Source organism: Streptomyces cellostaticus (assembly GCF_001513965.1).
In the GTDB taxonomy this organism is placed as follows: domain Bacteria; phylum Actinomycetota; class Actinomycetes; order Streptomycetales; family Streptomycetaceae; genus Streptomyces; species Streptomyces cellostaticus.
In genome coordinates, this window is the sequence record NZ_KQ948023.1 from 111,424 (window position 1) to 168,326 (window position 56,903).

Sequence of the window (56,903 nt, forward strand, 5' to 3'; positions counted from 1 at the left end):
CTGGGCGTCGACCCTTTCCACAGCCTGTGCATCATCGCTGGAGCCGGCTTCCAGGATCAGCACGCCCTGCTCGAAGCTCAGCCGCACCGGGGTGTTGCGCTCGGCGACCAGGGCCACGCGCTTGACGGCCTCCACGAAGGGGGCGGTCTCGATCACGGCGACGGAGTTGAACTCCGTCGGGAACAGCGTGCGGTACTTCGGCAGGTCGCCCTCGAGCAGACGGGTCGTCGTACGACGCCCGGCGCCCTCGAAGCCGATCAGGCCCTCGCCCGCGCCGGAGCCGGAGAGCGCCAGCATGACGCTGTCGCCCGCGCCGAGCGACTTGGCGGTGTCCAGCAGCGTCTTGGCCGGGACCAGGGCGACCGCGGAGGCGTCCGGGTTCTCCGGCTTCCACAGGAACTCGCGGACCGCGAAGCGGTAGCGGTCGGTGGAGGCCAGGGTGACCGTGTCGCCCTCGATCTCGATGCGCACACCCGTGAGGACGGGCAGCGTGTCGTCACGGCCGGCGGCGATGGCCACCTGGGACACGGCGGCGGCGAAGACCTCGCCGGGGACGGTGCCCGTGGCGTTCGGCATCTGGGGCAGCGCCGGGTACTCCTCCACAGGCAGGGTGTGGAGTGTGAATCGCGAGGAGCCGCAGACCACGGTCGCCCGTACACCGTCTGTGGAAATCTCCACCGGGCGGTTGGGGAGAGCGCGGGAGATGTCGGCGAGCAGGCGGCCGGAGACGAGGACCGTGCCCTCCTCCTCGACCTCGGCCTCGACGCTCACCTTCGCGGAAACCTCGTAGTCGAAGCTCGACAGGCTCAGCTGGCCGTCCTCGGCCTTCAGCAGGAGGCCGGCGAGGACAGGCGCCGGCGGACGGGCCGGGAGGCTGCGTGCTGCCCACGCCACTGCCTCCGCGAGTACGTCGCGTTCCACCCGGATCTTCACCGTAAGCCGCCTCCTGCTGTTGCTACTGAGTCCTCCGACTCGGTGTCACCGCCCACTGCGGAGGGAAGGACACCGGGGACCAGTCTGACGCACCGCACTGACAGTAGGTGCCTGTCGGGGTCAAGTCGCTCCGAGGGGCAGCCGGGCTCGAGAGCGCGAGTTGTGCACAGGCCCCGCTTCGAAACGGATTCCCAGCTCTCTCTAGTTGGGAGTAGTAGTAGGGCCTGTGGATACCGTGGATAACTACGTTTTCCCAGCTCAGAGCAGGAATTTTGTCCACTGGCCCTGTGGGTGGAGGCGGTGGACAACCAGGGGTATCTGTGGAGAACAGAAAGTTCTGCACACACCGCCCACAGACCGAGGGCAGTTCTCCCCAGCTGCGTCCCCAGGTTTACCCACGTTTCCCACACCCCAATCCGGCACCTTCGTGTGACGGCTTTCACTCGATGCGGTGAGCGGGTGCGTCGCGTTGCCGAACAGTGGACAGCCATGTGGAGAAGCCGGGAATCATTGGGGACAACCGGCCCCAGCCTGTGGGCTGCCGGTGGACAACTCCGTGCACAGCCTGTGGATCTCCGCTTCGTCCACAGCCTGTGGAGATCGTTCGTCCACGATTCCACAGGCAGCTGAGCTGGGCGGACGGCTCTTACCCAGGCTCCCTGTGGACACGGTTCGGGACAACTCCGCAGTCCCCAGGATGTGGACGGAAGAAAGTCACCGAATCTGTGGAGAGTGGCCGTAACCAGGCACTTAATCGAACAGCGAGTGGCCGGGAGGGGCGGCGCGGACTACGGGGCCGACCCTCCCCAGTGCTTGCGAACCACGCCTCGGGGGCCCGCAGACGTACGCATCCGGGCCCGCTGACGCACGCTGTCGGCTCCGCTGAGCCTCGACCCACAGCGCCCCGGGGACTCACGTCCCGGCTCTCGGCCGGCCGTCCCTGCGCAGAAAAAGGGCGCCCCGGGATACCCCCGAGACGCCCTCAGCGCTGTCGCGCGGCCGGTGTCAGCCGTTCTTGATGCGGTTCGTCAGCTCGGTCACCTGGTTGTAGATCGAGCGCCGCTCGGCCATCAGCGCGCGGATCTTGCGGTCGGCGTGCATGACGGTCGTGTGGTCGCGGCCGCCGAACTGCGCGCCGATCTTCGGCAGCGACAGATCGGTCAGCTCCCGGCACAGGTACATCGCGATCTGCCGGGCGGTGACCAGCGCGCGCCCGCGCGAGGTGCCGCACAGGTCCTCCACCGTCAGCCCGAAGTAGTCGGCGGTGGCGGCCATGATGGCCGGCGCGGTGATCTCCGGGGCGCTGTCCTCGCCGCCCGGGATCAGGTCCTTGAGGACGATCTCGGTCAGGCCGAGGTCCACCGGCTGCCGGTTGAGCGAGGCGAAGGCGGTCACCCGGATCAGCGCACCCTCCAGCTCACGGATGTTCCGCGAGATGCGGGAGGCGATGAACTCCAGTACCTCCGGCGGGGCGTTGAGCTGCTCCTGCACCGCCTTCTTGCGCAGGATCGCGATGCGGGTCTCCAGCTCGGGCGGCTGGACGTCGGTGATCAGACCCCACTCGAAACGGTTCCGCAGCCGGTCCTCCAGCGTGACCAGCTGCTTGGGCGGCCGGTCGCTGGAGAGCACGATCTGCTTGTTGGCGTTGTGGAGCGTGTTGAAGGTGTGGAAGAACTCCTCCTGCGTCGACTCCTTGTCCGCGAGGAACTGGATGTCGTCGACGAGCAGGATGTCCATCTCGCGGTAGCGCTTGCGGAAGCTGTCGCCCTTGCCGTCGCGGATGGAGTTGATGAACTCGTTGGTGAACTCCTCCGAGCTGACGTACCGCACGCGCGTGCCCGGGTAGAGGCTGCGCGCGTAGTGCCCGATCGCGTGCAGCAGATGCGTCTTGCCGAGCCCCGACTCCCCGTAGATGAACAGGGGGTTGTACGCCTTCGCCGGTGCCTCGGCGACGGCCACCGCGGCCGCGTGCGCGAACCGGTTGGAGGCGCCGATGACGAACGTGTCGAAGAGGTACTTCGGGTTCAGCCGTGCGGTCGGCTCACCGGAGCCGCTCGCCGACGCGGGCTGCGCGGCCAGCGGACCGCTCCCTGGGGCCGACGGCAGGTCCGGGCGGCCGGGGCCGCCACGGTGCACCGGGCCGACGCCGGAGGGCGGCTCGGGCAGCTCACGGCGGACGGGGTCGCGCTGGTCGTACTCGGTCCGGGACGGGTCGTACTCGGAGCGGGGGGGGTCGTAGTCCGGGCGCGGTGCGTCGTACTCGGGGCGCTGCTGGTCGTAGGGCGGGCGCTCCCTGCCCTGCGGGCGGTAGTCCTGGGCCGGCGAGCCGTAGGCGTCCTGCCCGGAGGAGCCGTAGGAGTCCTGCGACGGCGAGGCGTACGGGTCGCGCTCGGGGAAGCCGAGGCGCGGCTGCTGCCAGCCGTACTCGTCCTGGGTGGGCCGCGGCCAGGCGCCGGGCTCGGGGCGCTGGTACTCGGACGGATACGCAGGGCGGGCGGTCGGGAGCTGATCTGCGCGGGAGGACGGTTCGCCGCCCGGGTGCTGGTCGCCGGCGCGGCGCCGGCCGTAGCCCTCGTACGGTCCGGAGGGCAGCTCCGGCTCCTCGTAACGCGGCTGCGGCTGCTGCGCGGGCGGCGCCGAGGGAGCCGACGGCTCGCCCGCGGAGTCGTCCACGGTGATCGCGATGCGGATGGGGCGGCCGCACTCGCGGCTCAGGGTCTCGCTGACGATCGGCGCGAGACGGCCCTCCAGTACGCCTTTCGCGAATTCGTTCGGTACGGCGAGCAGAGCGGTGTCCGCGACCAGCGCGAGCGGCTGGCAGCGCCGGATCCAGTGCTCGTCCTTCACCTCGACACCCTGTCCGCGGCCCTCACCGAGGAGCTGCTCCAGTACTCGTGGCCACACTGCGGCAAGATCGGCAGGTACGTCAGCCACAGGGCACGCTCTCTCACAGGTCCCACGAACGTGTGGTTCGCGGACGGGTCGGGATGGAATCCGGGTGGGTGGCGGGGGATCCCGCTCGCTGGGGACAAAGGAACGAATCGGAGTTCAGCCACGGTAGTCAGCGCGGCGGGTGCGGTTCAAGTTGTTGTCCCCAGCCTGTGGATAGTGTCTCTCATCGGCCCTCGGTTTGACCGGATGGCGCAGCCCCGCGTACCGTAACCAGGTCGAGTTGTCGATGGCTGCTGCCGCCTGCCTCCGATGGGCACAGGTCACTTCGGGTGATCGGGAAGCGGTGCACTCGGGCGTGACGCGAGCTACTCGTGGGCGCACGGTGACAGCCAGGACGGCACCCCGCCACTACCGATACCTTTCTGGAGCCCCCGAGTGAGCAAGCGCACCTTCCAGCCGAACAACCGTCGTCGCGCGAAGACCCACGGCTTCCGGCTGCGTATGCGCACCCGTGCCGGCCGCGCGATTCTCGCGTCCCGCCGTGGCAAGGGTCGCGCCCGCCTGTCCGCCTGATCCCGATCAGGTCATGCCATCGTGCTGCCTACCGAGAACCGGCTGAGGCGGCGCGAGGACTTCGCGACCGCGGTACGACGGGGTCGTCGGGCAGGCCGCCCGACCCTCGTCGTCCACCTTCGTAGCGGTGCCACGGACCCGCACGCGCCTGGGGAGAGCGCTCCCCCGACGCGTGCGGGTTTCGTCGTGAGCAAGGCCGTGGGTGGAGCAGTCGTGCGAAACAAAGTGAAGCGCAGACTGCGCCATCTGATGCGTGACCGAGTCGCCCTGTTTCCGCCCGGTAGCCTGGTAGTCGTACGAGCGCTGCCCGGATCGGGCGACGCAGACCACACTCAGCTGGCCCGAGACCTGGATGCCGCTCTTGAACGGCTGCTGGGAGGGGGCGCGCGATGAAGTACCCGCTGCTGGCTCTGATCAAGCTGTACCAGTGGACGATCAGTCCCTTGCTGGGGCCGGTGTGCAAGTACTACCCGTCGTGCTCCCACTACGGCTACACGGCCATCGACCGGCATGGTGCGATCAAGGGCACGGCACTCACCGCCTGGCGCATCCTCCGGTGCAATCCGTGGTCGCTCGGCGATGTGGACCATGTTCCGCCGCGCAAGCGTCCGCGGTGGCACGAAATGCTGCGCAACGCTTGGCGCGCACGCAAGGGCGGGCCCTCCGCCGCTGAGCCGGCCATCGAAGAGAAGCCTCATCCCGAGCTTCCTCCGAGCCCGGCCGCAGAGACCTCGTCCCATGCCCAAGGAGCATGATTAGTGGACACGATTGCCAGCCTCTTCAGCTTCATCACAACACCTGTCTCCTGGGTCATCGTCCAGTTCCACACGGTGTACGGCGCCATCTTCGGCCCTGACACCGGATGGGCCTGGGGCCTGTCCATCGTGTCCTTGGTGATCCTGATCCGTATCTGCCTGATCCCGCTCTTCGTGAAGCAGATCAAGGCGACCCGGGCCATGCAGACGCTCCAGCCCGAGATGAAGAAGATCCAGGAGCGCTACAAGAACGACAAACAGCGTCAGTCCGAAGAGATGATGAAGCTGTACAAGGAGTCGGGTACCAACCCGCTCTCCTCGTGCCTTCCCATCCTGGCGCAGTCCCCGTTCTTCTTCGCCCTGTACCACGTGCTCAACGCCATCGCGTCGGGCAAGACCATCGGCGTCATCAACGAGCAGCTGCTCGCCAGTGCCCGTCAGGCGCACATCTTCGGGGCCCCGCTCGCCGCGAAGTTCAAGGACAGCGCCGACACGATCCACGCGCTGAACGCCTCGGTCACCGACGTGCGCGTCGTGACGGTGGTCATGATCGTCATGATGTCGGCGTCGCAGTTCTACACGCAGCGCCAGCTGATGACGAAGAACGTCGACACCACGGTGAAGACGCCGTTCATGCAGCAGCAGAAGATGCTGATGTACGTCTTCCCGGTCATGTTCGCCGTCTTCGGCATCAACTTCCCGGTCGGTGTCCTCATCTACTGGCTGACCACCAACGTGTGGACCATGGGCCAGCAGATGTACGTCATCCACAACAACCCGACTCCGGGTTCCAAGGCCCAGGCCGCCTACCTGGAGCGCCTGACCAAGCACGTCACTCACCACGGCAAGGTCCGTCGCCGGGGCGAGAAGGCCATCGTCAAGGCGATCGTCTCCAAGGGCCGCGACCGCAACGAGTTCGAGCGCAAGTTCATCAACGCCCTGAACAAGTCGGGTCTCGCCGCTCAGGCCGACGGCACCGTGGCGAAGGGCGAGGCCCAGGCCGTCGTGCAGGCCGAGGACGGTACGACCACTGCCACCGCCGCCGCGCGGCGCCAGCAGCCCAAGCGTCAGAGCAAGGCCCAGCGCCAGTCCGGGCCCAAGCAGGCGGGCGACGACGACACCACCTCACTGGAGAAGTCCGACGAGCCGCAGGACGCCAGGCCCGCCGCTGCCAAGCAGCCCGAGAAGCCCGGCTCCGGCACCCGCAGCAAGGCCCAGTCCGGCCAGCGCAAGAGCGGCCCGCAGCGGCCCAAGTCCCCGTCCAAGAAGTAAGAAGGAGCCCATCCCGTGACGGAAGGCACCACCTCCGCCGCTGCCGAGGGTGCAGACACCCTCACCCGCCTGGAGCAGGAGGGTGAGATCGCGGCGGACTACCTGGAGGGTCTGCTCGACATCGCCGACCTCGACGGCGACATCGACATGGACGTCGAGGCCGACCGCGCCTCCGTGTCGATCATCAGCGACATCGGCGGCCGCGACCTGCAGAAGCTGGTCGGCCGGGACGGCGAGGTGCTGGAGGCACTCCAGGAGCTGACGCGCCTGGCCGTCCACCGGGAGACCGGGGACCGCAGCCGGCTGATGCTGGACATCGCGGGCTACCGGGCCAAGAAGCGTGCCGAGCTGTCCGAGCTGGGCGCCAAGGCCGCCGCCGAGGTCAAGAACACCGGTGAGGCCGTGAAGCTCAATCCGATGACCCCCTTCGAGCGCAAGGTCGTGCACGACGCGGTCAAGGCCGCCGGACTGCGCAGCGAGTCCGAGGGCGAGGAGCCGCAGCGGTTCGTCGTCGTGCTTCCGGCCTGATCGCCCCTACGTTTCACCGGCCCCGTCTGCCTGCAGACGGGGCCGAACTTTGTCAGCCTGGTAGTTCTGGTGGCCGGTGCGCTAAGCACCGGCGCTGTACGGAAGGACGGTCCCCGTGACGGAGGCAGCGGAGCTTCCCCCCGCGCCCGAGCAGGCGCGGGAAGTGTTTGGTGATCGCTTCGACGATGCGGTCCGCTATGCGGAACTGCTCGCCGAGGCGGGCGTGCAGCGTGGCCTGATCGGTCCGCGCGAAGTGCCCCGCCTGTGGGAGCGGCACCTGCTGAACTGCGCGGTGCTCTCGGAGGCGGTCCCCGAGGGAGTGACCGTGTGCGACGTCGGCTCCGGTGCCGGCCTGCCGGGCATTCCGCTGGCCCTGGTCCGGGAGGACCTGACCATCACTCTGCTGGAGCCGCTGCTGCGGCGCACCACTTTCCTGACCGAGGTCGTCGAGCTGCTCGGCCTGGACCACGTCACCGTGGTGCGCGGCCGGGCCGAGGAGGTCATGGGCACGCTGCCGCCCGTCCACGTGGTGACCGCCCGTGCAGTGGCCCCGCTGGACCGCCTGGCCGCCTGGGGCATTCCCCTGCTGCGCCCGTACGGCGAGATGCTCGCGCTCAAGGGAGACACGGCCGAAGAGGAGCTGAAGGCGGCGGCCACCGCGCTCACCAAGCTCGGCGCGGTGTCGACGTCCATCCTGCATGTGGGAGAAGGCGTGGTGGATCCCCTGTCCACGGTTGTACGCGTCGAGGTGGGGGAGAGCCCGGGCGGTGTGCGGTTCGCGGCCAAGCGGGCCAAGGCAGCCCGGACGGGACGGGCTCGCCGTCGCCGCTGATCGAAGAAGAGCATGAAACGCCAGAGGCGCTCTCCCTGTGGGGAGAGCGCCTCTGTGCTGTGACTCCGTGCCTACGCGGTCGTCGCTTACGGGGTCTTCGTGAAGCAGACGTCCGGACGCAGGGAGATGGAGCGGCACACCTTCTTGATCGTCACGGTGCCGCCGTGACCGCTGTACGCGGTGGTGCCGCTTCCCTTCTTGTTCCACAGGGTGAAGATCTCGCTTCCGTGGCCCGCCCGGGTGTACTGCACGTACACCGCGTTGTTGTCGTCAGCGAGGTCCTTGACGGCGGCTACGCCGTGGTCGCTGCTGACACGGTAACCGTGCCCCCAGATCACCTTGATGTCCTGGTCGGCAAAGGCGGGCGTGGCCGTGGCCAGAACGCCGACACCCAGCGCCGCTGCTATGAAACGGCCAATGGTCTTCGAAGTCATGGTGTTGCTTCCTGCGTTGGTCGAATCGGTCGGCCGAGCGGATGCGCTCGGTGCACCGGCGAAGGAAGTGAGATGTGCCGTTAGTCATGCGGCACAAGATCCCCCGCCCCGTATGTTTTTGATCTTAACAAGACGCAATCTTGAACTTTGAGAGGGGTGGTAAAGAGACGCGCGGCGGAGTGTCGCTCACATAAGGGACAAATTGTTGTCATCGTGTTTCACGTGAAACGTCGCTCACTGCTCCACGGCATCATCAGTCGCGGTCGCGCTGCGGCCGAACCGCGCGACCGGAAGCCTCTCGGTTCACTCGGAGAGGTAGCGGAGTTGTCCACAGAGGTGGATTTCTCCACAGAACACCAGGCCTCACTGGTTCACGACCCCGAAGACATGGGAGGCTCTGTTCATTGCGAGCCTGAAGTCGAGGAGAGTGAATCCTTGCGGTCCAACGCCAACATCGCGGGACCGATGACCGATCCGGTCCCCGGTCCCCGTACCGAGTCGACGGGGGCGGATGTTTCACGTGAAACACCGCCTCCGATGGACGACACTCCCATCGGTCGTGCTGCCCAACTGGCGGTGGAGGCTCTGGGTCGCGCAGGCGAGGGGCTGCCGCGACCGGAGCAGACCCGAGTCATCGTGGTCGCCAACCAGAAGGGCGGCGTGGGCAAGACGACCACGACCGTCAACCTTGCCGCTTCGCTGGCTCTGCATGGTGGCCGCGTTCTCGTGATCGACCTGGATCCGCAGGGCAATGCGTCCACGGCGCTGGGGATTGACCATCACGCCGAAGTTCCTTCCATCTACGACGTGTTGGTGGAGAGCAGGCCTCTCGCCGAGGTCGTCCAGCCTGTCCCGGATGTCGAAGGCCTCTTCTGTGCCCCCGCCACCATCGATCTCGCCGGTGCGGAGATCGAGTTGGTGTCTCTCGTGGCCCGGGAGAGCCGGCTCCAGCGGGCCATCCAGGCGTACGAGCAGCCGTTGGACTACATCCTCATCGACTGCCCGCCGTCGCTGGGTCTGTTGACGGTCAACGCGCTCGTCGCGGGCCAGGAGGTGCTCATCCCCATCCAGTGCGAGTACTACGCGCTTGAGGGTCTGGGCCAGCTGCTCCGTAACGTCGACCTGGTGCGGGGACACCTCAACCCCACGCTGCATGTGTCGACCATCCTGCTCACCATGTACGACGGCCGGACGCGTCTCGCTTCCCAGGTCGCGGAAGAGGTGCGCACCCACTTCGGCGACGAGGTGCTGCGGACGAGCATTCCCCGCTCGGTCCGTATCTCCGAGGCGCCGAGCTATGGGCAGACGGTGCTGACTTACGATCCTGGATCGAGCGGTGCCCTCTCCTATCTTGAGGCGGCCCGAGAAATTGCGCTGAAGGGCATCGGCATCAGCTACGACGCGAGTCAGGCCCACATCGGCGCCCAGAACGACCCGAGCATGGTGGAGGGGATCCAGTGAGCGAGCGACGGAGGGGGCTGGGGCGTGGCCTCGGCGCACTGATCCCTGCTGCCCCGACCGAGAAGAACCCGGTCCCGGCCGCGATGGGCAGTGGAGCGTCCACGTCCCCGGCAGCGGTACCCGTGCTGACGACTGACCGCGGGGTGGCCGCGGCGAAGGTGGCCACGCTGCCGCCTGTTTCACATGAAACCGAGGAGCCTGCGACCGCCCCTGTGGCAGAGGTGCCCGCGCCTCCGATGGGCGCCCACTTCGCCGAGCTTCCCCTCGACTCCATCACGCCGAACCCGCGCCAGCCGCGTGAGGTCTTCGACGAGGACGCCCTCCAGGAGCTGATCACCTCCATCAGGGAGGTCGGTCTCCTCCAGCCCGTCGTCGTACGGCAGCTGGGTCCCGCCCGGTACGAGCTGATCATGGGCGAGCGTCGCTGGCGCGCCTGCCGTGAGGCCGGCCTCGAAGCCATCCCGGCGATCGTCCGGGCCACGGACGACGAGAAGCTCCTCCTGGACGCCCTCCTGGAGAACCTGCACCGCGCGCAGCTGAACCCGCTGGAAGAGGCGGCTGCCTACGACCAGCTCCTCAAGGACTTCAACTGCACACACGACCAGCTGGCCGACCGGATCGGGCGCTCTCGTCCCCAGGTCTCCAACACGCTGCGGCTGCTGAGGCTCTCGCCGGCTGTCCAGAAGCGGGTGGCCGCCGGTGTCCTGTCTGCCGGTCACGCCCGGGCGCTGCTGTCCATCGAGGACTCGGAGGAGCAGGACCGGCTGGCCCACCGCATCGTGGCCGAGGGCCTCTCGGTACGGGCTGTCGAAGAGATCGTGACCCTGATGGGGTCGCGGCCCCAGGCGCCCCAGCGCTCCAAGGGCCCGCGGGCCGGTGCCCTGGTCTCTCCGGCACTGACCGATCTGGCGACTCGTCTGTCGGATCGCTTCGAGACCCGGGTGAAAGTCGACCTGGGGCAGAAGAAGGGAAAGATCACCGTCGAGTTCGCCTCCGTGGAGGACCTTGAGCGGATCCTCGGTACTCTCGCTCCGGGCGAGGGGCCGATCCTGCAGAAGGTTCTCCAGGAGGGCGAGTCCGAGCAGGACGACGACTGATCCTCGGGCGATCCCGCCAAGGGGCGTAAGGGAGCGGATCGTGCCCGGTGTGCACCGGATCGCGGTCCGCTCTTTGCTTTGAGGCGGTATCGAGGGAATCGCATCGTGGATACGATGCCAAAGGGTATGGCGCATCCACCTGGCAGATCTCTGAGTGGGGAGACAGGGCCATGCGATCGATGAGCCGCACCGGACTGGTGAGCGCGGGACTGGGCCTCGGAGCGGTCGGCGGATTCGTCGGCAGCCTCCTCAGGGAACGGAGCGCTCTGGCAGCCGCTCGCGTTGCTGCGGGCGAAGGAAGCGAGGAACAGCCTTCATGGGGCGTCGGCTCGTACCGCTCACGCTGGACAACCTTCAGGACCTTCCCAAGCGCTGTCGCTCGTGTGTCTTCTGGGAGCTGGACCCCGTCAGCGGCGAGGCCGCGGTAAGGGCGGGTACCTCCGCGTTGGAGAAGGAGTCGTGGATCTCCGCCGTCCTGCTGGACTGGGGATCATGCGGCCGGGTTGTCTACGTCGATGATGTGCCGGTGGGCTTTGTGGTCTATGCGCCGCCGGCCTATGTCCCCCGCTCGACGGCATTTCCCACAAGTCCGGTCTCACCGGATGCCGTCCAGCTCATGACGTCCTTCATCATGCCCGGCTATCAGGGGCAGGGGCTGGGCCGGGTGATGGTCCAGGCAGTCGCCAAGGATCTGCTGCGCAGGGGCTTCAGGGCGATCGAGGCATTCGGTGACGCCCGGTGGAAGGAGCCCGCCTGTCTGCTGCCTGCCGACCATCTGCTGGCCGTGGGCTTCAAGACGGTCCGGCAGCACCCCACGCATCCCCGCCTGCGGCTGGAACTGCGCTCGACGCTGTCGTGGAAGGAAGACGTGGAGCTGGCCCTCGACCGGCTGCTGGGGGCCGTTCAGAAGGAGCCGGCGCTCAGGCCGCTCTAGAGGTCGGGGTCAGCTGAAAACCTCATGCAAATGGGCCAACCCGGAGAGGGTTGGCCCATTCGTGTTTCACGTGAAACGTCACTCAGCGATGAAGTCGGCAAGGTCGCGCTCGATCGCGGCCTTCGCCTTGGCGCCGACGATGGTCTTGGCCACCTCGCCGTTCTGGTAGACGTTCAGGGTCGGGATGGACATGACGCCGTACTTGGCGGCCGTACCCGGGTTCTCGTCGATGTTGAGCTTGACGATCTCGATCTTGTCACCGTGCTCCTTGGCGATGGCCTCGAGCGACGGAGCGATCTGGCGGCACGGGCCGCACCAGGCAGCCCAGAAGTCCACCAGGACGGGCTTGTCGCTCTTGAGGACGTCTTCCTCGAAGGAGGCATCGGTCACGTTCTTCAGGTCGGCCACGGCGGGGCTCCTAATTGAGTGGGCGGTGGGGCGGTGGGGCGAGGGAAGGGAAGGTCAGACGACGGCGGTCTTCTCGGGCTCGGCCTCGTCCGCGAGGGCGGAGAGGAAGCGCTCGGCGTCGAGGGCGGCGGAGCATCCGGTGCCGGCCGCGGTGATCGCCTGTCGGTAGGTGTGGTCGACCACGTCACCGGCGGCGAAGACACCGGTCAGGTTGGTGCGGGTGGACGGAGCGGCGACCTTCAGGTAGCCCTCCTCGTCCAGGTCCAGCTGGCCCTTGAACAGCTCGGTGCGCGGGTCGTGGCCGATCGCGATGAACAGACCCGTCACGGCGAGGTCCGACAGCTCGCCGGTCTTGACGTTGCGCAGCTTCAGGCCGGAGAGCTTCTGCTCGCCCTGGACCTCGGCGACCTCGCTGTCCCAGACGAACTTGATCTTCGGGTCGCCGAAGGCACGCTCCTGCATCGCCTTGGAGGCGCGCAGGGTGTCACGGCGGTGGACGATCGTCACGGACTTGGCGAACCGGGAGAGGAAGGTGGCCTCCTCCATCGCAGTGTCGCCGCCGCCGATCACGGCGATGTCCTGGTCCTTGAAGAAGAAGCCGTCGCAGGTGGCGCACCAGGAGACACCGCGGCCGGAGAGGGCGTCCTCGTTCGGCAGGCCCAGCTTGCGGTGCTGCGAGCCGGTCGTGACGATGACGGCCTTCGCCCGGTGGACCGTGCCCGCGGTGTCGGTGACGGTCTTGATCTCACCGGCCAGGTCGACGGAGACGATGTCGTCCGGGACCAGCTCGGCGCCGAAGCGCTCGGCCTGAGCCCGCATGTTGTCCATCAGGTCGGGGCCCATGATGCCGTCGCGGAAGCCCGGGAAGTTCTCCACCTCGGTGGTGTTCATCAGGGCACCACCAGCGGTGACAGCACCCTCGAACACCAGGGGCTTCAGGGATGCGCGGGCGGTGTAGAGCGCCGCCGTGTAGCCTGCGGGCCCGGAGCCGATGATGATCACGTTACGGACGTCGCTCACGGCTTGATTCCTCGTCTCTGGTCAGTGTCAGTCGACCGGTGGGAGCCCCTTTCAGGACTCTCACCCCACCCAACGGATCCTACGGGGCGCGCATTCCCGGTGTGTCTGGGCACACGGGGATCGCACACCGTACGGATTGCCGAAGGGATCGAGACGACGCCTCTACCGTCTCAGGGACGAGCGAGGGACTCCTTTATCAGCACCTTGCCCGGGGACGCGGGCTGCCGGCCGACGCAGGCCGCGTCGACGACATAGGCCGTGACCCGCGTGCTGTCGTCGCTGTCGGGAAGCACGACGAGATAGGCACTCTTCCCGGCGTACGTGCCTGTCTTGGCGCCGAGCACATCACCGCTACGGGCGATCGCTTTCCGGACGCAGTCGGGAACGGAGGGCTGGGTTTGGATCAGCGTGTTGGCGCTTGCAGTCGACCCCGGGGTGTTCTGCTCCGAGTCGACACCCGATCGCGGCCGATGAGGCTGCTCCGTGCCCTTCTTGGTGGAGAGCAGATCCTTCACCTGGTTCTGGACGCTGTCCCCGGAGAAGGCGCCGACGGACGGCGTCGGCCTGCCTTGAGCCGTCGTGTCGGGGCCCCCACTGCCGAGCGACTGCAGGACCAGAGACCCGGCTCCCAGTACGGCGGCGGTGAGAACGGCTCCCAGGACGACGGTCCTGCGGCGCCGTCCGCGGTCGCGCCCCTTCCGCCCTGGGCCCGTCGCCCCGTGAGGGCGCCCGACAGGGCGGTCCGCCGAAGGCGATGTTTCACGTGAAACACGACCGCCGGCGACCTGACTGTCTGGCTCTTCGGGCCCGGAAACCAGGACCGACGTGTCCGTGGCCTTGGGTTCGGTGGCGCTCAGCAGCGCCTCGGCGGCGATGGCCGCGTCGATGCGGCCCGCGACGTCCGCCGGCATGCGCGGCGGACCCGGCACGGTGCCCAGCAGCCCCCGGATCTCCTCCAGCGAGGCATGGACGTCCGTGCACAGCTCGCACCCTGCCAGGTGACGCCGTACCTCCGCGGTACGGTCCGGTGGGAGGAGGCCTTCGGTGAGGTCGGAGATCTCCGCGACGTCCGGGTGCCCGGCCGTGTCTGTCGTGGAAGTCACGCTCGCCCACCTCCGCCCTTCACTACGGTTGAATCGCTCGGACCCGTGACTCGGGTATCTCCGTCCCGAGGCCCCGTTGCCGGTGGGACGGGTGGATCGGGCATCCGGTTCCGCTGCGGGCCAGGTTCTTTTTCGTCACTGGTGCTTCCGGGGCGTAGATGGGTGAGCAGCGGCAGGAGCCTGGCTCTGCCTCGGGCGCACCGGCTCTTCACCGTCCCCGTGGGCACGTCGAGGATCCGAGCGGCCTCGGCCACGGGGTACCCCTGCATGTCCACGAGGACCAGCGCCGCGCGCTGCTCATGCGGGAGCGTGCCGAGCGCCTCGAGGAGCTGCCGGTGCAGATCGTTCCGCTCGGCCGGAGCCGAGGCCGACTCGTGTGGCTCCAGCAGTTGCTCCAGTCGCTCGGTGTCGTCGACCGGAGCGGTCTTCCGAGAGGCCGCCTTCCGAGCACGGTCCAGGCACGCATTCACGGTGATCCGGTGCAGCCAGGTCGTGACGGCCGACTGCCCCCGGAAGGTATGCGCAGCCCGATAGGCCGACACCAGCGCATCCTGGACCGCGTCAGCGGCCTCCTCCCGGTCCCCGAGCGTCCGCAGCGCCACCGCCCACAGCCGATCCCGATGCCGGCGCACGATCTCACCGAAGGCATCGGGGTCGCCTTCCACGTGACGGGTGAGCAGGACCTGGTCGCTCACTCCGTCATATCCGGCGCCCTGTGCCATGTGCCCCTCCACGGGGGGAACTTAGCCGGTCACCTTGATGTCTGCCACCCTGCCTCGCCAGTGACCCGGATTGTCATTGTCCGGAGGCAGCTGGGTCAGCCACACCAGCAGGTATCGCGTCTTGAGCGGCTTGCCGGGCTGGAGCGTCACCGTCGTGCCCGAACCCTCAGCGACCTTGCTGAAGGCGTCGAACGACGTCGGCTCCGATCCTGCGTCCGCGCCAGCGGCACGGAGTTCGACCGACGTCTCCCCCAGGAAGCTGATCGTTGCCTTCCCGACCTGCTGGACCTTGCCGAGGTCGAGGATGACACCGACACCTGACTTCAGGTTGCCGAACTTCGGACCGAGGTAGAAGTCCGTCTGCCAGTAGGAGGCGGGGTCGTTGTCGTAGGCCTTCTTTATGTCAGCAGGTTTCTCGGACTTGTCTTCGCTGAACGGGTCGAAGTCACGGGCGCCCTGGATCGCGATGGGCGTGCCCGGCGTCGGCTTCTTCGGGCTCTTGTCCCCGCCGTCCTGCGTCTGCGTGTTGTTGCGGTCGTTCGACTTGTCGCTGTGGTCCATCAGAGCGTCGGCCAGCTGCCAGCTGCCCAGGCCGAGGGCGGCGATGAGGAGGGCTGACACCGTCCACTTCAGTACCTTGCCGGTGCGGCTCTGGAGCGGGGGCGGCGGGGCGGCGATCGGCTGGGTGGCACCGGGACGCGGTGCGGGGCGGCCGTACGTGCCCTGCTGGTACGTCGTGCGCTGGTACTCCGGCGGAGCTGTGAAGGAAGGCTCCGGCGGGCGGATGCGGGGCATCTCGCCGATCGCCTTCACCAGCTCCTCGGGCGTGGTGCACGGAGCCTCATGACGAGACGCCGTGGCCCCGTCGTTGACGAGAGCCCGCATGGTGAGTTCGGACAGGCCACGGTGGACACCGGCCCGGACCTGGTCCGGTGCGATCAGGCCGATGGTCTTGGGCAGGCTGGACAGACCGTAGGCGTCGTTCTCGTACGGCCAGCGCTGGGTCAGCGCCGCGTACAGCAGAGCGCCGATCGACTCGGTGTCGGTGCGCTGCGGGGTGTCGGAGCTGATGCCGCGCAGCGCCGCGTTCACGGCGAGGCCGCGGATGCGCCACTGACCGGTGGAGGCACGCAGCACGGCGTTCGGGTTCAGCCGAAGATGGGCGAGGCCCTCGCGGTGTGCGGCGGCCATGGCGGAGGCGACCTGGCTGACCATCTGGTAGGCGTCGTGCGGCTCCAGCGGGCCGGCCGCGAGGAGCGTGGTCAGCTCGGTGGCATCGGGCAGCCACTCGTGCACGACGTAGACGAGGTCGTTCTCCTCGACGGCGTCGAGGACCTGGACGAAGCGTGGATCGCCGAGCAGCGCGGAGGAACGGGCGGCGGCCAGGACGGCACGGGCCCGCGTATGGTCCGCGGGCAGGATGTGGACGCCGACGGCACGACGGAGTTTCTCGTCGACCGCACGCCAACTGCTGAATCCGTCCAGACGGGTGACGCACTCCTCGAGACGGTAGCGTCTGGCGAGTTTGTGCCCGCTGTGCAGTTCGGGAGGTGAGGCCTTCTTTCCGGGACCCTCCGTCCCGCTGCTCCCCTGGGCCTCGTCGCTGTCCGTGTCCCGCTCCGGGTTCTGGGCCACCCCGTCGGCCGTGGACTGGTCCGCCTTGGCGGTCAGCGGCTGATCGCCGCTGTTGTCTGCCACGTCGACGGCAGCCGTGCTCCGTTCCGCCACCGTCGTCCCTGCCTCCCCATCCGTTGCACGCTGTCCGACGCCGAAACCAATTGTGCCCACAGTCCGCCGCTATGCACGACACGCGGCGGCGGACGATGGTTGTGCGCCTACCCCCGCCTTAGCGACCCAGACGCCCGCGGACCATTCCCACGAGCGAGTTGAGTTCATCGATCCGCATTCGGCGGGCGGCGACGAAGAAGGTGCCGAGCAGCACCGCACTGCCGGCGATCAGCGCGGCGAAGGAGCCGATGACGCCCTGGCCGAGTGTGTGCCCGATGCCGTAGCAGGCCGCGCCGCTGAGCAGGGCCGCCGGTACCGAGGCGATGGCGAGCCGGGCGTAGGTCCGCAGCACCCGCGTGCCGTCCAGGTCACCGCCGAGCCGCTTGCGCAGCCGGTTCCAGGCGACGCCCACGCCGATCGCGTAGGCGAGGCCGTACGCGGCGGCCATGCCGATCACCGCCCAGCGTGCGGGGAGCAGGAAGTAACAGGCCGCCGAGGCACTCGCGTTGACCGCGGCCACGATGACCGTGTTGTAGAAGGGGGTGCGGGTGTCCTCGTAGGCGTAGAAGGCACGCAGGACGACGTACTGCACGGAGTACGGGATCAGGCCGATGCCGAAGGCCATCAGCATGTAGCCCATGTTGGTGGCCTCGCTGGTGCCCGAGGAGCCGAAGATCAGCGTGCACATCGGGATACCGAGCGAGAGGAAGCCGAAGGCGATGGGGACGATGGCGACGGCGGTCGTCCTCAGGCCCTGGGAGATGTCGTCGCGTACGGCGCCACCGTCGCCCTCGGCGGCCGAGCGCGAGATCCGCGGCAGCAGTGCGGCCATCAGGGAAACGGTGATGATCGCCTGCGGCAGACCCCAGATCAGCTGGGCATTGGCGTAGGCGGCGAAGCCGGTGCCGTCGACCGGCGAGTGCTTGCCCGCCGCGGTGGAGAGCTGTGTGACGACGATCGCGCCGGCCTGGTTGGCGAGCACGAACAGGACCGTCCACTTGGCGAGGGTCGCGGCCTTGCCCAGGCCGTGCCCGCGCCAGTCGAAGCGCAGCCGCAGGCGGAATCCGGTCTCGCGCAGGTACGGGATCATCGCGAGCGCCTGGACGACGAGACCGAGCAGGATGCCGATGCCGAGGAGCCGCTGGCCCTCGGGCGGGATGGTCGCCACCGTCATGCCGGAGTGGGCCGCGGTGCCGTACACCCAGATGAACGTGCCGAGCGTCACGATGATGACGATGTTGTTCAGGACCGGGGTCCACATCATCGCGCCGAACTTGCCGCGCGCGTTGAGGACCTGCCCCATCACCACGTGGATGCCCATGAAGAAGATCGAGGGCACGAAATAGTGGACGAAGGTGATGCCGACCTGATCGGCGGCCGGATCGCTCGCCACCGACGGGGAAAGCAGCCGGACCAGGTACGGCGCGGCGACGATCGCCAGCGCGGTGAGCAGACCCAGCGCCACCATGACAAGGGTCAGCAGCCGGTTGGCGTAGGCCTCGCCGCCGTCCTCGTCCTCCTTCATGGCCCGGACCAGCTGCGGCACGAAGACGGAGTTGAGGCCGCCGCCGACCGTCAGGATGTAGATCATCGTCGGCAGCTGGTAGGCGACCTGGAAGGTGTCGCCGAGCAGGCCGACGCCCAGCGCCGAGACGATCAGCGCCGAGCGGATGAAACCGGTGAGGCGGGAGACCATCGTGCCCGCCGCCATGACGGCGCTCGACTTCAGCAGCCCCGAGGCGCGCCCACCCTTCTTCGCGGCGGGAGCCGCGGGCTGGGAGGCCTCGGCGGGTGCGGAGGGACCTCCGGGCGCAGCGAGACCGGCGGGATCGGGGGCCGCGGCCGGGGCCGGCACGGGCGGCTGCGCCGGGTGTGTGGCGACCGGGGGGGCGGCCTGGTACGGGGGCTCGGGGTACTGGTTCGCGTGCTGAGGGCTCTGGGGGTGCTGCGGCGCCGCGTACGAACCGGTGGGACCCGGGGCCGCGGCCGGGCCGGGGACGGTCGGGTCCATGGGCCCATGCCCGCCGCCCTGCTGCTGGTCCCGGAGGAGGTGCGCGAAGGCGTCCGGCTTGTGGTGCTCCTCGCCGGAGTGCGTGACGAGGTCGTCCACGCCGACGAACTGGGTCGTACGGGGGTCGTCGCCGTACGGCAGGTACTGGCTCGCACCGTCCGGCTCCGGCGCCGGGGTCTGCGCCCACACCCGCGGATCGGGTGCGTACGGCGACTGGGCCGGCGGGGCGTACAACGGCTGCTGCTGCTCGTACGTGCCCGGGGGCGGCGGCGGGTGTGCGGCACGGTCGTAGAGCGCCTCGGCCACAGGGTCCTGGGCGGTCAGATCGTGCGCCCGGTAGGGGTCCTGGTCGTAGGCGTCTTGGAGGTACATGTCCGCCGGGTGCTGGGGCGGTACCTGGCCGGGCTCGGGCGGCGGCTCGGGGTAGCCCGAGCCGGCCGCGCCCTGGCCGCGTTCACCGTCGTACGGCGCGTTCATCGTTACCCCACCTCATCGTCCCGGGCCACACCGGCCACGACATCGCTCAACGGTCCACTCTCTCACCCGTCCCGGACGGGTCGGTGTTTTCCGGTGCGGTGTCCGGTGCAGGGTCACTCGGCTGCTCCGGGGCGTCTGCCCCGGAGGAGGCATCGGACTCCTCCGGGAGACGATCCCCGGGGCTGCTGGGGTTCCCTGGATCGTCGGCGGTGTTCTCGCCCGCCGGGTCGGGCCCGTCGTCCTCGGCCTGGCGGGCGGCCGCCCGCTTGCGCTGGGTGTACATCCGGAACCCGGCGAGGACGAGGAGGAGCACGCCGCCGCCGATGACCAGCATGACGGTGGGCGTGACCTCGGTGACCTTCACGTCGAAGCTGACGGGGTCGCCGTACTCCTGGCCGTCCTCGGTGTAGAGCTGGGCGATGACCGTGACCCTGCCGTTGGCGTTGGCCGAGGTGGTGAACTTCACGGACTGGCTGTGGCCGCCGGAAACCTCGACGGGCTGCTCGTAGTACGCCATGCCGCCGATCTTCAGACGGGTCGGCATGGTCGAGGTGAGCCGCAGGACCAGATGGCCCACGGGCTGGACGAGGTTGTTCTGGACGGTCACCGGGATGGTGGCGCTGCGCCCGGAGAGCTTGGTCTCGGACTTGTCGATCAGCTTGACCTGGTCGGTGAGTTCGTCGAGCCACGCCTCGACGCCGCTGCGGAAGCTGTCCGCCTCCGCGCTCCGGCCCTGCCACGAGGTGGACATCTCCCGGTTTATGGCTCGCCCGAACGGGGTGACCACGCGGGACTGGTCGCTGAGGATCACCTTGAAGTTGTCGAGCTTGTCCTGGGTGCGCGCGATCTGCTCGAAGGCCGTCCCGGGCAGCTCCTGCTTGCGCAGCGAGGAGGGGTATGCGGACGTCGACGGGATGCGCGTGGTGGCGTTCGGGTCGGGCTTGGCCTTGGCGGCCGCGGTCAGGTCCTGCGCCTGGGACCAGGTCCCGCCCTGGAGCGTCTTCAGCGCCGCCGCCATCGCCTGGGCCTGGCTGGCCGACAGCATGCGCTGCGGGGCGACGACGATGCTGCGCTGCTGGTCTGTCTGCGCGGTCACCTCGAGGCTCTGGGCCAGGAACTGCTGCACGGCGAGCGTGGCCGAGTCCGCCTTGGTCAGATCCCCTTCGAACGACGTGGACAACCGGGCATCGGCGACCACCGCGGTCGTACCGCCACCGATGGGCCGGGCGGCGGAGGGGGTGTAGGACAGTCCGGCGGTCTCCTGGAGGCTGTCGCTGCGGGCGATCACCCGGTCGGCGCCGGCGGAGGTGGCGACCTTGATGATCGACGGATCGACGGCGCCTTCCACGGGCCAGGCGAAGTCGGTGCTCGGCGTGACGTGGAGCACGGTCTTCACGGTGGTGGCGGCGACGTCGGTGGCGTCCTTGAGGTGGCTGAGCGAGCCGGTGACGCGGGTGCCGTTGTGCGCGAGGGAGGCTAGGTCCGGGTCGGCGTAGGGCAGCGCGACGACCTCCTTGCCCGCCACGGCCTTCTGCAGGCCCGCCAGCCACTGCTTGGCGACCGCCTGATGGGTTCCGGCCGTGGTGGTGTTGTTGTCGCCCTGGAGCCGGTAGTTGCCCGCCATGGCGTCCACCGAGGCCAGCAGGTCCGGGTCGATCACCCAGGTGACATCGAGGTCCTTGCCCAGCTCCAGCATCTGCGCCAGCCGGCCGCCCGGCGCGATCTCCTTGGCGAGGTCGTCGTTGAGGAAGACCGGCGTCTGAAGCTCACCGGCGCCCGTCTTGGCCGTCATATGGGCCGTGGAGACCAGCGGCCACAGGAACGTCGTCTTCGTCTTCGTGTCGGCCTCGGAGGGCTGCCACGGCAGGAACGTCCGCTGGATGCCGAGCACCTGGTCCCAGGACTGAGCGGACGTCTGACCGGACAAGGAGACACCGAATTCGTAGACGCCGTCCTCGCCGAGGTCGAGCTTGTCCACCGGCACGGAGATGCTGAAGTGCTCGGCGACGCCCGGAGCCAGTTTGGAGAAGTTCTCCACGTATTTGCCGCCGACCTCGGAGCCGGTGCCGGCCTGGAGATCGTCGGAGTGCCGGGCGACGCTGTCGATCGCCGAGCGGGTGTTCAGCATGGGACCCACGCGCAGACCCACGTGGGCGCCGGTGACGGACTGCTTGCCGTTGTTCGTCACCGTGCCGGACACCGTGAGCGTGTCCCCGTCCGTGGGGGCGCTGGGACTGAGAGAGTCCAGGGAGACGGACACCGTGTCCGAGCCGGCGGCCTGTGCGGGCCCTGCCGCGGGCAGCTGGAGCAGTCCGGCCAGTAGGGGCGCCCCGGCGAGCACTGCTCCGGTGCGCCGGATCCACCGGCGGGCAGGTGAGGCACTGGTCCCCTGGAAGTCTGCCGCCTCGGCCACGCGCTCGCCCGTCCCTCGTCGTCGTCAGTGGTCGTCGGAATGTGCGTCCACGCATGGTAACGATGCGCGCCGAGGGGAAGTGCCGCGGTCTGCCGCACAAGATCAGGAGGCAGACGGTGGCGCGTCCTCTATATCCAGTATCGGGCGGAGAGCAGATGTACGTCGCAAGGGCAGCGCTTGTGCGGGTATGGCGGGAGGCGTCTGCGCCTGCTTAATGGAGGCGCTCCTGGGCGTCCGGGCCACGTACCCTCTTCTGTTGTGCCGAACCCCAACGAAGACACTCCCTCTGCTCTGAGCCAGGCGCAGCAGATCGCGGTGAGCGAGCTGCTGCGGGTGGCGCCCGTCGCCGACGACCTCGCCCGCCGATTCCAGGAGGCCGGGTTCTCGCTCGCCCTGGTCGGCGGCTCGGTCCGGGACGCGCTGCTCGGCCGGCTCGGGAACGACCTGGACTTCACCACCGACGCGCGGCCCGAGGACGTACTGAAGATCGTGCGGCCATGGGCGGACGCCCTCTGGGAGGTCGGGATCGCCTTCGGCACGGTCGGCGCGCACAAGGGCGGCTACCAGATCGAGATCACCACCTACCGGTCGGAGGCGTACGACCGCACCTCGCGCAAGCCCGAGGTGTCGTACGGCGACTCCATCGAGGAGGATCTGGTCCGGCGTGACTTCACGGTCAACGCGATGGCCGTGGCGCTGCCGGAGAAGGAGTTCATCGATCCGCACGGCGGCCTTGAGGACCTCGCGGCCCGGGTACTGCGCACGCCCGGCACACCTGAGGAGTCGTTCTCGGATGATCCGCTGCGGATGATGCGGGCCGCCCGGTTCGCCGCCCAGCTGGACTTCACGGTCGCCCCCGAGGTCGTCACCGCGATGTCGGAGATGGGTGGGCGGATCGAGATCGTCTCGGCCGAGCGGGTCCGGGACGAGCTGAACAAGCTGATCCTCTCCGCTCACCCGCGCAAGGGTCTGGCCCTGCTGGTCGACACCGGTCTCGCCGACCATGTGCTGCCCGAGCTGCCGGCCCTGCGCCTGGAGCGTGACGAGCACCACCGGCACAAGGACGTCTACGAGCACACGCTGATCGTGTTGGAGCAGGCGATCGCCCTGGAGCAGGACGGTCCCGACCTCACCCTGCGTCTGGCGGCGCTGCTGCATGACATCGGCAAGCCGCGCACGCGCCGCTTCGAGAAGGACGGCCGGGTCTCGTTCCACCACCACGAGGTGGTCGGCGCGAAGATGACCAAGAAGCGCATGACCGCCTTGAAGTACTCCAACGACCTGGTGAAGGACGTCTCACGGCTGGTCGAACTCCACCTGCGCTTCCACGGATACGGCACCGGGGAGTGGACGGACTCGGCCGTGCGCCGCTACGTCCGTGACGGGGGCCCGCTTCTGGACCGCCTGCACAAGCTGACGCGTTCCGACTGCACCACGCGGAACAAGCGCAGGGCGGCCGCGCTGTCACGGGCCTACGACGGCCTGGAGGAGCGCATCGCTCAGCTTCAGGAGAAGGAGGAGCTGGACGCGATCCGCCCCGACCTCGACGGCAACCAGATCATGGAGATCCTGGGCGTCGGACCCGGACCCGTCATCGGCAAGGCGTACAAGTACATGCTGGAGCTGCGCCTGGAGAACGGCCCGATGGAGTACGACGCGGCGGTGGCGGCCCTCAAGGAGTGGTGGGCCGAGCAGAGCTGAGGCCGTGGGCCGGGTCATGTTTCACGTGAAACACGAGCCGGCCCGGCGGTACCGAGGGGCGATGTTTCACGTGAAACATCGCCCCTCTTCCCGTCTCGGCCTCCGCAGGAAGCGCGCCAGAGCCACGGTGACCCCGGCGTAGATCAGAGCGACGAGCATCACCAGCACCGCCGAGCGGCCGTCCGGTGGCAGCATCAGGGCGGCTACACCGGCGGCGCCGACGAAGGCGACGTTGAAGAGCACGTCGTAGAGGGAGAAGATCCGGCCGCGGAAGCCGTCCTCGACGGACGCCTGGACGATCGTGTCCGTGGCGATCTTGGCGCCCTGGGTGATCAGACCCAGAACGAAAGCGGCCACCAGTAGTGGGCCGGTGGCGAAGGGGAGGCCGAGTGCGGGTTCCAGAAGGGCGGCTGAGCCTGAGCACACCACGATCCAGTGGCCGGGGCCGAGCCGGCCGACCGACCACGGAGTCACCACGGCCGCCGCGAAGAAGCCCGCGCCGGACGCCGCCAGCGCCAGTCCCAGCAGCCGGAGCCCGTCGGCGGGGCTCGTGGAGAGGGCGTATCGGCACAGCATGAGCAGCAGGACGAGGAGCGCGCCGTAGCAGAAGCGCATCAGTGTCATCACCGCAAGCGCCCAGGCCGCTTCCCGGCGCCGGGGTGCGGCCAGATGCCGGACGGCGGCGAGCAGATCGCGTGCGGTGTCGGTGAGCACGGTCCGCAGGTGGGGCCGCGCCGGCTCCCGGTCGGGGCCGAGCAGGGCGGGCGCCATGCTCAGGGAGGCGAGCGCTGCAGACAAGTAGAGGAAGGCGCCCAGGAGCACCACCGCGGCATCGGAGCCCGACGCCACGAGCCGCACGACGAAAGCAAGGCCACCCCCGGCAGTCGCGGCGAGTGTGCCGGCCGTAGGGGACAGCGAATTGGCCAGCACCAGACGCTCGGCATCGACCACGCGCGGCAGGGCGGCGGACAGCCCCGCGAGGATGAACCGGTTGACGGCCGTGACGCACAGCGCGGAGACGTAGAACAGCCAGTCCGGCACGTGGCTGACCATCAGTGCGGCCGTGCCCGTCGCCAGTAGCGCCCGCAGCAGATTGCCGTACACGAAGACCTGACGGCGCCGCCAGCGGTCCAGCAGGACGCCCGCGAAGGGGCCGACCAGTGAGTAAGGGAGCAGCAGGACCGCCATCGCCGAAGCGATCGCCGTGGCCGAGGTCTGTTTCTCTGGGGAGAAGACGACGTACGCGGCGAGCGCGACCTGGTAGACGCCGTCGGCGCCCTGAGAGAGGAGACGGACGGACAGCAGACGTCGGAAGTCCCGCAGGCGCAGCAGGACGCGCAGGTCACGGACGACGGGCATGGGGCACAGCCTCACACATGCAGAGGGTCCCCGGGCCGTAACCCGGGGACCCTCACAGCCCTGGCAGGAGCGTTCTCTTCGGCGTGTTCAGCGCACCCCGTTGTGTCGAGCTAGCGCTCGACCTCACCGCGGATGAACTTCTCGACGTTCTCGCGGGCCTCGTCGTCGAAGTACTGGACCGGCGGGGACTTCATGAAGTAGCTCGACGCCGACAGGATCGGGCCGCCGATGCCGCGGTCCTTGGCGATCTTCGCGGCGCGCAGGGCGTCGATGATGATGCCGGCCGAGTTCGGGGAGTCCCAGACCTCGAGCTTGTACTCCAGGTTCAGCGGGACGTCGCCGAAGGCGCGGCCCTCGAGGCGGACGTACGCCCACTTGCGGTCGTCCAGCCAGGCGACGTAGTCGGACGGGCCGATGTGGACGTTCTTCTCGCCGAGGTCCCGGTCGGGGATCTGGGAGGTGACGGCCTGCGTCTTGGAGATCTTCTTGGACTCCAGGCGGTCACGCTCGAGCATGTTCTTGAAGTCCATGTTGCCGCCGACGTTCAGCTGCATCGTGCGCTCCAGGCGCACACCACGGTCCTCGAACAGCTTCGCCATGACGCGGTGCGTGATGGTGGCGCCGACCTGGGACTTGATGTCGTCACCGACGATCGGGACGCCCGCCTCGGTGAACTTGTCCGCCCACTCCTTGGTGCCGGCGATGAAGACCGGAAGGGCGTTGACGAAGGCGACCTTGGCGTCGATGGCGCACTGGGCGTAGAACTTCGCCGCGTCCTCGGAACCGACGGGCAGGTAGCAGACGAGCACGTCGACCTGCTTGTCCTTGAGGACCTGGACGACGTCGACCGGCTCCTCGGCGGACTCCTCGATGGTGAGGCGGTAGTACTTGCCGAGGCCGTCGAGGGTGTGGCCGCGCTGGACCGTGACGCCGGTGTTCGGAACGTCGGTGATCTTGATGGTGTTGTTCTCGGAGGCGCCGATCGCGTCCGCGAGGTCGAGGCCGACCTTCTTGGCGTCCACGTCGAAGGCGGCGACGAACTCGACGTCACCGACGTGGTAGTCGCCGAACTGCACGTGCATCAGGCCGGGGACCTTCGACGCCGGGTCGGCGTCCTTGTAGTACTCGACTCCCTGCACCAGCGACGCGGCGCAGTTGCCCACGCCGACGATGGCTACGCGAACCGAACCCATTCCGGTTGCTCCCTGTGTGTACGAGTGAGGCCCTGAGTGAGTCTCACGTGGCGGTGTCGCCGGGCGTATCCGTCCGGGGGGTGTCCCCGGGACGGGGCAGGCCGCCCGTCGCTCCAGATGTGGTGTCCTGCTGAGCGGACCCCCCGGATGCGGTACCCCTCAGGTCCCGACCGGCCCGCTCGCTCTCGATGAGCTCGTTCAGCCAGCGCACTTCGCGCTCCACGGACTCCATCCCGTGGCGCTGGAGCTCAAGCGTGTAGTCGTCGAGGCGCTCCCGGGTGCGCACCAGGGAGGCGCGCATCTTCTCCAGGCGCTCCTCCAGACGGCTGCGCCGGCCCTCCAGCACGCGCATGCGCACATCGCGCGACGTCTGCCCGAAGAAGGCGAACCGTGCGGCGAAGTGCTCGTCCTCGTACGCGTCGGGACCGGTCTGGGAAAGAAGCTCCTCAAAATGCTCCTTACCTTCCGCCGTCAACCGGTAGACGATTTTCGCGCGGCGTCCGGCGAGGGGAGCGGCGAGGGCGTCCTCATGGGTGTTGCCCGGTTCCTCGATCAACCAGCCGTTGGTGACCAGCGTCTTGAGGCAGGGGTACAGGGTTCCGTAGCTGAACGCCCGGAACACACCCAGTGACGTGTTGAGTCGTTTGCGCAGCTCATAGCCGTGCATCGGGGACTCGCGCAGCAGCCCGAGTACGGCGAACTCAAGAATGCCGGAACGTCGACTCATGGTCGCCTCCTCTCGGTCTGCAGCGTCTTTATCTCGCTCTGATGTATCGACTCGATACATCACGACGATAGAACGGCCTTCCGTATGCGACAAGGGGGAGGACGGTGAACGGGATCACATCACTGATTCGTGGGAGGCGAGTTGCCTGTTTTGGGGTGAACTTTGAGACTCGGCGGGTTTTGGTGGTGCGTAGTCTGTGCGGCATGCACACCACCGGGAACCAAGTGACGCCTGGGGGGCGTCCTCGTCCCCGGTGCAGTACGGGTGAATGCGGAACCGACCACATCCGTACTTCGGGGGGACCGGAAACCAGCCGCCGTTCCAGGCGCGCACGGGTGCGCCTGCCCGAGGAGTAATCGTTCGATGAGCGAGCACCGTCGCAAACCGCCGCAGCCGCAGGAAGGCGGACGTGCCGCGGCCCGACGCGGCCAGTCCGGCTCGTCCTCCGGCCGCCGTGCGGCACCGCGAGGCGCCACCGGGTCTTCTGCCGACTCCTATGGTTCCAGTTCCCATGGGTCGGACTCGTACGGCTCGGGGGGTGAAGAGCGTCCCTACGGCGGCCGTGCCGAGGCCCGCCGGGCGGCGCAGAGAGGCAGCAGCCGACGCCGGGCTGCCGACAACACAGGTCCGGGCGGCCGGCGCGGCGGCCCGGGCGGACCGACCGGGCCCGGGCGCGGCCGAGGCCGCGCGGCGGCCGAGCCCGGCAAGAAGCGGTTCATCGACTACCCCCGGGTGGGCAGGTACGGCTGGCGCCGCTGGGTGCCTTCCTGGAAGCTCGTGACCGGGCTGTTCGTCGGCTTCGTCGGCACTCTGGTCGCGATGGTCGGTATCGGCTTCGCGATGGTCCAGATCCCCAGCGAGAACATTGCTGCCAAGTCGCAGAACAACGTCTACTACTGGGCCGACAAGAGTCAGATGGTGGCCACCGGCACCGGCGTGAACCGCCAGAACGTCACCATCGACAAGATCCCCGAGGCCATGCAGTGGGCGGTGATCTCGGCAGAGAACAAGAGCTTCTACAAGGACTCGGGCGTCGACCCCATGGGTATCGCACGAGCCCTGGCCAACATGGCGCGAGGCGGTCAGACGCAGGGTGGTTCGACCATCACCCAGCAGTTCGTCAAGAACACGTACCTCAGCCAGGACCAGACCGTCACCCGTAAGTTCAAGGAGATGTTCATCTCCATCAAGGTGGGGACGAAGCTCAAGAAGCCCCAGATCCTCCAGGGCTACCTCAACACCTCGTACTACGGCCGCGGCGCCTACGGCATCCAGGCTGCCGCGCAGACCTACTACGGCAAGGACGCGGTCAACCTCAAGCCGAGTGAGTGCGCCTTCCTCGCGGCGCTGCTGAAGGGCCCGACGTACTACGACCCGGCCGGCAACCCGGACCTCGACAAGGCGGCGAGCCAGGCGGCCAACACCCAGCGGTCCAAAGAGCGCTGGCGCTGGATCCTCGGCGAGATGCACAAGGACAAGCACCTCACTGACGAGCAGTACCAGGAAGCCCTCGCGAAGTACCCCTATCCCCAGGGCCGCAAGGCGACCAAGGGCATGACCGGCCAGATCAGCTACCTGGCCGACACGGCGAAGAAGTACGTCCTGAATCACTCCAACATCACGGAGGCGGATTTCGACAGGGGCGGCTACCAGATCTACACGACCTTCAAGAAGGACAAGGTCAACGCCCTGAGCGCGGCCGTGAAGAAGGTCCAGAAGGAGCGGCTCGACCCGAAGCACCGCAGCCTGGACAAGTACGTCCAGTTCGGTGCGGCGTCCGTAGTGCCCAGAGACGGTGCGATCGTCGCTCTCTACGGCGGTGACGGGTACGAGAACGGCCACTTCACCAACAACGCCGACACCTCCGGCGTCCCCGTCGGTTCGACGTGGAAGCCGTTCGTACTGGCCGCGGCCATGGAGTATGGCACGTCCAAACAGCCCGGCACGCCGGTCTCACCGCTGAGCAAGTACAACGGCAACGACCATCTCAAGGTCGTGAAGCCGGACGGGTCGTACTACCTCAACAAGGACAACTCGTACTTCTTCCAGAACAACGAGAGCCCTCACAAGTGGGGGTACATCACCCTGCGCAAGGCGATGGAGCAGTCCATCAACACGCCGTTCGTTCAGCTCGGCGTGGATGTCGGGATGACGCACGTGCGGGACGTCGCCAAATCGGCCGGCATTCTCAACCAGAGCATGTCGCAGGACCTCAACCCGTCGTTCGCCATCGGTACGTCCACTCCCAGCGCGATCCGCATGGCCGATGCCTACGCGACGTTCGCCGCGTCCGGTAACCAGGCGGATCCGTACTCGGTGACCGCCCTCAAGAAGGATGGCCAGGACCAGCCCGGCTTCGACAAGCCCAAGGTCAAGCAGGCCATGGACGCGGACGTCGCCAACAACGTCACGGATGTCCTCCAGAACGTCATCCAGAACGGTACGGGTACGAATGCCAAGGCCCTGGGCCGTACAGCGGCGGGTAAGACCGGTACCACCGACAAGAACAAGTCGGCCTGGTTCGTCGGCTACACCCAGCAGTTGTCGACCTCGGTGGCGATGTTCCGCGAGAACCCCAAGGACCACGAGCTGCTCTCCATGAACGGCACGGCGGGCAAGGACTCCATCCACGGTGGTGACATCCCGACGCTCGTGTGGACCGAGTACATGAAGGCTGCGCTGAAGAACGCGAACGACCCCGGCTTCCCGGAGGCCACCAAGATCGGCGAGGTCCAGGACGAGGCGGGTGCGCCTTCCCCGACCCCCTCGGTCACCATCACGCCGAGCGAGACGCCGAGCGACTCGCCGAGCCCGACGCCCAGCGAGACGGCCACGTCCCCGTCTCCGTCCCCGAGTGATTCCTGCCAGTTCGGCTGGGGCAACAACTGCAACGCCACCGGAGGCACAGGGAACGGTGGCACGGACGGAGGAACGACGCCCACGCCGACAGCCACCGATACGACCGGCACCGGCAACAGTAGAGGCAATGGCAACGGAGGCATCTTTGCAGGTCAGAACGGCTAGCAAGGCGACCTGACCGGTTGGTGGTCATATCGACCGCCAAGGCTGTTTCACGTGAAACATGGGCCGCCGCACCCGCGAGGTGCGGCGGCCCTCGGCGTATTCCTAGACAGGTACGGCAGGATGTGGCCCATGCCCAGTGCAGAGATGACGCCCGTGAGCATGCACGAGCCCGAGCCCGTGCGGCCCGCCCAGGCGGAACCGGTGCGGCCGACCAGGGAGGACGAGGTCGCCGCGGTCGGGAGTGAGCTGATCGGTGGCCCCATCGGGCGCCGCGCCCTGCTCGGGACGTCCTGGTGGACTCCCGTACGGGTGGTCGCGCTCATCGCGATCGGCATGTTCGCCCTCGGCCTCGTCCAGAAGGCGCCCTGCTACCACAGCGCCTGGTTCTTCGGCGCGAGCTCGCAGTACACGCACGCCTGCTACTCGGACATCCCGCACCTGTACCAGGGGCGCGGCTTCGCCGACGGGCTGGTGCCGTACTTCGACAAGCTCCCAGGCGACATGGACTACCTCGAATACCCGGTGCTGACCGGTGTGTTCATGGAGGTGGCCGCCTGGCTCACGCCCGGAAGCGGCAGCATCCAGCACCAGGAGCAGTGGTACTGGTTCGTCAACGCCGGAATGCTGATGGTGTGCGCGGCCGTCATCGCCGTGTGTGTGTCGCGCACGCACCGTCGCCGACCCTGGGACGGCCTGCTGGTCGCTCTGGCGCCCGCCTTCGCGCTTACCGCCACCATCAACTGGGATCTGCTCGCGGTGGCCCTGACGGCCGCCGCGATACTGATGTGGTCGCGGGGTCGGGCCGTCGCCTTCGGGGTCCTGCTGGGGCTAGCCACAGCCGCCAAGCTCTATCCGATCTTCCTGCTCGGCCCGCTGCTCGTGCTGTGCTGGCGGGCCGGTAAGTGGCGGGAGTTCTTCCAGGCCGTGGGCGGCGCCGTGGTCGCCTGGCTCGTGGTGAACCTGCCGGTGATGCTCTTCGCCTTCCAGGGCTGGTCGAAGTTCTACAGGTTCAGCCAGGAGCGGGGTGTCGACTTCGGCTCCTTCTGGCTGATCTGGGCACAGAACTCCAGCAACCCGCCCACCACCGACTTCGTGAACACCACTGCCACCGTGCTGGTGGTGCTGTGCTTCCTCGGTATCGCGGCGCTGACGCTCACCGCCCCGCGCCGGCCGCGCTTCGCCCAGCTCGCCTTTCTGATGGTGGCGGCCTTCATCCTCACCAACAAGGTCTACTCCCCGCAGTACGTCCTGTGGCTGGTGCCGCTCGCGGTCCTTGCCCGGCCCAAGTGGCGGGACTTCCTGATCTGGCAGGCGTGCGAGGTGGCGTACTTCCTGGGCATCTGGATGTACCTCGCCTACACGACCAGCGGAGACGCGCACAAGGGCCTGCCGACGCTGGGGTATCACTGGACGATCGCGATGCACCTGCTGGGCACGCTGTACCTGTGCGTCGTGGTCGTACGGGACATCCTCATGCCCGAGCGGGACGTGGTGCGTCGGTCCGGCGACGATGACCCCTCGGGCGGGGTACTCGACGGCGCGGAGGACGTCTTCGTGGTCGGCGCGGCCTCCCATCCCCCGCGGCACGCCGCCCACTTCGACGTGCCTCAGGTGGACTGGGGAAGGCCGGAACTGCCGCCGCACGGAGACCGTTCGCTCTGAGCGAACAGCCCCTCGGTGGCCCCTCGGCGGGCATGAAGAAGGCCGTACACGAGCGATGCGTGTACGGCCTTTGCGCTTCAGCAGCCCGGACAGGTCCTAGCGGTCCACGATCCGGTCGAACTGCGTGGTGGTGTGCCGCAGATGGGCGATCAGCTCGTCGCCGACCGTCGGCTCCGGGGCGTCCGAAGGGACGAACAGGATCGACACCTGCATGTGCGGCGGCTCGGCGAACCAGCGCTGCTTGCCGCCCCAGACGAACGGAGAAAGGTTCCGGTTGACCGTGGCGAGGCCGGCCCGTGCGACGCCCTTGGCGCGCGGCATGACGCCGTGCAGGGCCTTCGGGGCCTCCAGGCCCACCCCGTGCGACGTACCACCCGCCACGACCACCAGGAAGCCGTCCGAGGCCGCCTTCTGCTGGCGGTAGCCGAAGCGGTCGCCCTTGGCCACACGCGTGACGTCCAGGACGGCGCCGCGGTACTCGGTGGCCTCGTGGTCCCCCAGCCACAGCCGCGTGCCGATGCGGGCGCGGAAGCGGGTCTGCGGGAACTGCTGCTGGAGCCGGACCAGTTCCTCGGCCTTGAGATGGCTGACGAACAGGGTGTGCAGCGGCAGCCGGGCTGCGCGCAGCCGGTCCATCCAGCCGATGACCTCCTCGACGGCGTCCGAGCCGTCGGTGCGGTCCAGCGGCAGGTGGATGGCGAAGCCCTCCAGCCGGACGTTCTCGATGGCGGCGTGCAACTGCGGCAGGTCCTGCTCGCTGATGCCGTGCCGCTTCATCGAGGACATCACCTCGATGACGACACGGGCGCCCACGAGGCCGTACACGCCGTCGATCGACGACACCGAGCGGATCACGCGGTCCGGCAGCGGGACGGGTTCCTCACCGCGCCGGTACGGCGTCAGCACCAGCAGGTCACCGCTGAAGAAGTCCTTGATGCGCGCGGCCTCGTACGTGGTGCCGACGGCGAGGACGTCCGCGCCCAGGCGCGTGGCTTCCTCTGCCAGCCGTTCGTGTCCGAAGCCGTAGCCGTTGCCCTTGCAGACCGGGACGAGACCCGGGAACTGCTCGTGCACGTGCTTGTGGTGCGCCCGCCAGCGCGCGGTGTCGACGTAGAGCGTGAGCGCCATGGCCGGACCTGGAACCTTTCTCGTGGCTGCGGTGTATCAGAGGTGCGAAAGCTGCGAAGGCTATGGAATCAAATGCCTGCGGCTCAGCGGCGCGACATGTAGATGTCGAGCGCCTTGTGGAGAAGCTTGTTCAGCGGGAAGTCCCACTCGCCCAGGTACTCGGCGGCCTGCCCGCCCGTGCCGACCTTGAACTGGATCAGGCCGAACAGGTGATCCGTCTCGTCCAGCGAGTCCGAGATACCGCGCAGGTCGTAGACGGTGCCGCCGAGCGCGTAGGCGTCGCGCAGCATCCGCCACTGCATCGCGTTCGAGGGCCGGACCTCACGGCCGATGTTGTCGGAGGCGCCATAGGAGTACCAGACGTGCCCGCCCACGATCAGCATGGTCGCGGCGGACAGGTTCACGCCGTTGTGGCGGGCGAAGTACAGCCGCATGCGGTTGGGGTCCTCGGTGTTGAGGGCCGTCCACATGCGCTGGAAGTACGACAGCGGGCGGGGCCGGAAGTGGTCGCGCACGGCCGTGATCTCGTACAGCCGCTGCCACTCGGCCAGGTCCTGGTAGCCGCCCTGGACGACCTCGACACCGGCCTTCTCGGCCTTCTTGATGTTGCGGCGCCACAGCTGGTTGAAGTTCTTGTGGACCTCTTCCAGGGAGCGGTTGGCCAGCGGCACCTGGAAGACATAGCGGGGCTGCACGTCGCCGAAGCCGGCGCCGCCGTCCTCGCCCTGCTGCCAGCCCATGCGGCGCAGCTTGTCGGCCACCTCGAAGGCGCGCGGCTCGATGAAGTCGGCCTCCATGTCGCGCAGGCGCTTCACATCCGGGCTCTGGATGCCCCGCTTGATCGTCTCCGCGTTCCAGCGGCGGATGATCACCGGCGGACCCATCTTCACCGAGAAGGCGCCCTGCTGCTTGAGGTGCGCCAGCATCGGCTGGATCCAGTCGTCCAGATTCGGCGCGAACCAGTTGATGACCGGGCCCTCGGGGAGGTAGGCGAGGTAGCGCTTGATCTTGGGCAGCTGGCGGTAGAGAACCAGGCCCGCGCCGACCATCTCGCCCGTGCGCTCGTCGAACCAGCCGAGGTTCTCCGAGCGCCACTCCGCCTTCACATCGGCCCAGGCCGGGACCTGCATGTGGCTCGCCGACGGCAGGCTCTGGATGTAGGCCAGATGCTGCTCGCGGCTGATGGTCCTCAGGGTCAGGCTCATGTCGGGGCGCTCCTCGGGCTGGTGTGTCCCCATGGGTACAGGGGCTCCGGCTCTAGCGCCGAAGCCTACTGCGCCTTGCGAGCGCCCCGACTGGGCGTATGGCACCTTCGCCCCGGCTTGTTGGCCGCCAGGGCGTTTCTACGGTGCCCGGGAAGGTGCCGGACCGTCGGTCGGGAGGGTCAGCCGATGAGCCCGCCGAACAGCCCGCCGTGTGCCATGCCGATCAGGAAGCCCACCCCCGAGGCACCGAGACCCAGGATCAGACCGGTCCGCTCACGCGTGGTCTCCGAGATCCACTGCCCGTAGGCGCCGACGACGATGCCCAGCAGGCCGGTCCAGGACGTGAGCAGGTGAAGGCCGTGGAAGAAGGACGTGATGAAGGACAGCAGCCCCAGGACCAGCGTCACCGCCATCAAGGTGTCCTGGAGCGGACGGACCTTTCCGTCGGTGGCGAACAGGGATCCGGCGGTGTTGGGTCGCAATGCCTGTGTCATGAGACACCTCCTGCGGATCGCGGCGCACTGTAGCGCCATACACACCCGATGTGTACAGATTGGCGGCCCCCACCGCCGGATTTCAACCGGAAGCCGGTGTGCAGGTAGTCTGTACCGTCTGCACCGGTGTCTGCCCAGGCCTTGCCAGGTCACTGCGGGGATTCCCAGCGGAGCCCCCTGATTGTCAGCGGCGGCCGATACCGTTGCGTACGCATCACAACCCTCCTGCCACGGAACGACCGTGGCCGCTGAGTCCAAAGGAGGTGGGTTCCACATGCGTCACTACGAGGTGATGGTCATCCTCGACCCCGATCTGGAGGAGCGCGCTGTCGCCCCCCTGATCGAGAACTTCCTCTCCGTCGTCCGTGAGGGCAACGGCAAGGTGGAGAAGGTCGACACCTGGGGCCGTCGTCGTCTCTCGTACGAGATCAAGAAGAAGCCCGAGGGCATCTACTCGGTCATCGACCTGCAGGCCGAGCCTGCGGTCGTGAAGGAGCTCGACCGCCAGATGAACCTGAACGAGTCGGTCCTCCGGACCAAGGTCCTCCGCCCCGAGACCCACTGAGCTCTCCCGCTCAGCTGATCTCGGGATTCGAGTAGCAGCACAAGCAGCCAGCAGCAAACCCGCCGAGAGGTTCCCCCATGGCAGGCGAGACCGTCATCACGGTCGTCGGCAATCTTGTCGATGACCCCGAGCTGCGCTTCACCCCGTCCGGTGCGGCGGTCGCGAAGTTCCGCGTCGCGTCCACTCCCCGCACCTTCGACCGCCAGACCAACGAGTGGAAGGACGGCGAGAGCCTCTTCCTGACCTGCTCGGTCTGGCGTCAGGCGGCGGAGAACGTCGCCGAGTCGCTCCAGCGAGGCATGCGCGTCATCGTGCAGGGCCGGCTGAAGCAGCGGTCCTACGAGGACCGTGAGGGCGTCAAGCGCACGGTCTACGAGCTGGACGTCGAGGAAGTCGGCGCCAGCCTCCGCAACGCCACGGCCAAGGTCACCAAGACCGCCGGTGGCGCCCGCGGTGGCCAGGGTGGTTACGGCGGCGGTGGCGGCCAGGGTGGCGGCGGCTGGGGCGGCGGCCCCGGTGGCGGCCAGCAGGGCGGCGGCGCTCCGGCCGACGACCCGTGGGCGACCGGCACTCCCGCCGGTGGCAACCAGGGTGGCGGCGGCTGGGGCGGAGGCTCCGGCTCTGGCTCTGGCAGCGGTGGCGGCTACTCGGACGAGCCCCCCTTCTAAGGGCTCGCATCCCCACTTCTTGATCACACAGGAGAAACACCATGGCGAAGCCGCCTGTGCGCAAGCCTAAGAAGAAGGTCTGCGCTTTCTGCAAGGACAAGGTCACGTACGTGGACTACAAGGACACGAACATGCTGCGGAAGTTCATTTCCGACCGCGGCAAGATCCGTGCCCGCCGCGTGACCGGCAACTGCACGCAGCACCAGCGTGACGTCGCCACGGCCGTCAAGAACAGCCGTGAGATGGCGCTGCTGCCCTACACCTCCACCGCGCGATAAGGGAAGGGTGACCGACTCATGAAGATCATCCTGACCCACGAGGTCTCCGGCCTCGGTGCCGCGGGCGACGTCGTCGACGTCAAGGACGGTTACGCTCGCAACTACCTGATCCCGCGGAAGTTCGCGATCCGCTGGACCAAGGGTGGCGAGAAGGACGTCGAGCAGATCCGTCGTGCTCGCAAGATCCACGAGATCCAGACCATCGAGCAGGCCAACGCTGTGAAGGCCCAGCTCGAGGGCGTCAAGGTCCGTCTGGCCGTCCGCTCCGGCGACGCCGGTCGTCTCTTCGGTTCCGTCACGCCGGCCGACATCGCGTCCGCGATCAAGGCTTCCGGTGGCCCCGAGGTCGACAAGCGCCGCATCGAGCTGTCCGCCCCGATCAAGACCCTGGGCGCCCACGAGACGTCCGTGCGTCTGCACCCCGAGGTTGCCGCCAAGGTCAACATCGAGGTCGTCGCGGCGTAACGCTGCGCTCGGCTTGAACAGCTGAGAGAGGGGCCGCCTCCCGCGTGGAGCGGCCCCTCTTTGCGTTCGGTTTTGCGTGCGGTGTCAGAATTCGCTGGGCGCTGAGCGCGGCATGTTTCACGTGAAACCGGCACGGTGTGGGCCAACTGATCTGCTCAGCGGGTCGCTCCCGTCACGATCCATCGGCCCGAGCGCGCCCGCAGCCACAGGGTGAGCATGCGGATCGTCATCATCAGAGTCATGGCCGCCCAGAGTGCCGTGAGGCCTCCGCCCAGCGTGGGGACGAGCAGCGCCACAGGCGAGAACACCGCCAGGGTGATCACCATCGCCCAGGCCAGGTACGGTCCGTCGCCGGCACCCATCAGTACACCGTCCAGGACGAAGACGATCCCGCAGATGGGCTGAGAGAGGGCCACCATCAGCAGTGCAGGCAGCGCGGTGTCCTTGACCACGGAGTCGCTGGTGAACAGCGGGAGGAACAGCGGCCGGGCGGCCACCACGAGCAGGCCGAGTACGACACCGGTGGCGATGCCCCACTGGACCATACGACGGCAGGCCTCGCGGGCGCCTTGGGCGTCGTTGGCGCCGAGACAGCGGCCGATGATGGCCTGCCCGGCGATGGCGATCGCGTCGAGGGCGAAGGCCAGCAGGCTCCACAGGGACAGGACGATCTGGTGGGCGGCGATGTCGGCGTCACCCAGACGTGCCGCGACGGCCGTGGCGATCATCAGGATCGCCCGCAGGGACAGCGTGCGCACGAGCAGGGGGCCTCCGGCGTGTGCCGAGGCCCGGATGCCGACGGCGTCCGGGCGCAGGGAGGCCCCGTGCCTCCGGGCCCCGCGGACGACCACGTACAGATAGACGGCCGCCATGCCGCACTGGGCGATGACGGTGCCCCAGGCGGATCCGGCGATGCCGAGTCCGGCGCCGTAGACGAGTCCCGCGTTGAGTCCGGCGTTGGCGACGAAGCCCGCGACGGCGACGTACAGCGGGGTCTTGGTGTCCTGCAGGCCGCGCAGCACACCGGTGGCGGCAAGGACGACCAGCATGGCCGGGATACCGAGAGCGGAGATGCGCAGATACGTCGTGGCGTGGGGGGCCGCAGTGGCGGATGCGCCGAGGAGGTCCACGATGCCCGGGGCCAGAGGGAGGACGAGGGCGATAACCGCCCCACCGAGGAGCAGTGCGAGCCAGATGCCGTCCACGCCCTGGCGGATGGCTGCCTGGACATCGCCGGCGCCGACACGCCGAGCCACGGCGGCCGTGGTGGCGTAGGCGAGGAAGACGAAGACGCTCACGGCGGTGGTGAGAAGGGCTGAGGCCACACCCAGACCGGCAAGTTGGGCGGTCCCGAGGTGGCCGACGATCGCGCTGTCCGCCATGAGGAAGAGAGGCTCGGCGACGAGTGCACCGAAGGCCGGGAGGGCCAGCGCGACGATCTCTCGGTCGTGCCGCCGTCGGGTGGCCTGGGGTATCGCAGGAGCCTGTGTCATGAGCATCAATCTAATCGTCCACAGGTAAGAGATGCAATCGACTAATGACCCTTACTTCCAGTCTCGGCCCGTGTACTTTCGTGCACCGTTCGAAGCGATCTTGGTCCGACTGGGAAAGTTTTTCTTCTGCACAGCCAGTGGATGGTAAATGTGCAGGTCAGGGCGATCCTCTTGGTGGGATCGAGGGCTTGTTCACAGGGCTGTCCACCGGGTCGTGCACAGGTTTCGACGAGTTCTCCACAGCATCGGGGCCGTCGTCCACATGGCCTGTGGATAACCAGATTGGCTGACGGTGCCGACAGGCCTACCGTTGTCCGGCGCCCGCTCCTGCTCTCGGCCCGGGAAACGTCACAAAACCGACGCGTCAGAACCGGAGTTGGGCCTCTCAATTTGTCAGTGTCGTGCCGTAGAAAAGAGGGCACGGCGAGGTCCGCCGTGCGGACGGGAGGAGGTGGCTCGGTGAGTATTTCCGAGCCCTTGGACGATCCGTGGGCGGACAGCGGGCCCAGCGATCGTCTGCCGGCCTCCCGTCGGCGGGGTGACGGCGGCCGGGGCCGTGACGAGCAGCACGACCGGGGCCGGGAGAACGGCGGCTGGGACGACGCAGGCTCCTCCTTCGAGCGGGTGCCGCCGCAGGACCTGGACGCCGAGCAGTCCGTCCTGGGCGGCATGCTGCTGTCCAAGGACGCCATCGCGGACGTGGTCGAGGTCCTCAAGGGCCACGACTTCTACAAGCCCGCGCACGAGACGATCTACCAGGCGATCCTCGACGTCTACGCGAAGGGCGAGCCGGCCGACCCCATCACCATCGCCGCCGAGCTGACCAAGCGCGGCGAGATCAACAAGGTCGGCGGCGCGTCGTACCTCCACACCCTCGTCCAGACGGTGCCGACGGCGGCGAACGCCGAGTACTACGCGGAGATCGTCCACGAGCGAGCGGTCCTGCGCCGCCTGGTCGAGGCCGGCACCCGCATCACGCAGATGGGATACGCGGCCGACGACGACGTCGACGAGATCGTCAACCGCGCCCAGGCCGAGATCTACGCGGTCACCGAGCAGCGCACCAGCGAGGACTATCTGCCGCTCGGCGACATCATGGAGGGCGCCCTCGACGAGATCGAGGCGATCGGCTCGCGCAGCGGCGAGATGACCGGTGTGCCCACCGGATTCACGGACTTCGACTCGCTGACGAACGGCCTGCACCCGGGCCAGATGATCGTCATCGCGGCCCGTCCCGCCATGGGTAAGTCGACGCTCGCGCTGGACTTCGCGCGGGCCGCCTCGATCAAGCACAACCTCCCCAGCGTCATCTTCTCGCTGGAAATGGGCCGCAACGAGATCGCGATGCGTCTGCTGTCCGCCGAGGCCCGCGTCGCCCTGCACCACATGCGGTCCGGCACGATGACCGACGAGGACTGGACCCGGCTCGCCCGACGCATGCCGGACGTCTCCGCCGCCCCGCTCTACATCGACGACTCCCCGAACCTGTCGATGATGGAGATCCGGGCCAAGTGCCGGCGCCTGAAGCAGCGCAACGACCTGAAGCTGGTCGTCATCGACTACCTCCAGCTGATGCAGTCCGGCGGCTCCAAGCGCGCCGAGAGCCGTCAGCAGGAGGTCTCGGACATGTCCCGTAACCTCAAGCTGCTCGCCAAGGAGCTGGAGGTCCCGGTCATCGCGCTCTCCCAGCTGAACCGTGGTCCCGAACAGCGCACCGACAAGAAGCCGATGGTCTCCGACCTGCGTGAGTCCGGCTCCATCGAGCAGGACGCGGACATGGTCATCCTGCTGCACCGCGAGGACGCCTACGAGAAGGAGTCCCCGCGCGCGGGCGAGGCTGACCTGATCGTCGCCAAGCACCGAAACGGCCCCACGGCGACGATCACGGTGGCCTTCCAGGGCCACTACTCCCGCTTCGTGGACATGGCGCAGACCTGACCCGGCCGGCCACCGCCGGGGAAATGAACTCGACGCATGGCGTCCCAGCGGATGGACTGGCCTCATGACGACATCTCAGGAAGAGCTGCTCCCGGGGACTCGGCGCGCGTTGTTGCACCGGATCGCTGTCGCGCAGGCCGAAGGGCGGGCGCCGTCGCTGGTCGCTGCGGTCGTGCGGGGAGGGCGGACGGTCTGGCACGGCGCCCGGAGTTCGGTGGACGGACATGCTCCGGACGAAAATGTGCAGTACCGGATCGGGTCGATCACCAAGACGTTCACCGCCGTACTGGTGCTGCGGCTGCGTGACGAGGGCATGCTCGATCTCGGTGATCCCCTGGAGAAGTATCTGCCGGGCACCGGAGCCGGCGAGGCGACGATCGCCGAACTGCTCGCGCACACTGCGGGATTGGCGGCGGAGTCGCCCGGGCCCTGGTGGGAGCGGACCCCGGGCTCGTTGCGCCCCGACCTGAGCGATGTCCTCGGTGAGCAGCCCCTCCTGCACCCCGTCGGCCGGCGTCACCACTACTCCAATCCGGGCTACACGTTGCTCGGCGCGCTGGTGGAGGAGCTTCGGGGCGCCCCCTGGGCGGAGGTGCTGCGCAGCGAAGTACTCGAACCGCTCGGCCTCCACCGCACCAGCGTCCAGCCGCAGGCGCCGCACGCCGGTGGCTGGGCCGTGCACCCCTGGGCCGACACGCTGCTGCCCGAGCCGCTGGAGGATCTCGGGCGGATGGCGCCCGCCGGTCAGTTGTGGTCCACGACCGGGGACCTCGCGCGGTTCGCCGTCTTCCTGGCCGGGGGAGACGACCGGGTGCTGAGCGCGGAATCGGTGCGTGAGATGCGGACACCGGCTGCGCCCGCCGAGATCGCGGACGTGTTGGACGGGGCCACCTACGGGCTCGGCATGCAGATTCAGCACCGTGACGGCAGGCTCCTCGCCGGGCACTCCGGCTCGCTTCCGGGCTTCCTCGCGAACCTCACCATCAGCGTGGAGGACGATGTGGCGGCGGTGGTGTTGGCCAACTGCACCAGTGGTCCGCTGCTGGGAGCGGTGGGCGCTGACCTGGTTCGTATCGTCGCCGAGGCGGAACCGCGCATCCCCGAGCCGTGGCGGCCGCTGCGTGAAGTGGATCCAGCGGTACTGGAGTTGGCCGGGCAGTGGTACTGGGGGACCCATGCCTTCGTCTTGCGGGTGACGGCCGACGGGCTCCTCGCCCTGGGACCGCTGACCGGTGGCGGACGCCGGGCCCGCTTCCGCTCGAACGGAGACGGGACGTGGACGGGCCTGGAGGGCTACTTCGCCGGCGAGCTGCTTCGCCCCGTACGCCGCCCGGACGGGTCCGTGAGCCATCTCGACCTCGGGTCGTTCGTGTTCACCCGGCAGCCGTACGAGGAGGGGGCCGGGGTGCCCGGCGGCGTGGACCCGGAGGGCTGGCGAGGGATCGCGGACTAGTCGGCTCGCTGGGGGGCGGGTGTTTCACGTGAAACACCCGCCCCGACTCCTTCAGAGCTGAAGCTTGAAACCCACATGCGAGGCGGTGAAGCCGAGCCGCTCGTAGAAACGGTGGGCGTCCGTGCGGCTGCTGTCGGAGGTCAGCTGCACCAACTGGCAGTCCTGGCGCCGGGATTCCTCGGTTGCCCACTCGATGAGCTGTGTGCCCAGGCCGCTGCCGCGCTCGTCGGCGTGGACACGAACGCCTTCGATGATCGAGCGGGTCGCTCCCCTGCGGGAGAGCCCGGGGATGATCGTGAGCTGGAGGGTGCCGGTCACCCGGCCTTCGTGGACAGCGACCACGAGTTGCTGGTTCGGGTCCGCGTTCAGCCGCTCCAGCGCTGCCAGGTACGGCGTCAGGTCGTCGGGTGACTCGCGTTGGGCGCCCAGCGGATCGTCGGCAAGCATGGCGATGATTGCCGGCAGGTCGTCCGCGGTCGCACGTCGTATCTCAAGATCTCCCATGTCCGCACCCTATGCGGGCACGTTCAGGGACTCGACGACCCGCACCAGCGGGGCCAGTTCGGGATTCCTGGCGGCCCCGTCGAGAGCCTCACGCAGGGCGGCGTCATTGGTGGGCCGCGCCTCCTCCAGCAGTCGCAGACCCGCCTCGGTGACGTTGGTGTAGATGCCGCGACGGTCGGTGGGGCACAGGTAGCGCTCCAGCAGTCCGCGGTCCTCCAGGCGGGTCACCAGTCGCGTGGTGGCGCTCTGGCTGAGCACGACCGCGTCGGCGACCTGCTTCATCTGCAGATGGCCGCCCTCCCCGTCGTGCTGCCGGCTGAGCACGTCGAGCAGGGAGTACTCACGCACGCTCAGGTCGTGCTTGGCCTGCAGCGCACGTTCGATGTGCGCCTCGATCCTCCCGTGCAGCAGGGAGAGGGCGCACCAGCCCTGGGCGAGGGCGGTGAGCGCGGGGTCCGTCGCTGTCATTGGCGTTCTCTTCCGTCCCGGAGCGGCTGAATCCAGGGTAGAGCACGTTCGCAATAGTCCGCGGTTGCGGTTAGCCCGCGTCTGCAATTATTGTGAACGCACGCAAAGCGCTCCTGCAATCGTTTGGGAAGGTGTACCCCCATGCCTCTCGCGCTTCTGGCTCTCGCGATCGGGGCCTTCGGAATCGGAACGACAGAGTTCGTGATCATGGGCTTGCTGCCCGAGGTGGCGGGCGACTTCGGGGTCTCCATCCCCACAGCGGGCCTGCTCGTGACCGGATACGCCCTCGGTGTGGTGATCGGCGCCCCGCTGATGACGGTGCTCGGCACCAAGGTCCCGCGCAAGCGCATGCTGATGCTGCTGATGGGCCTGTTCATCGCCGGAAACCTGCTTTCCGCCGTGGCCCCCGCCTTCGCGATCTTGCTGATCGGGCGGGTGGTCGCCTCCCTGGCCCACGGCGCCTTCTTCGGCATCGGCTCGGTCGTCGCGGCCGAGCTGGTGGCTCCCGACAAGAAGGCCGGTGCCATCGCCATGATGTTCACCGGCCTGACCGTCGCCAACGTCGTCGGCGTCCCGCTGGGCACGCTCATCGGGCAGAACATCGGCTGGCGTGTCACCTTCGGCCTCGTCGCCGCCCTCGGTGTCGTGGGGCTGGCCGGCATCGCCAAGCTGGTGCCCGAGATGCCCAGGCAGGAGGGCGTGCATCTGCGTCACGAACTGGCCGCCTTCAAGAACGCCCAGGTCCTGCTCGCCATGGCGATGACCGTCCTCGGCTTCGGCGGTGTCTTCGCGGCCATCACCTACATCGCCCCGATGATGACCCACGTCGCCGGCTTCGCCGACGGGTCGGTCACCTGGATGCTGGTCCTCTTCGGCCTCGGCATGGTCGGCGGCAACCTCATCGGCGGCAAGTTCGCCGACCGCGCGCTGATGCCGATGCTGTACGTCTCCCTGGGCGCCCTGGCCGTGGTCCTCGCGCTCTTCACGCTCACCGCACACAACAAGATCGCGGCCGCCGTGACCATCGCCCTGATCGGAGCCCTCGGCTTCGCGACCGTCCCGCCGCTGCAGAAGCGCGTCCTCGACCAGGCGCACGGCGCGCCGACGCTGGCGTCGGCCGTGAACATCGGCGCCTTCAACCTGGGCAACGCCCTCTCCGCCTGGCTCGGCGGCATCGTGATCGCGGCCGGCTTCGGCTACACGGCCCCCGACTGGGTCGGCGCAAGCCTCGCCGCGGCCGCCCTGCTCCTCGCCGTCCTCTCGGCCGCCCTGGAGCGCCGCGACAGCGCACGCAGCACGGTGGTGGCCTCCGGAACGCCCGCCGGACAGCCGACCCCCGTCCACCACTGAGCCCGCCCGGAACAACGCACCAAGGAGAACGCTCCATGAGCACCACCACCATCGCCCCGCTCACCATCGAGGACGCCGAGCTGCTCGTGGCCACGGCCCGGCGCGCGGCCGAGCAGGCCGGAGTCACCGTCAGCGTCACCGTCCTGGACGCCGGCGGTCACCTGCTCGCGTTTCGCCGGGACGACCGGGCCGTGCTCATCTCCGGCGAGACCAGCACCCGTAAGGCCTACACGGCGCTCCAGCTGAACGCGGCCACCACCGACCTGGTCGACGCCGTGCAGCCCGGAGGCCCCTTCCACACGCTGCCCACAGCCCTCGACCGACCCCTGCTGTTCATCGCGGGCGGTCTCCCCGTCCATCGGGACGGCCGGCTGATCGGCGCGATCGGGGTCGGCGGCGGTGCGCCGGACCAGGACCACGTCTTTGCCACCACGGCCGTCCAGGCGCTCGCCTGATCAGACTCCCCGAGCCATGACAACGCTGGCCCCCGCCCTGGAGCGGCGGGCCGGCTTTTGCGTGCGGCCCACTCAGCCCGCGGCCACCGTCAGCGGCGCGAACCGTCGCGTCCAGTCTCCCGGCAGGTCCGTGATGCCGTAGGTCATGACGGCGTTGAAGGCCACCGATGCGAGTCCCCGCGCCTTCGCCCAGGCGAGCAGCTCCTCGTGGCGTACGTCGATGTCGGTACGCAGCGGGCGGTCCGTGTGGGCCGCGAGCGAGGTGATGAGGGCCTGGGCCGTCTGCGTGTCCCGGGCGATCAGCGGGCCGACGACGTGGGTGTCCATATTGGGCCAGGCGGCCGTGTAGCCGATGATCCGGCCGCCGTCCTCGGCCACGCGCAACTGATCGGCGAAGGCGGGCAGGCGCGTGATGAGGGGAGTGCGGTCGGCGCCGAACACCTCCTCGTCGAGCCGGAGGATCGAGGGCAGGTCCTCCGCGGTGGCGGCACGGGTCGTCACGCCGCATTCCGGCCCGCCGGGCGTGAAGTGTCCCGTCAGCATCTCCGCCCGCCCGGTGACCTTGAAGCCCAGCTCTTCGTAGAGCGGGCGCCCGTTGGGGGTGGCGTGCAGGGTCAGCGGTGTGGTGCCCATGGCCGAGACGACATGCCGCATCAGGCGGCGTCCGACGCCCTGGCTGGCGTGGCGCTCGGCCACCAGGACCATGCCGATGGCGCCCAGATCCGACCGCTCCCAGGAGCCGTACTCCGTGACGACACACGCGGCGACGAGCCCGCCGTCGGGGTCGTCGATGCCGTATCCCTTGCCGGCAGTGAGGAGGAAGCCCCACTTGTGTTCCTCGCGTGGCCACCCCCGATCTTCGGACAAGTCGGCGCAGGCGGTGAGATCGCGGAGCGTCAGACGGCGGATGGGCAGAGCAGCGAGGGAAGGAGTCGGCACGCAGGTCAGGCTGTCCGACCGGCACCCCTGACGTCCACCTGTTTCGATGCAGACGCAGGTGCTTTTGGCCATGTCGTGGCCTATCCCACAGGCTGCTGACAGAGGCGTGGGTGTTTCACGTGAAACAACGGCAGCCCATTAGCCTCGGGCCCCATGGCGAGACTTCATCTCTTCGACCTTGACGGCACTTTGCTGCACGCCACCACCGCGCCGGTGGAGATTTCGCGCCAGTTGGGCAGAGAGGCAGAGACGGTGGCGCTGGACCGGGCGATTGCCGAGGGGAGGATCGGTCCGCCGGAGTATGCGACCCAGGTGTACGACCTATGGGCGGACCTCACCGAGGCGCATGTGAGCGCGGCCTTCGAGGCGGCTCCTTGGCTGGCCCGGATCCGCGAGGTCTGGGCGGAGATCAGAGGCGCAGGCGACTACTGCGCGGTCGTGTCCCTCTCACCGTCCTTCTTTGTGGAACGCCTCCTCGGCTGGGGTGCTCACGCGGCTCATGGATCGCGCTTCCCTGCCGTGCCGTTCACCGAGCCCGTCGACCCGGCCGGGGTGCTGAGCGCCGCAGCCAAGGTGACCGTCGCGGACCGGCTCTGCCAGGAGTTCGGGGTGTCCCGTGCGGACTGTGTCGCATACGGCGATTCGATGTCGGACAAGGATCTGTTTGCTGCCGTACCGGTTTCCGTGGCGGTCAACGCGGATGGCCACCTGTCCGGGGTTGCCACGCACTCCTACAGGGGGCGGGATCTGTGGGATGCCTATGAATTGGTCAGGACCGTCCAGTAGTTGAAGGAGTTCACGGTTCGCCCCTTGTTTGCTTCGTGGGGAAGGAAGGAGGGACTTGTGTGCGTGGCGACGGCCGGTAGGGTCGACTCCGGTTCACGTCCGGGATGGAGTGCACGCATCCCGTGCGGGCCGAGAGCAGGGCAGTCAGCCTAACGGGACGAAGAGATCGAACACCCGTGTTTCCGGGTATAAGGCCGCGGTATCCGCTCAGAATGGGATGCTGCGGAGAGAGTGCTACGGCTGGCGCCCGCCGGGGGAAAGCATGCACCTTCCGGGGAGAAGGTGCGCAGACCGACCGAAAGATGTTCGAGGCGAGGGCACACCATGGACGCTCCGACCACCACGTCGGGGGAGAACGGCATAGCGGGCGGTGGCGGCTGGTTCATGCCGCGCAAGATGCCATCGGCCCCGCCGCCGGACGGTGATCAGGAGACGGCCGAGGGCCGCGGGCCCGCGGTGGTACGACCCGTGGGCCGACCGGTCGGGGAGGACGTGGCCCGCACCACGACCGACGCGCCCGAGGGGCTCGCCGCGCAGCCCGCCGGGCACCTCGCACCAGGCGCGTACGCCCCTCCGGGCCCTCAGCCCGCCGTACCCCTCGCCCCGGGCCCGTCCGCCCCTCCGAGCCCGCAGCGCGCAGCGGCTTCCGAGCCCACGCCCCCGGTCGTCGCGCCGAACGCCCCCGAGCGCGTGCCCGCCCAGCGCTCCGCAGCGCCCGTCGAGGAGGCCTCCCCGGACGCCCTCGTCATCCGCCGCACGATGGCCGAGATCGCCCCCATCGCCGACAAGGTCACCTCCTACTTCTACGCGCTTCTCTTCGTCCGCCACCCCGAGGTACGGCCGATGTTCCCGGCCGCGATGGACACCCAGCGGGACCGGCTGCTGAAAGCATTGCTCACCGCGGCCGAGCACATCGACAACACGCCCGTCCTCGTCGACTACCTGCAGAACCTGGGCCGCGGACACCGGAAGTACGGCACACGCCCCGAGCACTATCCGGCCGTGGGCGAATGCCTGATCGGCGCATTGAGCAAGTACGCCGCCACCGTCTGGACCCCGGAGACCGAGGCGGCCTGGGTACGGGCCTACACGACGATCTCCCAGGTGATGATCGACGCCGCGGCGGTGGACGAACTGCGCGCCCCGGCCTGGTGGCAGGCCGAGGTCGTCACGCACGACCTCAGGACCTCCGATGTCGCGGTCCTCACCGTCCGCCCCGACCAGCCCTATCCGTTCCTCGCCGGGCAGTACACCAGCGTGGAGACGCCCTGGTGGCCCCGGGTCTGGCGGCACTACTCCTTCGCCTCGGCGCCCCGCTCGGACGGCCTGCTGACGTTCCATGTGAAGGCGGTCCCGGCCGGCTGGGTCTCCAATGCGCTGGTGCACCGCGCCCGGCCCGGAGACGTCATACGCCTCGGCCCGCCGACCGGCTCGATGACCGTCGATCACACCACCGCCAGCGGACTGCTGTGCCTGGGCGGCGGCACCGGCATAGCGCCCATCAAGGCCTTGGTCGAGGATGTCGCCGAGCATGGCGACCGCCGTCCGGTCGAGGTGTTCTACGGCGCCCGCACCGACCATGACCTGTACGACATCGACACCATGCTCAGGCTCCAGCAGAGCCACCCGTGGCTCTCGGTCCGGGCGATCATCGATCAGCAGGCCCATCTCCAGCTTCCCGACGCCATACGGGAGTACGGCCCCTGGAACGAGTACGACGCCTACCTCTCGGGCCCGCCCGGAATGATCCGCAGAGGGGTCGACGCGCTGCGGAACAGCGGAATCCCCTCGGACCGCATACGGCACGACTCCGTCGAGGAACTGGTCGTCGTCGGCCACTGACCGGCTATCCGAGGTCGGGGGCGTGCATGGCACGGACGCCCTCGATGTTGCCGTCCAGATAGTGCCGCAGCGACAACGGGACGAGGTGGACGGAGGCGATGCCGACCCGGGTGAACGGGACGCGGACGATCTCGTACTCGCCCGTCGGCTCCTCGACTTCAGGGCCGTGCCGTAGTGAGGGGTCCATGGACTCCAGCCGGCAGACGAAGAAGTGCTGTACCTTCACGCCGGTCGCGCCGCCGTCCTCGCCGATGTGCTCCACGGTGTCCACGAAGCAGGGCACCACATCGGTGATCTTGGCGCCGAGCTCCTCGTACACCTCGCGGTGCAGGGCGTCGACGACGGTCGGGTCCTCGGGTTCGACCCCGCCACCGGGAGTGAGCCAGTAGGGGTCGACACCGGGCTTGGTGCGCTTGATCAGGATCAGGTCGTCACCGTCCAGGAGGACGGCACGGGCGGTGCGCTTGACCACGGGTCGGACGGTCATGGGAGAAATGTGGCCCGGCTGGTTCCACGTGAAACATCGCAAGGCGTCACCGGCCGAGCGCATCGCGTGAAACCCGGCAGAGGGGGCTCAGCACCAGGTCGCGGCCGCCCGCTGGAGCCACTCGTACGCCCGCGCGATATGGGGCATGGCGAGCGTGCCGGTACGCACGACCAGGAAATACGTGCGCAGCGGCGGCACCGCCGGGTCGTGCAGCGTGACGATCTCACCGCGGTCGAGGCCCGCCGCGCACAGATAGCGGGGCAGTACCGCCAGTCCGGCGCCGGCGATCACACAGGCGAGCACCGCGCGCAGATCGGGGACGATGACCATGCCCGAGGTGGCCGGGCGCGAGTCGAAGACGGAGGCCCAGTAGCGCGAGACCAAGGGCAGTGACTCGTGGACCTCGACGACGGGCAGGTTCTCCAGGGCGGGCGCCCCCTTGAGGCGCAGCGCTCCGGGTCCGATCCGCTCGGCCCAGCGCGGGGCGGCGACCAGCACGTGCTCCTCGTCGCAGAGCGGGGTGGCGGTCAGCAGGGCGCCGCGGGGCCTGGCTGTGCTGATGGCCAGGTCGTGGTGTCCGGCGGCCAGCCCTTCCAGCGTCTCCTCGGCGGTGCCGAAGCTGGCGCGCAGCGCGAAGCCCTGGCCGTCGTCGCCGGTCAGTTCCGTCAGGGCGGGAAGCGCGCGTTCGGCGGTGAACTCCGGGGGGCCGGCCAGGTGCAGCGTCCGTAACGAGGACTCGTCGTCCAGGCCGCTCTCGGCTATTTCCACCAGGGCGTCGAGGTGGGGCGCTGCCTTGTGGGCGAGTTCGTCGCCGATGGTCGTGGGGGTCACACCGCGGGCCTGCCGCAAGAACAGGGGGCGTCCCAGCTGACGCTCGAGGGTGCGGATCTGCGAGGTGACGGCTGGTTGGGAGAGGCCCAGCAGGGCGGCGGCGCGGGTGAAGGAACCGGCCCGGTGCACGGTGACGAAGGTGCGCAGCAAGGCCAGATCCATGGCATTTCCTCCCCTTTTCCCTGCCCTCCTCCGGCCCCCAGGCAGGCACCAACTATAAATAAGTCGATAGGTCTCTGTCGCTACCGTGATTGGACACTGACAGAGAGTCAACTAGCCTTGTTCGCGCGGTTCTTCGCGCGCGGAACCGAAGGCGGTCCGAGCCACGAGGGGGGAGGCTCGGACCGCCCTGAGAAGGCCTGCAGGCGGCCCTCGCGGTCACTCGGCGGACTCGTCCAAGGCGCGCAGGACGTCCGCCACCAGGTCCTCGGGGTCCTCGGCGCCGACGGACATGCGGATGAACCCCTCCGCGACCGCGTCTCCGCCCCAGCGACCGCGGCGTTCGGCCGTGGAGCGTACGCCGCCGAAGCTCGTCGCGTCCTCGACCAGGCGCAGCGCCGCCAGGAAACGCTCGGCACGCGCGCGCGTGGGCAGCGTGAAGGAGACCACGCAGCCATAGCGGCGCATCTGCTGCGAGGCGACCTTGTGCGAGGGGTCGTCGGGCAGTCCCGGATAGCGCAGCCCGGAGACCTCGGGCCGCTGCCGAAGAGCCTCGGCGACCGCGAGTGCGGTGGCATTCTGCCGCTCGACCCGCAGCTGGAGCGTGGCGATGGAGCGGTGCGCCAGCCAGGCCTCCATCGGCCCGGAGATCGCGCCGACGATCTTGCGCCAGCGACGTACGGCGGCCATCGCATCGGCGTCGCGCCCGGTGACGTAGCCCAGCAGGAGATCACCGTGCCCGGTCAGCTGCTTGGTGCCGCTGGCCACGGAGAAGTCGGCGCCCAGTTCCAGCGGCCGCTGCCCGAGCGGTGTGGCGAGGGTGTTGTCGACGGCCACCAGGGCGCCCCGCGCATGTGCGGCCTCCACCAGCCGCCGGATGTCGCACACGTCGAGCCCCGGGTTCGACGGCGACTCGATCCACAGCAGCCGGGCGCCGTCGAGGACCTCCAGCTGGGCGTCACCGCCGGTGGGCGCGGTGCGCACCTCGATGCCGTACGCCTCCAGCTGGGTGCGGACCAGAGGCAGCACCTGGTAGCCGTCCGAGGGCAGCACGACCACGTCACCGGCGCGCAGCTGGGAGAACAGCACCGCGGAGATCGCCGCCATGCCGGAGGCGAACACCAGCGTCTCGACGTCGTCCCGCCCGGGCGCCTCGAGCTCGCCGATGGCGCGCTCCAGCAGCGTCCAGGTGGGGTTGTCGTCACGGCCGTAGGAGTACGGTCCCGTCACCTCGCCCGGCAGATGGAAGTGCGCGGCGAACACCGGCCCGGGCAGGGTCGGCTCGTGCTTCACCGCCTCGGGCAGTCCCGCCCGTACCGCACGTGTGCCGTCGCCGGTGTGGTCCGCGTCCTTGGTGGCGTCGCTCATGCGGCCCGTCCCTCCAGTTGTTCCCGTACCGCGGCGAGCAGGCCGGTGCTCGCCGCCTCCACCATCTCAAGGCACTCCTCGAAGCCGTCCCTGCCGCCGTAGTACGGGTCCGGTACGTCGAGGTCGTCGCCGCCGATCGCGGGGTCGTACGCACGCAGCAGACGCACCTTGCGCGCGTCCTCCTCGGTGGGCGCGAGGCGGTGCAGGGCCTTGAGATGGCCGGCGTCGAGAGCGATCACGAGGTCGAGGCGGCCGAACCAGGAAGGCTGGAACCGGCGTGCCGTGTGGTCGGTGCCGTAGCCGTGTTCGTCGAGGACCGAGACGGTGCGCGGGTCGGCGGCCTCCCCCTCGTGCCAGCCGCCGGTGCCGGCGCTGTCGATCTCCACCAGGCCGTCGAGACCGGCCTCTTCGACGCGCGCGCGGAAGACGGATTCGGCCATGGGAGAGCGGCAGATGTTCCCCGTGCACACGAAACAGACGCGGTAGGTCATGGTGTGCTCAGTCCTCGTCGGGCAGGACGATGTGCAGCGCCCAGGAGACGACGGAGATGATCAGGCCGCCGACCACGGCCGTCCAGAAGCCCTCCACGTGGAAGCTCAGGTCGAGCTTGCCGCACACCCAGGACGTCAGCAGCAGCATCAGCGCGTTGACGACCAGGGTGATCAGCCCGAGGGTGAGAATGAACAGCGGAAAGGTGAGCACCTTCACGATCGGCTTGACCAGGAAGTTCACCAGGCCGAAGACCAGCGCGACGACGAGCAGCGTGCCGATCTTCTTGCCCGTGCTGTCACCGGTCAGGGTGATCTTGTCGAGCAGCCACACCGCGACCGCCAGGGCGCCCGCGTTGGCGATCGTCTTGACTACGAAATTCTTCATGTGTCTGATCGTGGCAGACCAGATCTACGGTGAGCAGTGGGGCGAGGACGGACAACGGCGATGAAGGCATTCCGGCTGGACGAACTGGAGGCGGAGCGCGCCGCCAACGAGGGGGCCTATCTTCAGTTCCTGCGGGAGCGGAACATGTCGGTCGGCCTGTACGCCCTGAACGCGGGCGAGCACGACCCGCAGAAGCCGCACAACCAGGACGAGGTGTACTTCGTCGTCAGCGGCCGGGCGTCGATCACGGTCGGCCTGGAGACGACCCAGGTGGGGCGGGGCAGTGTGGTGTACGTGCCGGCCGGCGTCGCCCACAAGTTCCACCACATCAGCGAGGATCTGAGGGTTCTGGTCGTCTTCTCTCCGCCTGAGGCCTGAGCCCCGGCCCAGGGTTCCCTAGGGGGCGGGTCAGGGGAGGACAAGGGATGCGAAGCCCCCGCGGGACCCCCTGGCGGCCCTAGCATCGAGTGCAGACATCGAGGACTGCGTCCACGAGAGCGTGCAGAACGCCCGTGAACGCAACGGAATGCAAAGGACGAGGGCAATGCGAGAGATCTTCGCGGGGCTGCCGTGGTGGGTGAAGTGGGTCGCGGTGCCGGTCATCGCCCTGGTCGTGTTCGGCAGCCTGATAGCGACCGTGGTGGGCTTCGTGATCGGCCTGCTCTTCAAGGCGCTGATCTTCGTCGCCCTGATCGGCGGACTGATCTACATCGTGCGGAAGTTCATGTCGAACTCCTCGTCGCGCAGTGACTGGTGAGGGCCCTGGGGGCCGGTGAGCGGTAACGGGATTCGCCGGTTCCCTCGGGCGAGGGAAGTTTCCCCGGCAGGCCGTCTGCATGCGGTGGCGGACGGTTAGAGTCCGGAACCCCACGCGGGGTCCGGGCCCCGCGGGAGGCGTACGTCCCCACCCGTGTTTCTCCGCACGGGCTGCCCCACCCACGCGCTTCGGGAGTGACCCTTGGCCACGGTTGACACCGCACCGGCAGAACCCCACGCACCCCCCACCCCGCCGCGCTCCTGCACACCTCCTGTGCAGCGGCCACCCGCCGCGGCCGTCCCCGGGCAACCGGGCTCCGCGGACGCCCCGGGGCAAGCGCCCGCCGCGACGCTCATCGGGTCCGTCCAGCGCGCGATGCGCCTGCTGGAGACCGTCGCGGCGCATGAGTACGGCGCTCCCGCCAAACAGCTCGCCCGCGAGACCGGTCTTGCCCTGCCCACGACGTATCACCTGTTGCGCACCCTTGTGCACGAGGGCTATCTGCGCCGTGAGAAAGGGCTGTTCTTCCTCGGCGACGCGGCCGAGCGGCTGAGTAGCAGCGGAGCGCAGCAGAAACGTCGCAGCACGGTGGCCGACACCCTTGCGCACTGGCGCGATTCCATCGGTGTACCGCTGTACTACGCGATGTACCGGGACGGCGAGATCGAGGTCATCTGCGTCTCCGACTCGCGGGAGACCCCGGCGGTCGAGGAGTGGGCCGACTTCCGCGAGACCGGGCATGCGCACGCGATCGGGCAGTGTCTGCTCTCCCAGCTGGACGAGGACGCCCGCCGCGACCACCTGGCCCGCTATCCCGTGCAGTCCATCACGCCGTACACCGTGCGAGACAACCACGCCCTGCTGCGCCGCCTGGCCAGAATGCCGCGGATGGAGCCGGTGGTGGAGCGTCAGGAGTACGCGCTCGGGACGGTCTGTGCTGCGATTCCGATCACCATCGGTGCCACGGCGGCCACGATGGCCCTTTCACTTCCCTCCCACCAGAGCGACCGGCTGTTGCCTGCCGCTCACCAGCTGCAGACCGAGATCGGGCGTCATCTGGGCTCGCTGGCACTCTCTATCAGTATCTGAAAACTCACTCCTTGTGATCTCTCGTGTACGTTGAGCAAGATTTGACCACGGTCGAAGGGGCTTAATCCCGGCCAATCGATGTCATACGACGGGGCAGGCGATGCGCGAATCCGTACAGGCAGAGGTCATGATGAGCTTTCTCGTGTCGGAGGAGCTGTCCTTCCGCATCCCGGTGGAGTTGCGCTACGAGACCTGTGATCCCTATGCCGTGCGGCTGACCTTCCATCTACCCGGCGACGCCCCGGTGACCTGGGCCTTCGGCCGCGAGCTGCTGATCGACGGGGTCGGGCGGCCGTGCGGGGAGGGCGATGTGCACATCGCGCCCGCCGACTCCGAGCTGCTGGGCGAGGTGCTGATCCGGCTTCAGGTCGGCGGCGACCAGGCCCTGTTCCGCTCCTCGGCGCCGCCGCTCGTGGCCTTCCTCGACCGCACGGACAAGCTGGTGCCGCTCGGCCAGGAAGGTGCTCTGGCCGACTTCGATGCTCATCTCGACGAGGCCCTGGACCGCATCCTGGCCGAGGAGCAGAGCGCCGGCTGAAGCGTTACGGCAACGGGGCGCCTGGGCGTTCCGCCGTGTCGCGTGGGACTGTGCAGGAACGCTTCTTCAGTGGGCTCCTGGGCCCCCGGGCGTCCCGGGGTCACCGCTTCCGGCGCCGGCCCCTGCCGCCGCGCGCCGGGGTGGGCTGGGCCCCTGCGGGGGCAGCCGTGTCCGGTCCGGGCCGGTCGGCGGAGACCACCAGGGCGGCGAGGGCGGTGGTGACCGGGACCGAGGCCACCAGGCCGATCGACCCCACCAGCGTGCGCACGATCTCCTCGGCCACCAGCTCGCTGTTGGCCACCGTGCCCACGCTGCTCTGCGCGATCGAGAACAGCAGCAACAGCGGCAGCGCGGCACCGGCGTAGGCGAGGACCAGGGTGTTGACCACCGAGGCGATGTGGTCGCGGCCGATGCGGATGCCCGCCCGGTACAGCCCGCGCCAGCCCATCGCCGGATTGGCCTCGTGCAGCTCCCAGACCGCCGATGTCTGGGTCACCGTCACGTCGTCCAGGACACCCAGCGAACCGATGATGACGCCGGCCAGCAGCAGACCGCTCATGTCGATCGACGGATACAGGCCGTGGATCAGGCCGGTGCTGTCGTCCGTGTTGCCGGTGAGCGCCGCCCAGTCGATGAACTCCGAGCCGAGAAAGCCGATCAGCAGGAGGGACGCCAGTGTGCCGAGCACCGCGACCGACGTACGGGCCGACAGCCCATGGCACATGTAGAGCGCGATGAGCATGATCGCGCTCGACCCGACGACGGCCACCAGCAGTGGGTTCGAGCCCTGCAGGATCGCGGGCAGGATGAAGAGCGTGAGCACCAGGAAGCTCACGGCCAGCGCGATCAGCGCCATGACACCGCGCATCCGGCCCACCACCACGACAGCGAGCGCGAAGATCCCCGCCAGCAGCGCCATCGGGAACTTCCGGTCCACATCCGTGACGGAGTACTGCAGATCCTTCGGCGCCGAGGGCTCGTAGGCGACCACGACCTGCTCGCCCTGGTGCAACTGCCGCGACTGGTCCGGCTGCACGATCTCGGTGAAGGTACGGCCCTTGTCCTTGCCGGTGTCGACCCGGACCGTCGCCTTCTTGCAGGTGCCCTTCGCCTCCTGCTGCGCCGAGTTTCCCTCGGCGGTGGAGGTGTCGCCGGTCGGGGTGTCGCCCGATGCGTTCACCGACTTGCAGCTCACCTCGACCACCTTGGTGACCGTGGCCTGCTGCGTCTGGCGGTCGAAACCGACGCCGGTGCGCTCGTGCGGCGGGGCTCCCCCGGGCCAGAGCACCGCCAGGCCGACCACGACCGCTGCAGCGAACGGGATCAGGATCGCGGCGATGACTTTGCGCAGATGCTTCGAGACGGGCGTGGCGGGGCCGTGGCTGTGGCTGTGACCATGCGAGCCGTGGCCGTGGCCGTGGCCGTGGCCGCCGCCTGGGCCCGGGTCATGCGGGTGCCCTTGCCCATGCCCATGTCTGGCCCCAGTGCCCTGGCCGAGCCCGTTACCGGCCGCATGACCGTCATGACCGTCATGACCGTTGTGGCCGGGTCCGCCGCCCTGTCCGGAGCCGCCTCGGCGGGGCGGCTCGGGCGGCGGGTACGGGTACTGCTCCGTCGTGGTCACCGCCCGATCATCGCAAGAACGACGGGGGCCCTCTGTTCACCGCGCCCGAATTGACGCTAGCGTGGAGGCACCTTTGCACACGCGGGAGCTCGGAGCACCGGGCTGAGAGGGCGCTGACCTCCGTATTCGCGATGTTTCACGTGGAACGACGTTTCACGGGAAACATCGGCAGACGGAAACCGCTGCGTCGACCGCCGAACCTGTTACCGGGTAATGCCGGCGTAGGGAGTAGGTCTCATGACCAACAAGGACGCACGCACGCCTGCCTCCGCCCAGGACGAGAAGTCCCAGGAGGCCGGGAAGTCCATCGGCTGGCACAAGGCGTACGTCGAGGGCACTCGCCCCGACCTGCGCGTGCCGGTCCGCCAGGTGCACCTCACCAACGGGCAGTCGGTCACGCTGTACGACACATCGGGCCCGTACACCGATCCACTCGTCGACACCGACGTCCGCAGGGGCCTGTCGCCGCTGCGGGAGAACTGGATCATCGCCCGCGGCGACACCGAGGAGTACGCGGGCCGTCCCGTCCGTCCTGAGGACGACGGGATCAAGCACACCTCGCCGCGCGGCGGGCTGCGCAACCTGGACGCGGTCTTCCCCGGGCGCCCGCGCCAGCCGCGCCGCGGCCGCGACGGCAAGGCGGTCACGCAGCTCGCGTACGCCCGCCGGGGCGAGATCACGCCCGAGATGGAGTTCGTGGCGCTCCGGGAGAACGTTTCCCCCGAGGTGGTCCGCGAGGAGATCGCGGCGGGCCGCGCGGTGCTGCCGGCCAACGTCAACCACCCGGAGATCGAGCCGATGATCATCGGCAAGCGGTTCCTGGTGAAGGTCAACGCCAACATCGGCAACTCCGCGGTGACGTCCTCCATCGAGGAGGAGGTGGAGAAGATGACTTGGGCGACCCGCTGGGGCGCCGACACGGTCATGGACCTCTCCACCGGCCGCAACATCCACACGACCCGCGAGTGGGTGCTGCGCAACTCCCCCGTCCCCATCGGCACGGTGCCGCTCTACCAGGCGCTGGAGAAGGTCGACGGCAGGGCCGAGGAACTGACCTGGGAGATCTACAAGGACACTGTCATCGAGCAGGCCGAGCAGGGCGTGGACTACATGACCGTCCACGCGGGCGTGCGCCTGCCGTACGTCCCGCTCACCGCCAACCGCAAGACCGGCATCGTCTCGCGCGGCGGCTCGATCATGGCCGCGTGGTGCCTGGCGCACCACAAGGAATCGTTCCTGTACGAGAACTTCGAGGAACTCTGCGAGATCCTCGCCGCCTACGACGTCACGTACTCGCTGGGCGACGGCCTGAGGCCGGGCTCGATCGCGGACGCCAACGATGAGGCCCAGTTCGCGGAGTTGCGCACGCTCGGGGAACTCAACACGATCGCCAAGCGTTTCAACGTACAGACCATGATCGAGGGCCCGGGGCACGTCCCGATGCACAAGATCAAGGAGAACATCGACCTTCAGCAGGAGATCTGCGATGAAGCTCCGTTCTATACGCTCGGCCCGCTGACGACGGACGTCGCGCCGGCGTACGACCACATCACCTCCGGCATCGGTGCCGCGATGATCGCCTGGTGGGGCACGGCGATGCTCTGCTACGTCACGCCCAAGGAACACTTGGGCCTGCCCAACCGTGACGACGTCAAGACCGGCGTCATCACCTACAAGATCGCCGCCCACGCAGCCGACCTCGCCAAGGGGCACCCGGGTGCGCAGGAGTGGGACGACGCGCTGTCCGACGCCCGTTTCGAGTTCCGGTGGGAGGACCAGTTCAACCTCGCCCTGGACCCGGACACGGCACGGGAGTTCCACGACGAGACCCTGCCGGCCGAGCCCGCCAAGACGGCCCACTTCTGCTCGATGTGCGGGCCGAAG

Annotated in this window: 53 protein-coding genes (2 of these 53 only partly in view); 27 read left to right on the top strand and 26 right to left on the bottom strand. The window is 68.6% G+C overall.

Annotated features, from left to right (window positions below):
- Together dnaN and dnaA are read right to left on the bottom strand one after the other, a co-directional pair.
- Positions 1-933 carry the 5' portion of a DNA polymerase III subunit beta gene (dnaN, locus tag AQI88_RS18925; protein ID WP_067000391.1) on the bottom strand. The gene continues 198 nt to the left of window position 1, outside the view, so only the first 933 of its 1,131 coding nucleotides appear in the window; its start codon is at positions 931-933; its stop codon lies beyond the left edge, outside the window.
- A gap of 1,005 nt (positions 934-1,938) precedes the next feature.
- Entirely contained in the window at positions 1,939-3,867 is a 1,929-nt protein-coding gene (dnaA, locus tag AQI88_RS18930; protein ID WP_079057658.1) for a chromosomal replication initiator protein DnaA, read from the bottom strand.
- Between the two features lie 393 nt (positions 3,868-4,260).
- Here dnaA and rpmH point away from each other — a divergent pair, with 393 nt between their 5' ends.
- The 6 genes from rpmH (at position 4,261) to rsmG (ending at position 7,785) form a co-directional block, all read left to right on the top strand.
- Positions 4,261-4,398, top strand: a complete 138-nt coding sequence (gene rpmH / locus AQI88_RS18935) for a 50S ribosomal protein L34 (protein ID WP_003949374.1) — start codon at positions 4,261-4,263, stop codon at positions 4,396-4,398.
- Positions 4,399-4,419: 21 nt separating this feature from the next.
- A complete protein-coding gene (gene rnpA, locus AQI88_RS43245) occupies positions 4,420-4,791 on the top strand; it encodes a ribonuclease P protein component (RefSeq protein WP_079057659.1) in 372 nt (123 codons plus the stop codon).
- Positions 4,788-5,153, top strand: coding sequence for a membrane protein insertion efficiency factor YidD (gene yidD, locus AQI88_RS18945; protein ID WP_067000399.1), 366 nt, complete (start codon positions 4,788-4,790; stop codon positions 5,151-5,153). Before rnpA ends, yidD begins: the two co-directional genes overlap by 4 nt.
- 3 nt (positions 5,154-5,156) lie before the next feature.
- Positions 5,157-6,425, top strand: a complete 1,269-nt coding sequence (gene yidC / locus AQI88_RS18950; protein ID WP_067000402.1) for a membrane protein insertase YidC — start codon at positions 5,157-5,159, stop codon at positions 6,423-6,425.
- 15 nt (positions 6,426-6,440) lie between these two features.
- A complete protein-coding gene (locus AQI88_RS18955; protein ID WP_067000405.1) occupies positions 6,441-6,953 on the top strand; it encodes a Jag family protein in 513 nt (170 codons plus the stop codon).
- 115 nt (positions 6,954-7,068) lie between these two features.
- A complete protein-coding gene (rsmG, locus tag AQI88_RS18960; protein WP_067000408.1) occupies positions 7,069-7,785 on the top strand; it encodes a 16S rRNA (guanine(527)-N(7))-methyltransferase RsmG in 717 nt (238 codons plus the stop codon).
- Between the two features lie 86 nt (positions 7,786-7,871).
- Here the strand turns inward: rsmG and AQI88_RS18965 are convergent, their stop codons facing one another.
- Positions 7,872-8,219, bottom strand: a complete 348-nt coding sequence (locus AQI88_RS18965; protein WP_067000410.1) for a hypothetical protein — start codon at positions 8,217-8,219, stop codon at positions 7,872-7,874.
- A 387-nt stretch (positions 8,220-8,606) separates the two neighbouring features.
- Between AQI88_RS18965 and AQI88_RS18970 the strand changes: the two genes are divergently transcribed.
- From AQI88_RS18970 to AQI88_RS18980, 3 genes are all read left to right on the top strand, one after another.
- Complete coding sequence (locus AQI88_RS18970) at positions 8,607-9,680, top strand: ParA family protein (RefSeq protein WP_079057672.1); 1,074 nt, start codon at positions 8,607-8,609, stop codon at positions 9,678-9,680.
- Positions 9,677-10,777: a ParB/RepB/Spo0J family partition protein gene (locus AQI88_RS18975; RefSeq protein ID WP_067000416.1), complete on the top strand. Its 1,101-nt coding sequence runs from the start codon at positions 9,677-9,679 to the stop codon at positions 10,775-10,777. Before AQI88_RS18970 ends, AQI88_RS18975 begins: the two co-directional genes overlap by 4 nt.
- Before the next feature lie 316 nt (positions 10,778-11,093).
- Positions 11,094-11,711, top strand: a complete 618-nt coding sequence (locus tag AQI88_RS18980) for a GNAT family N-acetyltransferase (protein WP_067000418.1) — start codon at positions 11,094-11,096, stop codon at positions 11,709-11,711.
- Between the two features lie 78 nt (positions 11,712-11,789).
- On the opposite strand, the gene trxA is transcribed toward AQI88_RS18980, so the two are convergent.
- The 7 genes from trxA to AQI88_RS19015 form a co-directional block, all read right to left on the bottom strand.
- On the bottom strand, positions 11,790-12,119 hold the full coding sequence (gene trxA, locus AQI88_RS18985) for a thioredoxin (protein ID WP_067000421.1): 330 nt from the start codon (positions 12,117-12,119) through the stop codon (positions 11,790-11,792).
- A gap of 54 nt (positions 12,120-12,173) precedes the next feature.
- Positions 12,174-13,139 carry a thioredoxin-disulfide reductase gene (trxB, locus tag AQI88_RS18990; protein WP_067000423.1) on the bottom strand — a complete coding sequence of 322 codons (966 nt, stop codon included), beginning with the start codon at positions 13,137-13,139 and terminating at the stop codon, positions 12,174-12,176.
- Positions 13,140-13,309: 170 nt separating this feature from the next.
- Entirely contained in the window at positions 13,310-14,242 is a 933-nt protein-coding gene (locus AQI88_RS18995) for an anti-sigma factor family protein (protein ID WP_067000426.1), read from the bottom strand.
- Complete coding sequence (gene sigM, locus AQI88_RS19000; protein ID WP_067000891.1) at positions 14,239-14,964, bottom strand: RNA polymerase sigma factor SigM; 726 nt, start codon at positions 14,962-14,964, stop codon at positions 14,239-14,241. The genes AQI88_RS18995 and sigM overlap by 4 nt, the downstream gene beginning before the upstream one ends.
- A 21-nt stretch (positions 14,965-14,985) precedes the next feature.
- Positions 14,986-16,692, bottom strand: a complete 1,707-nt coding sequence (locus AQI88_RS19005) for a protein kinase family protein (RefSeq protein WP_067000429.1) — start codon at positions 16,690-16,692, stop codon at positions 14,986-14,988.
- A gap of 118 nt (positions 16,693-16,810) precedes the next feature.
- Positions 16,811-19,180 carry a murein biosynthesis integral membrane protein MurJ gene (gene murJ / locus AQI88_RS19010; protein ID WP_067000432.1) on the bottom strand — a complete coding sequence of 790 codons (2,370 nt, stop codon included), beginning with the start codon at positions 19,178-19,180 and terminating at the stop codon, positions 16,811-16,813.
- Between the two features lie 46 nt (positions 19,181-19,226).
- A complete protein-coding gene (locus AQI88_RS19015) occupies positions 19,227-21,593 on the bottom strand; it encodes a DUF6049 family protein (RefSeq protein ID WP_067000435.1) in 2,367 nt (788 codons plus the stop codon).
- Positions 21,594-21,851: 258 nt separating this feature from the next.
- Between AQI88_RS19015 and AQI88_RS19020 the strand changes: the two genes are divergently transcribed.
- Positions 21,852-23,294, top strand: a complete 1,443-nt coding sequence (locus AQI88_RS19020) for a CCA tRNA nucleotidyltransferase (protein WP_067000438.1) — start codon at positions 21,852-21,854, stop codon at positions 23,292-23,294.
- A gap of 66 nt (positions 23,295-23,360) precedes the next feature.
- Here AQI88_RS19020 and AQI88_RS19025 read toward each other — a convergent pair whose 3' ends face one another.
- The 3 genes from AQI88_RS19025 to AQI88_RS19035 all read right to left on the bottom strand — a co-directional run bounded on the left by AQI88_RS19025 (position 23,361) and on the right by AQI88_RS19035 (position 26,573).
- The gene (locus AQI88_RS19025; protein ID WP_067000440.1) at positions 23,361-24,653 is read right to left on the bottom strand and encodes an MFS transporter; all 1,293 of its coding nucleotides are present in this window, start codon (positions 24,651-24,653) and stop codon (positions 23,361-23,363) included.
- 110 nt (positions 24,654-24,763) lie between these two features.
- Positions 24,764-25,846, bottom strand: a complete 1,083-nt coding sequence (locus AQI88_RS19030) for an inositol-3-phosphate synthase (RefSeq protein WP_067000443.1) — start codon at positions 25,844-25,846, stop codon at positions 24,764-24,766.
- Between the two features lie 43 nt (positions 25,847-25,889).
- Positions 25,890-26,573, bottom strand: a complete 684-nt coding sequence (locus AQI88_RS19035) for a PadR family transcriptional regulator (protein ID WP_067000446.1) — start codon at positions 26,571-26,573, stop codon at positions 25,890-25,892.
- Between the two features lie 363 nt (positions 26,574-26,936).
- On the opposite strand from AQI88_RS19035, the gene AQI88_RS19040 reads away from it, so the two are divergent.
- Both AQI88_RS19040 and AQI88_RS19045 read left to right on the top strand, forming a co-directional pair.
- A complete protein-coding gene (locus tag AQI88_RS19040) occupies positions 26,937-29,597 on the top strand; it encodes a transglycosylase domain-containing protein (RefSeq protein WP_244184217.1) in 2,661 nt (886 codons plus the stop codon).
- A gap of 129 nt (positions 29,598-29,726) precedes the next feature.
- Complete coding sequence (locus AQI88_RS19045) at positions 29,727-31,259, top strand: glycosyltransferase family 87 protein (protein WP_208615829.1); 1,533 nt, start codon at positions 29,727-29,729, stop codon at positions 31,257-31,259.
- Between the two features lie 96 nt (positions 31,260-31,355).
- Here AQI88_RS19045 and AQI88_RS19050 read toward each other — a convergent pair whose 3' ends face one another.
- From AQI88_RS19050 to AQI88_RS19060, 3 genes are all read right to left on the bottom strand, one after another.
- Positions 31,356-32,387 (bottom strand): alanine racemase, encoded by a 1,032-nt coding sequence (locus AQI88_RS19050; protein WP_067000449.1) that lies wholly within the window; start codon positions 32,385-32,387, stop codon positions 31,356-31,358.
- A gap of 83 nt (positions 32,388-32,470) precedes the next feature.
- Entirely contained in the window at positions 32,471-33,592 is a 1,122-nt protein-coding gene (gene femX / locus AQI88_RS19055) for a peptidoglycan bridge formation glycyltransferase FemX (protein WP_067000452.1), read from the bottom strand.
- A 179-nt stretch (positions 33,593-33,771) separates the two neighbouring features.
- Positions 33,772-34,086, bottom strand: coding sequence for a hypothetical protein (locus AQI88_RS19060; RefSeq protein WP_067000455.1), 315 nt, complete (start codon positions 34,084-34,086; stop codon positions 33,772-33,774).
- A 274-nt stretch (positions 34,087-34,360) separates the two neighbouring features.
- On the opposite strand from AQI88_RS19060, the gene rpsF reads away from it, so the two are divergent.
- The 4 genes from rpsF to rplI all read left to right on the top strand — a co-directional run bounded on the left by rpsF (position 34,361) and on the right by rplI (position 36,062).
- On the top strand, positions 34,361-34,651 hold the full coding sequence (gene rpsF, locus AQI88_RS19065; RefSeq protein ID WP_005482942.1) for a 30S ribosomal protein S6: 291 nt from the start codon (positions 34,361-34,363) through the stop codon (positions 34,649-34,651).
- 77 nt (positions 34,652-34,728) lie between these two features.
- Positions 34,729-35,319, top strand: coding sequence for a single-stranded DNA-binding protein (locus tag AQI88_RS19070; RefSeq protein ID WP_067000458.1), 591 nt, complete (start codon positions 34,729-34,731; stop codon positions 35,317-35,319).
- A 41-nt stretch (positions 35,320-35,360) separates the two neighbouring features.
- A complete protein-coding gene (gene rpsR / locus AQI88_RS19075; protein WP_003949403.1) occupies positions 35,361-35,597 on the top strand; it encodes a 30S ribosomal protein S18 in 237 nt (78 codons plus the stop codon).
- Positions 35,598-35,615: 18 nt separating this feature from the next.
- Positions 35,616-36,062: a 50S ribosomal protein L9 gene (gene rplI, locus AQI88_RS19080; RefSeq protein ID WP_067000461.1), complete on the top strand. Its 447-nt coding sequence runs from the start codon at positions 35,616-35,618 to the stop codon at positions 36,060-36,062.
- Positions 36,063-36,217: 155 nt separating this feature from the next.
- Here the strand turns inward: rplI and AQI88_RS19085 are convergent, their stop codons facing one another.
- A complete protein-coding gene (locus AQI88_RS19085) occupies positions 36,218-37,555 on the bottom strand; it encodes an MATE family efflux transporter (protein ID WP_067000901.1) in 1,338 nt (445 codons plus the stop codon).
- Positions 37,556-38,014: 459 nt separating this feature from the next.
- On the opposite strand from AQI88_RS19085, the gene dnaB reads away from it, so the two are divergent.
- Both dnaB and AQI88_RS19095 read left to right on the top strand, forming a co-directional pair.
- Complete coding sequence (gene dnaB, locus AQI88_RS19090) at positions 38,015-39,493, top strand: replicative DNA helicase (RefSeq protein ID WP_067000464.1); 1,479 nt, start codon at positions 38,015-38,017, stop codon at positions 39,491-39,493.
- A gap of 64 nt (positions 39,494-39,557) precedes the next feature.
- On the top strand, positions 39,558-40,946 hold the full coding sequence (locus AQI88_RS19095; protein ID WP_067000467.1) for a serine hydrolase domain-containing protein: 1,389 nt from the start codon (positions 39,558-39,560) through the stop codon (positions 40,944-40,946).
- Between the two features lie 51 nt (positions 40,947-40,997).
- Here the strand turns inward: AQI88_RS19095 and AQI88_RS19100 are convergent, their stop codons facing one another.
- Both AQI88_RS19100 and AQI88_RS19105 read right to left on the bottom strand, forming a co-directional pair.
- Positions 40,998-41,450, bottom strand: coding sequence for a GNAT family N-acetyltransferase (locus tag AQI88_RS19100; RefSeq protein ID WP_067000469.1), 453 nt, complete (start codon positions 41,448-41,450; stop codon positions 40,998-41,000).
- A 9-nt stretch (positions 41,451-41,459) separates the two neighbouring features.
- Positions 41,460-41,918, bottom strand: coding sequence for a MarR family winged helix-turn-helix transcriptional regulator (locus AQI88_RS19105; RefSeq protein WP_067000472.1), 459 nt, complete (start codon positions 41,916-41,918; stop codon positions 41,460-41,462).
- Between the two features lie 141 nt (positions 41,919-42,059).
- Between AQI88_RS19105 and AQI88_RS19110 the strand changes: the two genes are divergently transcribed.
- Complete coding sequence (locus AQI88_RS19110) at positions 42,060-43,268, top strand: MFS transporter (protein WP_067000475.1); 1,209 nt, start codon at positions 42,060-42,062, stop codon at positions 43,266-43,268.
- A gap of 35 nt (positions 43,269-43,303) precedes the next feature.
- Positions 43,304-43,723 (top strand): GlcG/HbpS family heme-binding protein, encoded by a 420-nt coding sequence (locus AQI88_RS19115; RefSeq protein ID WP_067000478.1) that lies wholly within the window; start codon positions 43,304-43,306, stop codon positions 43,721-43,723.
- A 72-nt stretch (positions 43,724-43,795) separates the two neighbouring features.
- Here the strand turns inward: AQI88_RS19115 and AQI88_RS19120 are convergent, their stop codons facing one another.
- Positions 43,796-44,662, bottom strand: coding sequence for a GNAT family N-acetyltransferase (locus AQI88_RS19120; RefSeq protein WP_067000481.1), 867 nt, complete (start codon positions 44,660-44,662; stop codon positions 43,796-43,798).
- A 153-nt stretch (positions 44,663-44,815) separates the two neighbouring features.
- On the opposite strand from AQI88_RS19120, the gene AQI88_RS19125 reads away from it, so the two are divergent.
- Entirely contained in the window at positions 44,816-45,448 is a 633-nt protein-coding gene (locus tag AQI88_RS19125) for an HAD family hydrolase (RefSeq protein WP_067000484.1), read from the top strand.
- Positions 45,449-45,772: 324 nt separating this feature from the next.
- A complete protein-coding gene (locus AQI88_RS19130) occupies positions 45,773-47,290 on the top strand; it encodes a globin domain-containing protein (RefSeq protein ID WP_208615830.1) in 1,518 nt (505 codons plus the stop codon).
- Between the two features lie 4 nt (positions 47,291-47,294).
- Here AQI88_RS19130 and AQI88_RS19135 read toward each other — a convergent pair whose 3' ends face one another.
- From AQI88_RS19135 to AQI88_RS19155, 5 genes are all read right to left on the bottom strand, one after another.
- Positions 47,295-47,777 (bottom strand): NUDIX domain-containing protein, encoded by a 483-nt coding sequence (locus AQI88_RS19135; RefSeq protein ID WP_067000487.1) that lies wholly within the window; start codon positions 47,775-47,777, stop codon positions 47,295-47,297.
- 87 nt (positions 47,778-47,864) lie between these two features.
- Positions 47,865-48,770, bottom strand: a complete 906-nt coding sequence (locus tag AQI88_RS19140; protein ID WP_067000489.1) for a LysR family transcriptional regulator — start codon at positions 48,768-48,770, stop codon at positions 47,865-47,867.
- Positions 48,771-48,986: 216 nt separating this feature from the next.
- On the bottom strand, positions 48,987-50,135 hold the full coding sequence (locus tag AQI88_RS19145; RefSeq protein WP_067000492.1) for a cystathionine gamma-lyase: 1,149 nt from the start codon (positions 50,133-50,135) through the stop codon (positions 48,987-48,989).
- The gene (locus AQI88_RS19150; RefSeq protein ID WP_067000496.1) at positions 50,132-50,626 is read right to left on the bottom strand and encodes a low molecular weight protein-tyrosine-phosphatase; all 495 of its coding nucleotides are present in this window, start codon (positions 50,624-50,626) and stop codon (positions 50,132-50,134) included. Before AQI88_RS19150 ends, AQI88_RS19145 begins: the two co-directional genes overlap by 4 nt.
- Before the next feature lie 7 nt (positions 50,627-50,633).
- Positions 50,634-51,011, bottom strand: coding sequence for a phage holin family protein (locus AQI88_RS19155; RefSeq protein ID WP_067000497.1), 378 nt, complete (start codon positions 51,009-51,011; stop codon positions 50,634-50,636).
- 60 nt (positions 51,012-51,071) lie between these two features.
- On the opposite strand from AQI88_RS19155, the gene AQI88_RS19160 reads away from it, so the two are divergent.
- The 4 genes from AQI88_RS19160 to AQI88_RS19175 all read left to right on the top strand — a co-directional run bounded on the left by AQI88_RS19160 (position 51,072) and on the right by AQI88_RS19175 (position 53,395).
- Entirely contained in the window at positions 51,072-51,389 is a 318-nt protein-coding gene (locus tag AQI88_RS19160; protein ID WP_067000498.1) for a cupin domain-containing protein, read from the top strand.
- Between the two features lie 166 nt (positions 51,390-51,555).
- On the top strand, positions 51,556-51,768 hold the full coding sequence (locus tag AQI88_RS19165; protein ID WP_067000501.1) for a DUF5326 family protein: 213 nt from the start codon (positions 51,556-51,558) through the stop codon (positions 51,766-51,768).
- Positions 51,769-51,969: 201 nt separating this feature from the next.
- Positions 51,970-52,857: an IclR family transcriptional regulator gene (locus AQI88_RS19170; RefSeq protein WP_244184219.1), complete on the top strand. Its 888-nt coding sequence runs from the start codon at positions 51,970-51,972 to the stop codon at positions 52,855-52,857.
- A gap of 100 nt (positions 52,858-52,957) precedes the next feature.
- Positions 52,958-53,395, top strand: coding sequence for an SsgA family sporulation/cell division regulator (locus tag AQI88_RS19175; protein ID WP_067000511.1), 438 nt, complete (start codon positions 52,958-52,960; stop codon positions 53,393-53,395).
- Positions 53,396-53,495: 100 nt separating this feature from the next.
- Here AQI88_RS19175 and AQI88_RS19180 read toward each other — a convergent pair whose 3' ends face one another.
- Complete coding sequence (locus AQI88_RS19180; RefSeq protein ID WP_067000514.1) at positions 53,496-55,019, bottom strand: YibE/F family protein; 1,524 nt, start codon at positions 55,017-55,019, stop codon at positions 53,496-53,498.
- A 237-nt stretch (positions 55,020-55,256) separates the two neighbouring features.
- Here AQI88_RS19180 and thiC point away from each other — a divergent pair, with 237 nt between their 5' ends.
- On the top strand, positions 55,257-56,903 hold the 5' portion of the coding sequence (gene thiC, locus AQI88_RS19185) for a phosphomethylpyrimidine synthase ThiC (protein ID WP_067000518.1). It continues 138 nt past the right edge of the window; only the first 1,647 of its 1,785 coding nucleotides appear in the window; its start codon is at positions 55,257-55,259; its stop codon lies off the right edge, out of view.

Bases quoted from the DNA above. Each gene is read 5' to 3' on its own strand.
- AQI88_RS19125 (WP_067000484.1), top strand. From the start codon at position 44,816: ATGGCGAGACTTCATCTCTTCGACCTTGACGGCACTTTGCTGCACGCC.
- AQI88_RS19155 (WP_067000497.1), bottom strand. From the start codon at position 51,011: ATGAAGAATTTCGTAGTCAAGACGATCGCCAACGCGGGCGCCCTGGCG.
- rplI (WP_067000461.1), top strand. From the start codon at position 35,616: ATGAAGATCATCCTGACCCACGAGGTCTCCGGCCTCGGTGCCGCGGGC.
- AQI88_RS19175 (WP_067000511.1), top strand. From the start codon at position 52,958: ATGCGCGAATCCGTACAGGCAGAGGTCATGATGAGCTTTCTCGTGTCG.
- femX (WP_067000452.1), bottom strand. From the start codon at position 33,592: ATGAGCCTGACCCTGAGGACCATCAGCCGCGAGCAGCATCTGGCCTAC.
- AQI88_RS19060 (WP_067000455.1), bottom strand. From the start codon at position 34,086: ATGACACAGGCATTGCGACCCAACACCGCCGGATCCCTGTTCGCCACC.
- AQI88_RS19025 (WP_067000440.1), bottom strand. From the start codon at position 24,653: ATGCCCGTCGTCCGTGACCTGCGCGTCCTGCTGCGCCTGCGGGACTTC.
- AQI88_RS19115 (WP_067000478.1), top strand. From the start codon at position 43,304: ATGAGCACCACCACCATCGCCCCGCTCACCATCGAGGACGCCGAGCTG.
- yidD (WP_067000399.1), top strand. From the start codon at position 4,788: ATGAAGTACCCGCTGCTGGCTCTGATCAAGCTGTACCAGTGGACGATC.
- AQI88_RS19070 (WP_067000458.1), top strand. From the start codon at position 34,729: ATGGCAGGCGAGACCGTCATCACGGTCGTCGGCAATCTTGTCGATGAC.
- AQI88_RS19135 (WP_067000487.1), bottom strand. From the start codon at position 47,777: ATGACCGTCCGACCCGTGGTCAAGCGCACCGCCCGTGCCGTCCTCCTG.
- AQI88_RS19110 (WP_067000475.1), top strand. From the start codon at position 42,060: ATGCCTCTCGCGCTTCTGGCTCTCGCGATCGGGGCCTTCGGAATCGGA.
- AQI88_RS18970 (WP_079057672.1), top strand. From the start codon at position 8,607: ATGGGAGGCTCTGTTCATTGCGAGCCTGAAGTCGAGGAGAGTGAATCC.
- AQI88_RS19105 (WP_067000472.1), bottom strand. From the start codon at position 41,918: ATGACAGCGACGGACCCCGCGCTCACCGCCCTCGCCCAGGGCTGGTGC.
- sigM (WP_067000891.1), bottom strand. From the start codon at position 14,964: ATGGCACAGGGCGCCGGATATGACGGAGTGAGCGACCAGGTCCTGCTC.
- AQI88_RS19030 (WP_067000443.1), bottom strand. From the start codon at position 25,846: ATGGGTTCGGTTCGCGTAGCCATCGTCGGCGTGGGCAACTGCGCCGCG.
- AQI88_RS19145 (WP_067000492.1), bottom strand. From the start codon at position 50,135: ATGAGCGACGCCACCAAGGACGCGGACCACACCGGCGACGGCACACGT.
- AQI88_RS19130 (WP_208615830.1), top strand. From the start codon at position 45,773: ATGGACGCTCCGACCACCACGTCGGGGGAGAACGGCATAGCGGGCGGT.
- AQI88_RS19150 (WP_067000496.1), bottom strand. From the start codon at position 50,626: ATGACCTACCGCGTCTGTTTCGTGTGCACGGGGAACATCTGCCGCTCT.
- AQI88_RS18965 (WP_067000410.1), bottom strand. From the start codon at position 8,219: ATGACTTCGAAGACCATTGGCCGTTTCATAGCAGCGGCGCTGGGTGTC.
- AQI88_RS19140 (WP_067000489.1), bottom strand. From the start codon at position 48,770: ATGGATCTGGCCTTGCTGCGCACCTTCGTCACCGTGCACCGGGCCGGT.
- rpsF (WP_005482942.1), top strand. From the start codon at position 34,361: ATGCGTCACTACGAGGTGATGGTCATCCTCGACCCCGATCTGGAGGAG.
- AQI88_RS19045 (WP_208615829.1), top strand. From the start codon at position 29,727: ATGCCCAGTGCAGAGATGACGCCCGTGAGCATGCACGAGCCCGAGCCC.
- AQI88_RS19040 (WP_244184217.1), top strand. From the start codon at position 26,937: ATGAGCGAGCACCGTCGCAAACCGCCGCAGCCGCAGGAAGGCGGACGT.
- rpsR (WP_003949403.1), top strand. From the start codon at position 35,361: ATGGCGAAGCCGCCTGTGCGCAAGCCTAAGAAGAAGGTCTGCGCTTTC.
- AQI88_RS19035 (WP_067000446.1), bottom strand. From the start codon at position 26,573: ATGAGTCGACGTTCCGGCATTCTTGAGTTCGCCGTACTCGGGCTGCTG.
- AQI88_RS19160 (WP_067000498.1), top strand. From the start codon at position 51,072: ATGAAGGCATTCCGGCTGGACGAACTGGAGGCGGAGCGCGCCGCCAAC.
- murJ (WP_067000432.1), bottom strand. From the start codon at position 19,180: ATGAACGCGCCGTACGACGGTGAACGCGGCCAGGGCGCGGCCGGCTCG.
- AQI88_RS19165 (WP_067000501.1), top strand. From the start codon at position 51,556: ATGCGAGAGATCTTCGCGGGGCTGCCGTGGTGGGTGAAGTGGGTCGCG.
- AQI88_RS19085 (WP_067000901.1), bottom strand. From the start codon at position 37,555: ATGACACAGGCTCCTGCGATACCCCAGGCCACCCGACGGCGGCACGAC.
- AQI88_RS18980 (WP_067000418.1), top strand. From the start codon at position 11,094: ATGGGGCGTCGGCTCGTACCGCTCACGCTGGACAACCTTCAGGACCTT.
- AQI88_RS19050 (WP_067000449.1), bottom strand. From the start codon at position 32,387: ATGGCGCTCACGCTCTACGTCGACACCGCGCGCTGGCGGGCGCACCAC.
- AQI88_RS19100 (WP_067000469.1), bottom strand. From the start codon at position 41,450: ATGGGAGATCTTGAGATACGACGTGCGACCGCGGACGACCTGCCGGCA.
- AQI88_RS19095 (WP_067000467.1), top strand. From the start codon at position 39,558: ATGACGACATCTCAGGAAGAGCTGCTCCCGGGGACTCGGCGCGCGTTG.